The sequence below is a fragment of the Mucilaginibacter lappiensis genome (genome assembly GCF_050433765.1).
Classification (GTDB): domain Bacteria; phylum Bacteroidota; class Bacteroidia; order Sphingobacteriales; family Sphingobacteriaceae; genus Mucilaginibacter; species Mucilaginibacter lappiensis_A.
Genome location: NZ_JBNPWP010000009.1, coordinates 115,344 through 173,014 on the forward strand (window position 1 = coordinate 115,344; position 57,671 = coordinate 173,014).

The 57,671-nt window shown below is 41.5% G+C and carries 46 protein-coding genes and 1 tRNA gene (2 of these 47 cut by a window edge); 20 read left to right on the forward strand and 27 right to left on the reverse strand.

Translation table 11 applies throughout. The features are described 5' to 3' along the window. The 8 genes from M2273_RS23350 to typA all read right to left on the reverse strand — a co-directional run. Positions 1 to 1,321, reverse strand: partial view of a gliding motility-associated C-terminal domain-containing protein gene (locus M2273_RS23350; protein ID WP_429400196.1) — the beginning only. The gene continues 2,729 nt to the left of window position 1, outside the view; 1,321 of the gene's 4,050 nt are visible here — the first part of the coding sequence; its start codon is at positions 1,319 to 1,321; the stop codon falls past the left edge of the window. Between the two features lie 43 nt (positions 1,322 to 1,364). After that, entirely contained in the window at positions 1,365 to 2,855 is a 1,491-nt protein-coding gene (locus M2273_RS23355) for a lipopolysaccharide biosynthesis protein (protein ID WP_429400197.1), read from the reverse strand. A gap of 13 nt (positions 2,856 to 2,868) precedes the next feature. Further along, positions 2,869 to 3,990, reverse strand: coding sequence for a glycosyltransferase (locus M2273_RS23360; protein ID WP_429400198.1), 1,122 nt, complete (start codon positions 3,988 to 3,990; stop codon positions 2,869 to 2,871). A 2-nt stretch (positions 3,991 to 3,992) separates the two neighbouring features. Then, complete coding sequence (locus M2273_RS23365) at positions 3,993 to 4,760, reverse strand: class I SAM-dependent methyltransferase (RefSeq protein ID WP_429400199.1); 768 nt, start codon at positions 4,758 to 4,760, stop codon at positions 3,993 to 3,995. Positions 4,761 to 4,819: 59 nt separating this feature from the next. Further along, positions 4,820 to 5,503, reverse strand: a complete 684-nt coding sequence (locus M2273_RS23370; protein WP_429400200.1) for a class I SAM-dependent methyltransferase — start codon at positions 5,501 to 5,503, stop codon at positions 4,820 to 4,822. A 93-nt stretch (positions 5,504 to 5,596) separates the two neighbouring features. Beyond that, positions 5,597 to 5,959 carry a LamG domain-containing protein gene (locus M2273_RS23375; protein WP_429400319.1) on the reverse strand — a complete coding sequence of 121 codons (363 nt, stop codon included), beginning with the start codon at positions 5,957 to 5,959 and terminating at the stop codon, positions 5,597 to 5,599. A gap of 71 nt (positions 5,960 to 6,030) precedes the next feature. Continuing rightward, complete coding sequence (locus M2273_RS23380; protein ID WP_429400201.1) at positions 6,031 to 6,825, reverse strand: LamG domain-containing protein; 795 nt, start codon at positions 6,823 to 6,825, stop codon at positions 6,031 to 6,033. A gap of 136 nt (positions 6,826 to 6,961) precedes the next feature. Continuing rightward, positions 6,962 to 8,773, reverse strand: coding sequence for a translational GTPase TypA (gene typA / locus M2273_RS23385; protein WP_429400202.1), 1,812 nt, complete (start codon positions 8,771 to 8,773; stop codon positions 6,962 to 6,964). A gap of 187 nt (positions 8,774 to 8,960) precedes the next feature. On the opposite strand from typA, the gene M2273_RS23390 reads away from it, so the two are divergent. Continuing rightward, positions 8,961 to 9,710, forward strand: coding sequence for an ankyrin repeat domain-containing protein (locus tag M2273_RS23390; protein ID WP_429400203.1), 750 nt, complete (start codon positions 8,961 to 8,963; stop codon positions 9,708 to 9,710). Positions 9,711 to 9,910: 200 nt separating this feature from the next. Here M2273_RS23390 and M2273_RS23395 read toward each other — a convergent pair whose 3' ends face one another. Together M2273_RS23395 and M2273_RS23400 are read right to left on the reverse strand one after the other, a co-directional pair. Next, entirely contained in the window at positions 9,911 to 10,213 is a 303-nt protein-coding gene (locus M2273_RS23395) for a GIY-YIG nuclease family protein (protein WP_429400204.1), read from the reverse strand. 188 nt (positions 10,214 to 10,401) lie between these two features. Continuing rightward, positions 10,402 to 11,262, reverse strand: a complete 861-nt coding sequence (locus tag M2273_RS23400; RefSeq protein WP_429400205.1) for an alpha/beta hydrolase — start codon at positions 11,260 to 11,262, stop codon at positions 10,402 to 10,404. Positions 11,263 to 11,437: 175 nt separating this feature from the next. Here M2273_RS23400 and M2273_RS23405 point away from each other — a divergent pair, with 175 nt between their 5' ends. The 4 genes from M2273_RS23405 to M2273_RS23420 all read left to right on the forward strand — a co-directional run bounded on the left by M2273_RS23405 (position 11,438) and on the right by M2273_RS23420 (position 15,484). Beyond that, complete coding sequence (locus M2273_RS23405; RefSeq protein WP_429400206.1) at positions 11,438 to 12,145, forward strand: esterase family protein; 708 nt, start codon at positions 11,438 to 11,440, stop codon at positions 12,143 to 12,145. Between the two features lie 117 nt (positions 12,146 to 12,262). Next, the gene (locus M2273_RS23410) at positions 12,263 to 13,369 is read left to right on the forward strand and encodes an ATP-grasp domain-containing protein (RefSeq protein WP_429400207.1); all 1,107 of its coding nucleotides are present in this window, start codon (positions 12,263 to 12,265) and stop codon (positions 13,367 to 13,369) included. Positions 13,370 to 13,534: 165 nt separating this feature from the next. Next, positions 13,535 to 14,632 carry a carboxylate-amine ligase gene (locus tag M2273_RS23415; protein WP_429400208.1) on the forward strand — a complete coding sequence of 366 codons (1,098 nt, stop codon included), beginning with the start codon at positions 13,535 to 13,537 and terminating at the stop codon, positions 14,630 to 14,632. Positions 14,633 to 14,635: 3 nt separating this feature from the next. Further along, positions 14,636 to 15,484 (forward strand): type 1 glutamine amidotransferase, encoded by an 849-nt coding sequence (locus M2273_RS23420; RefSeq protein ID WP_429400209.1) that lies wholly within the window; start codon positions 14,636 to 14,638, stop codon positions 15,482 to 15,484. Between the two features lie 232 nt (positions 15,485 to 15,716). On the opposite strand, the gene M2273_RS23425 is transcribed toward M2273_RS23420, so the two are convergent. Together M2273_RS23425 and M2273_RS23430 are read right to left on the reverse strand one after the other, a co-directional pair. After that, entirely contained in the window at positions 15,717 to 17,054 is a 1,338-nt protein-coding gene (locus tag M2273_RS23425; RefSeq protein WP_429400210.1) for an efflux RND transporter periplasmic adaptor subunit, read from the reverse strand. Between the two features lie 56 nt (positions 17,055 to 17,110). Then, a complete protein-coding gene (locus tag M2273_RS23430; RefSeq protein ID WP_429400211.1) occupies positions 17,111 to 18,556 on the reverse strand; it encodes a TolC family protein in 1,446 nt (481 codons plus the stop codon). Positions 18,557 to 18,654: 98 nt separating this feature from the next. Between M2273_RS23430 and M2273_RS23435 the strand changes: the two genes are divergently transcribed. From M2273_RS23435 to M2273_RS23445, 3 genes are all read left to right on the forward strand, one after another. Continuing rightward, positions 18,655 to 19,278, forward strand: coding sequence for a polysaccharide deacetylase family protein (locus M2273_RS23435; RefSeq protein WP_429400212.1), 624 nt, complete (start codon positions 18,655 to 18,657; stop codon positions 19,276 to 19,278). Positions 19,279 to 19,438: 160 nt separating this feature from the next. Beyond that, a complete protein-coding gene (locus M2273_RS23440; RefSeq protein WP_429400213.1) occupies positions 19,439 to 20,548 on the forward strand; it encodes a PQQ-dependent sugar dehydrogenase in 1,110 nt (369 codons plus the stop codon). Between the two features lie 191 nt (positions 20,549 to 20,739). After that, on the forward strand, positions 20,740 to 23,007 hold the full coding sequence (locus M2273_RS23445; RefSeq protein ID WP_429400214.1) for an aconitate hydratase: 2,268 nt from the start codon (positions 20,740 to 20,742) through the stop codon (positions 23,005 to 23,007). 241 nt (positions 23,008 to 23,248) lie between these two features. On the opposite strand, the gene M2273_RS23450 is transcribed toward M2273_RS23445, so the two are convergent. Next, complete coding sequence (locus M2273_RS23450) at positions 23,249 to 24,880, reverse strand: ABC transporter substrate-binding protein (protein WP_429400215.1); 1,632 nt, start codon at positions 24,878 to 24,880, stop codon at positions 23,249 to 23,251. A gap of 188 nt (positions 24,881 to 25,068) precedes the next feature. Here M2273_RS23450 and M2273_RS23455 point away from each other — a divergent pair, with 188 nt between their 5' ends. Beyond that, a complete protein-coding gene (locus tag M2273_RS23455) occupies positions 25,069 to 25,653 on the forward strand; it encodes a hypothetical protein (protein WP_429400216.1) in 585 nt (194 codons plus the stop codon). Between the two features lie 182 nt (positions 25,654 to 25,835). Here M2273_RS23455 and recA read toward each other — a convergent pair whose 3' ends face one another. The 3 genes from recA to M2273_RS23470 form a co-directional block, all read right to left on the reverse strand. Continuing rightward, positions 25,836 to 26,855 carry a recombinase RecA gene (gene recA / locus M2273_RS23460; RefSeq protein WP_429400217.1) on the reverse strand — a complete coding sequence of 340 codons (1,020 nt, stop codon included), beginning with the start codon at positions 26,853 to 26,855 and terminating at the stop codon, positions 25,836 to 25,838. Between the two features lie 252 nt (positions 26,856 to 27,107). Beyond that, positions 27,108 to 27,869, reverse strand: a complete 762-nt coding sequence (gene nth, locus M2273_RS23465; RefSeq protein ID WP_429400218.1) for an endonuclease III — start codon at positions 27,867 to 27,869, stop codon at positions 27,108 to 27,110. Between the two features lie 645 nt (positions 27,870 to 28,514). After that, on the reverse strand, positions 28,515 to 29,099 hold the full coding sequence (locus tag M2273_RS23470) for an RNA polymerase sigma factor (RefSeq protein ID WP_429400219.1): 585 nt from the start codon (positions 29,097 to 29,099) through the stop codon (positions 28,515 to 28,517). 510 nt (positions 29,100 to 29,609) lie between these two features. Between M2273_RS23470 and uvrA the strand changes: the two genes are divergently transcribed. Together uvrA and M2273_RS23480 are read left to right on the forward strand one after the other, a co-directional pair. Continuing rightward, positions 29,610 to 32,516: an excinuclease ABC subunit UvrA gene (uvrA, locus tag M2273_RS23475; protein WP_429400220.1), complete on the forward strand. Its 2,907-nt coding sequence runs from the start codon at positions 29,610 to 29,612 to the stop codon at positions 32,514 to 32,516. Between the two features lie 190 nt (positions 32,517 to 32,706). After that, on the forward strand, positions 32,707 to 33,303 hold the full coding sequence (locus M2273_RS23480) for a glycoside hydrolase family 19 protein (RefSeq protein ID WP_429400221.1): 597 nt from the start codon (positions 32,707 to 32,709) through the stop codon (positions 33,301 to 33,303). Between the two features lie 164 nt (positions 33,304 to 33,467). Here M2273_RS23480 and M2273_RS23485 read toward each other — a convergent pair whose 3' ends face one another. Both M2273_RS23485 and tsaD read right to left on the reverse strand, forming a co-directional pair. Beyond that, positions 33,468 to 33,638, reverse strand: a complete 171-nt coding sequence (locus M2273_RS23485; protein ID WP_321562711.1) for a hypothetical protein — start codon at positions 33,636 to 33,638, stop codon at positions 33,468 to 33,470. 88 nt (positions 33,639 to 33,726) lie between these two features. Then, positions 33,727 to 34,728, reverse strand: a complete 1,002-nt coding sequence (gene tsaD / locus M2273_RS23490; RefSeq protein WP_429400222.1) for a tRNA (adenosine(37)-N6)-threonylcarbamoyltransferase complex transferase subunit TsaD — start codon at positions 34,726 to 34,728, stop codon at positions 33,727 to 33,729. A gap of 215 nt (positions 34,729 to 34,943) precedes the next feature. Here tsaD and M2273_RS23495 point away from each other — a divergent pair, with 215 nt between their 5' ends. After that, positions 34,944 to 39,374 (forward strand): translocation/assembly module TamB domain-containing protein, encoded by a 4,431-nt coding sequence (locus tag M2273_RS23495; RefSeq protein WP_429400223.1) that lies wholly within the window; start codon positions 34,944 to 34,946, stop codon positions 39,372 to 39,374. On the opposite strand, the gene M2273_RS23500 is transcribed toward M2273_RS23495, so the two are convergent. The 3 genes from M2273_RS23500 to M2273_RS23510 form a co-directional block, all read right to left on the reverse strand. Then, complete coding sequence (locus M2273_RS23500; protein WP_429400224.1) at positions 39,375 to 40,580, reverse strand: bifunctional 3,4-dihydroxy-2-butanone-4-phosphate synthase/GTP cyclohydrolase II; 1,206 nt, start codon at positions 40,578 to 40,580, stop codon at positions 39,375 to 39,377. A gap of 161 nt (positions 40,581 to 40,741) precedes the next feature. Then, positions 40,742 to 42,169: an LptF/LptG family permease gene (locus M2273_RS23505; protein WP_429400225.1), complete on the reverse strand. Its 1,428-nt coding sequence runs from the start codon at positions 42,167 to 42,169 to the stop codon at positions 40,742 to 40,744. A 106-nt stretch (positions 42,170 to 42,275) separates the two neighbouring features. Beyond that, positions 42,276 to 42,656 carry an START-like domain-containing protein gene (locus tag M2273_RS23510; RefSeq protein WP_429400226.1) on the reverse strand — a complete coding sequence of 127 codons (381 nt, stop codon included), beginning with the start codon at positions 42,654 to 42,656 and terminating at the stop codon, positions 42,276 to 42,278. A 160-nt stretch (positions 42,657 to 42,816) separates the two neighbouring features. Between M2273_RS23510 and M2273_RS23515 the strand changes: the two genes are divergently transcribed. From M2273_RS23515 to M2273_RS23525, 3 genes are all read left to right on the forward strand, one after another. Then, positions 42,817 to 42,890 (forward strand) — tRNA-Met (locus tag M2273_RS23515). 159 nt (positions 42,891 to 43,049) lie between these two features. Next, positions 43,050 to 43,772, forward strand: a complete 723-nt coding sequence (locus M2273_RS23520) for a serine hydrolase domain-containing protein (RefSeq protein WP_429400227.1) — start codon at positions 43,050 to 43,052, stop codon at positions 43,770 to 43,772. Then, positions 43,769 to 44,377 (forward strand): serine hydrolase, encoded by a 609-nt coding sequence (locus tag M2273_RS23525; protein WP_429400228.1) that lies wholly within the window; start codon positions 43,769 to 43,771, stop codon positions 44,375 to 44,377. Before M2273_RS23520 ends, M2273_RS23525 begins: the two co-directional genes overlap by 4 nt. A gap of 192 nt (positions 44,378 to 44,569) precedes the next feature. Here the strand turns inward: M2273_RS23525 and M2273_RS23530 are convergent, their stop codons facing one another. Together M2273_RS23530 and map are read right to left on the reverse strand one after the other, a co-directional pair. Then, positions 44,570 to 45,253 (reverse strand): Type 1 glutamine amidotransferase-like domain-containing protein, encoded by a 684-nt coding sequence (locus M2273_RS23530; RefSeq protein WP_429400229.1) that lies wholly within the window; start codon positions 45,251 to 45,253, stop codon positions 44,570 to 44,572. A gap of 54 nt (positions 45,254 to 45,307) precedes the next feature. After that, complete coding sequence (gene map, locus M2273_RS23535) at positions 45,308 to 46,072, reverse strand: type I methionyl aminopeptidase (RefSeq protein ID WP_429400230.1); 765 nt, start codon at positions 46,070 to 46,072, stop codon at positions 45,308 to 45,310. Between the two features lie 297 nt (positions 46,073 to 46,369). Between map and M2273_RS23540 the strand changes: the two genes are divergently transcribed. Then, positions 46,370 to 46,546, forward strand: coding sequence for an alpha/beta fold hydrolase (locus M2273_RS23540; protein WP_429400320.1), 177 nt, complete (start codon positions 46,370 to 46,372; stop codon positions 46,544 to 46,546). A 142-nt stretch (positions 46,547 to 46,688) separates the two neighbouring features. On the opposite strand, the gene M2273_RS23545 is transcribed toward M2273_RS23540, so the two are convergent. Continuing rightward, the gene (locus tag M2273_RS23545; RefSeq protein WP_429400231.1) at positions 46,689 to 47,510 is read right to left on the reverse strand and encodes an alpha/beta fold hydrolase; all 822 of its coding nucleotides are present in this window, start codon (positions 47,508 to 47,510) and stop codon (positions 46,689 to 46,691) included. 337 nt (positions 47,511 to 47,847) lie between these two features. On the opposite strand from M2273_RS23545, the gene M2273_RS23550 reads away from it, so the two are divergent. Further along, positions 47,848 to 49,032, forward strand: a complete 1,185-nt coding sequence (locus tag M2273_RS23550; protein ID WP_429400232.1) for a DUF1624 domain-containing protein — start codon at positions 47,848 to 47,850, stop codon at positions 49,030 to 49,032. Between the two features lie 32 nt (positions 49,033 to 49,064). On the opposite strand, the gene M2273_RS23555 is transcribed toward M2273_RS23550, so the two are convergent. Both M2273_RS23555 and M2273_RS23560 read right to left on the reverse strand, forming a co-directional pair. Then, the gene (locus M2273_RS23555) at positions 49,065 to 49,760 is read right to left on the reverse strand and encodes an adenylate/guanylate cyclase domain-containing protein (protein ID WP_429400233.1); all 696 of its coding nucleotides are present in this window, start codon (positions 49,758 to 49,760) and stop codon (positions 49,065 to 49,067) included. Between the two features lie 559 nt (positions 49,761 to 50,319). After that, positions 50,320 to 51,240 (reverse strand): ThuA domain-containing protein, encoded by a 921-nt coding sequence (locus M2273_RS23560; protein ID WP_429400234.1) that lies wholly within the window; start codon positions 51,238 to 51,240, stop codon positions 50,320 to 50,322. A gap of 425 nt (positions 51,241 to 51,665) precedes the next feature. Between M2273_RS23560 and M2273_RS23565 the strand changes: the two genes are divergently transcribed. Together M2273_RS23565 and M2273_RS23570 are read left to right on the forward strand one after the other, a co-directional pair. Next, positions 51,666 to 52,922, forward strand: a complete 1,257-nt coding sequence (locus M2273_RS23565) for a hypothetical protein (protein WP_429400235.1) — start codon at positions 51,666 to 51,668, stop codon at positions 52,920 to 52,922. Between the two features lie 5 nt (positions 52,923 to 52,927). Further along, positions 52,928 to 54,289 carry a Dyp-type peroxidase gene (locus M2273_RS23570; RefSeq protein ID WP_429400236.1) on the forward strand — a complete coding sequence of 454 codons (1,362 nt, stop codon included), beginning with the start codon at positions 52,928 to 52,930 and terminating at the stop codon, positions 54,287 to 54,289. A gap of 123 nt (positions 54,290 to 54,412) precedes the next feature. Here M2273_RS23570 and M2273_RS23575 read toward each other — a convergent pair whose 3' ends face one another. Continuing rightward, on the reverse strand, positions 54,413 to 55,477 hold the full coding sequence (locus tag M2273_RS23575) for a hypothetical protein (protein WP_429400237.1): 1,065 nt from the start codon (positions 55,475 to 55,477) through the stop codon (positions 54,413 to 54,415). Positions 55,478 to 56,139: 662 nt separating this feature from the next. Between M2273_RS23575 and M2273_RS23580 the strand changes: the two genes are divergently transcribed. Then, positions 56,140 to 57,671, forward strand: the 5' portion of a protein-coding gene (locus tag M2273_RS23580; protein ID WP_429400238.1) for a SusC/RagA family TonB-linked outer membrane protein. Its footprint extends 1,702 nt past the window's final position; only the first 1,532 of its 3,234 coding nucleotides appear in the window; the start codon lies at positions 56,140 to 56,142; the stop codon falls past the right edge of the window.

Sequence of the window (57,671 nt, forward strand, 5' to 3'; positions counted from 1 at the left end):
CACCACCACCACCACCACCTGATCCATCAGGATGTAGCCCATATACCCCGGGTGCACCATCAGCACCATTAGCTAAAATAGTACCATTACCTGAAATAGTGCGGGCATTTACTAAAACAATACCACCTCCAACACCGCCTTTAACGCCCGAAAAAGCGTCATTTGCATGGCCACCGCCACCGCCGCCACCCATAGCTATCCTGGTTATTTCGGGAGTTGCATTAATAAAAGTTCTTGATCCTGGCCTGCCGCCGCTTGGATTTGTACCCCCTATTGGTTCATAGCCCCAACCACCAACACCACCGCTGTTGCCATTACCACCGCCACCACCACCCGAATTTGTATCGTTACCGCCGCCACCTGCGTTGGCAGGAGCTCCTCTTCCGGCAGATCCGCCCGGCAAGCCTTCAACAATATTATCTATTTCATTAAAACCATCCCACATATATCGAGGCGTACCCGCTATACCTTCCCCCTTTCCTGATGCACGATCATCCGTTGCATAAGTCACATACAAATCGGGTATATTGCCAACAGCGTTTTTTATTAAACTATACCCTCCTCTAAAACCACGCCCCGAAACATCAACTGTAAAACCGTTGAAATCGATATTTCCTGATACCTCAAAGGCTATAATCCCGCCCGTTTTACCATTAAATGGCGGAGGTGAAATATTTGAAGTGAGATGCAGGTTTGCATATTGTGGTATTCTGATAACCTGAAAGGTACGCCTCCCTCTTGATGAAGTGGCATCGGCATTTACATAATTGTAAACAGCTCCGTTATTGTTTCCCGAACCCTTAAAAGATAATATTCCACCGGTCAAGGGCACATCACTTGTAGCTATTACATACTCATATTTACCCGTATTACCTAAACTTGTAAAACCGGAAGCTCCCATCCCATCCTGGTTCAGGGTGCCATAGGGCCCGCCATATGATGTTGTGTTAGTATAATTTATTGTAGCATCCTGTGTTTGAACAATTAACATCAGGTCGCCCGCTTTTACCGGGATTGTTCCAAAATTGTTGCCATGGGTATCTGCCGGCGGAACAGCCGCGAGTGGTACACTTGTACCTCCTACGGCAATAGTAGCATTACCCAACGGCGGAAAATAGGTATTAATTGAACCGTTAATATTGGCTGTGCCATCTGCACCTGAAGTAGCACATACCGTAGGATTTGATGCGGGGACATCAGGCGGGGTTGCAGCTAAAACCTTATTAGCCTTTAAAAGTGGGGAATGTTGCGCAAACACCTTTGAGTGGAAAGTTACTGCAAACACAAATAAAAGCAGCGTTTTGGTAAAGATTTTATTCATACATGTTCTGTGAAAGGTCAGGTTATATTTTAAACCACTGGGCTTATTTTTTCCTTCTGGGTATGATCCGATCAAATATAATATTTATATCTTCTGAAATTTTAAAAAAATATGCCAGAAAACTGTAAATAACACCGATAACAACAGAGCGATACACCATATCTGCGTATTGGTTTTTTAAAACCGGTAAATATAATCCTATCAATAAACAGACAACACCGATAAAAAATATCAATGCATGAACTTTACCAAATGGTTGTAGTTTAAACTTAACTTTTACAAACAGCCAATAAGCAAAATTGAGCACGAACATGGTAAGCAGGTATGAAACAGCTGCCCCCATCATACCTATACGAGGTATAAGTATCCAATTGCTTACCACGCAGAAAATAACGCTCAAAACTATAAATAGCGTAGTAAGCCTGTAATATTTAGAAACGTTCATAATATAACCATTTAAACCACCTGTCATATCAACCAAAAACCCCAGGCCTACAACAATAAAAACATCAAAATAGCTAGCATACTCTGGCTTATGCAATAACAAAATAATAAACTGTTTATTTATGATAAGACCCACAAACAACAAACAGCCGATAAGCATTTGTACCACTGATGTTTTATAATAAATTTTACCAATTTTAGCCAGATCGTTAGTAACCCATGATTGTGCTACAATTTGAAGTGAGGTTCGGCTTAGCGCCTTTGCAGGTAAACTTATCACCAATGCTATGCTAAAAAATGTACCATAAACGCCAACAAAACTCAAAGATTCTTTAGTGAGCAAACTCAACATAATGATGTCAAGGTTTTGGATCATTACATAAGAGCTACCACTTAAAACGGTGTAGAACCCATAGTTAAAAAACTTCTTTTTATCTTTTAAAAGCTGGGCTGATATGGGCGCCAGCTTAAACTGTTTACCTTTTGATATATAAATAAACAGTATAAGTATCATGAAAATATTAGCGATTATATAAACCCCTAAAAAATCATTGTAGTTAATTATAGCTGCCGCGATCAATAAAACACTTACCAGGGTAAATAAACGGAGCCCAACCTCACGCAGGAACGAGGACAATACATTTTTAAAAACCGTTAATGCCATACTTTCCAGCACTGCATAAACCATAGTTAAAAACGATAAGGGAATTAAGTAATAAAAGTATTTAACTAATAAGGTGGCTCCTTTTTTTTCGCTGTAAAAATGAATAATGGAATTTTTAAATAACAAAAACAGCAAAGTAAATATTGCAAACCCCGCAACACTCCATAAAACAACAAATGTTACAAAGCCATTATGTTTTTTGTCATCGCTGCGGTAGTATGGGAAATATTTAAGGATAACATTACTGACACCCACTGATGCTATTTGTGCGTAAAGTAATGATATGGCTATCATGAGCGAAAAAAAGCCAATCTCCTCGATACTTAAAAACCGTTGAAACAGGATAATCAGGTTAAAAAAACCTAAAGCCGTACCTGCATATAGTATTAGGCTATTAAAAAAACCCTGCTTTTGTAATAAGTTCATCTAAACTTTTTAATCAAACGATACTATTTTGAATAACATCATCCAGCAATGCAATCCTTAAATTGATATCGTAATTATTGACCATGTGCTCATGCCCGGCTTTTCCAAACTTCACCGCAAGCTCCAGCGACGCTGCTAAGGTCATCATTTTTTCAGCCATCCCGGTTATATCATATTCATTAACAAGCAAACCGGTTACACCTTCAATTACCGCTTCTTTAATACCGGAGTGCCGTGTAGATACCACCGGCAAACCCGATGCTGATGCTTCTAAAACAGTAAGCGGTGTACCCTCTTTATCGCCATCAGCTGCAGTTACAGAGTGCTGTACAAAAGCTCTCATAGTTTTCATGAGCTCCCTGATCTCCGCAGGTTTTAAAACGCCGGGCAATATAATATTATTTTCAAGCCCCTCCTGGGCTATGAGTTTTTTGGTATCATTAAATAATGGCCCCCTGCCCACCATCCACAACTTTGCATCGGGATATTTATTCACTACTATTTTAAATGCTTTAACCAATGAAGCAGGCGACTTTTTTTCGACAAAACGGCCTACAAAAAGAAAGTTTTTTTGTGATGCCGAAATATCCAACAATGGAAATTCTCTCGTATTTACGCCGCAGGAGGCATTATAAACTTTATCGGCAGGTGCGCCCATCTGTTTAAGAGCCTCGGCCATTTCGGCAGATACAGCAATGAAGGCGCTGCCATAAGCAAATGCTTTTTGATATAATTCGCGATATCTGGCAACCGTTTCACGATGAAAAACATCGGCACCATGAAAATGAATAATGAGCGGTACCTTGGCTAAACGACAGGCTTCGGTAACAGATGCACCTACCATACCATATTCAGCAAATACTACATCTATTTTTTGCGCTGTAAGGTAGTCAATTAATGCCCTGGTTCTTACACCTATATTTTCCCGCTTAAATATTTTTTTTTGAATAAGATAACTTAACAAGCCTAATTTCGATCTGATAAGTGTTTTATCCTGATGATCATACACGGGGAAAGCACCACCATATAAAACTTTTTTGTTACCTGCCAGCCCGTCGATATGGGCTTGTATAAAGGTTTCAGAAAAAGCCGACTTATTAGGCTTTATAATACATAAATTATATTCCCCGCTCATGTTTAACCCAGTTTTCTGCGAACGTAATTCTTACGGAAAAAGCTGCCCAGTTTAGCCTTCAATTTACTGATGATCCGCTGACTCCTCTGACCTGCGCTTACAGGTTTGGGATGAAAGAATGCAGCTTCAAAATCATCGTTTTTTTCTAAAACAATATGTGCGTAATCACCAACGTTCCAAACGTTTTTAAGCTGGTATAAGATCACCTCGGTACCTGTATCTGCGGCTAATTTACCAATCACTTCAAACGATATATGCTCATCGACAGGCTGCATGGTTTCGGGTTTATTTACCAATGACCATTTCAAATTGTGCGGTGTAGGTACGGTTAAAATGATCCTCCCTTTGTTATTTAATATTTTTGCTAAGGCTGCATGAACTTCGGGCCTGTCATTTACTGCAATGTGTTCGTAAACATCCATGAATATGATCAGATCGAACTGCTCGTTAAACGTTTCTGGAGTTAATATCGATTCCTTAAAATTAAGCCGTTCATCAGCAAACAATTTTTGAGCTATTTGTATGGAAAGAGTACTTATATCAATTCCTGTGATAATGGCCTCCGGCCAGTACTTATGCATTCTCGAACTGATATTGCCCATGCCACAACCTACTTCTAAAATACGTTGTGGCTTTACGGGAGCAAACCGTTTAATCGTTTTCCATCCGTATTCAATGCGGGGGTTTATCTTTATATAATCGTTCAGTTTATTTTTAACGTGCTCATCATAATAAGACACAACGGTTTCGCGGTTCAGATTTTCGATCATTACAATACAAAGAATAATATTAAAAAGCTATGCTTGCCTTGCAAAGTTAATAAATAATATTAAAGAGGCTTCCGAGCAACTATTAGATATATTGCACCATCGCGATCACGCTGTTCCTGTGTGTTAATTTTATTAAACAAAGCAATAAATGTTTGCATAACCATGGCAAAAAGAGGCCGTATAAATTTGGGCAACTTAACGTAAATGCCGTCCTGAAACAGCTGTAAGCCACTGGCCGACAAGCCCATGATACCACTGAATGACTGAATCTCAAACCCTTCGGTTTCAATTATTTTTCTTAAACCTGTGCTTGTCCACCGCCAGTAATCATTAGGTGTGGGGTGATAAAACCAATAGCCATGGGTACTGATCAATAAAGAACCACCAGGTTTTAAAATACGAAGCGCCTCCTTTAAATATCCTGAAGGAGTATCTACATGTTCTAAAACCTGGTTTGACAATACAATATCGGCATAGCCCTCAGGTAGGGTGGTTTTGCTGTCAAAGTCAATATGATGTTCGGCCTTGGGGTTCATTTCCAGATCGACCCCTAAATATTTTCCTACCATGGGTTCTATAACTTCACGGTAAGGCATATCGCCGCAACCAAAATCAACCAGTAAAAGGTTCTTATTTGGGCTGGTAAGCTCTTTAGTTTTTTTTATGGTTTTATCTCTTAACTGCGATAGTGATATGTAACGAGGGTTGAATATAGAAGGGTATAACCTGTCATTTCCTTTCATGAGGATAAATCTAAGTTTTTTTCTATAAACACTGGTACTTCTGTTAACTCAAAACGCTATAAACTAAACCATTTTTTTGTAAGAGCTACTGGCTTAATGTGTTAAATTATATAATTTTTTAATTTCGTCTCCGTCAAGCGCCCTGTTGTATATTCGTAAATCATCAAGAGTTCCTCTAAGAAAATATCCTGTTGAAGGGACTTGAGGATTATCCTTACCCATATATAAATCGGCAGTTACTGATGGATTTGGTGAAGGAGTGCCATAAACTGTGTTATCAGACACTCCATTAATATAAAAACTGATCTGCTGTAAATCGGCTTTATAAACGGTAGTAATCATATACCATTTATTTAAATTAATTACTTTAGTATTTAAAGCGCTAAAGCTACCCTCTCCAAACGAGAGCAACCCAAGCCTTCCCTGTCCCGAGTTTACGAAATCATAACCTGTAATTGAGCTACTCCAGCCATTATCGTATTAAACTATCCACTTTATTTTTATTCATGAAGTAATGTTTACGAATATTAATTTGGCAGTGTATAAAGGCTCGTGACTTCGGCCTGGGTAAGCAAGCGGTTGTATATCCTTATATCATCTATTTTACCTTTTGTAAAATGCAGGGTAGGTGCACCGGCATTTAAGTTTTGGCTATCGGTGCCAATAAACATGGCTGTGGTTATTGCATTATTGGCAACGGGGATATCGGTAATAGAGTTATCTAATACGCCATCAAAATAATAGCCAAGTAGTTTCTGACTAAAAATATACACCACCGTTATCATGTGCCATTGTTTGGTATGTAGTACTTTTACACCAATCCCCAAAGGATCAGCATCATCCGAAACCTGGTAAAAAGGCCTGCCTACTGCTCCCTGATCATTTGGCAAACCGGTATTCCCTTCAATTCCAAAAACCCATCCTGCCGCTGAGCCGGACGCTCTTTTACCTAAAATAACATTACCATAGGTGTCATTATACGAATCAAGGTTAACCCAAACATTGATAGTAAAATCTGTATTATATAAACGCAGGTCAGGGCTGTCATTTACCTTAATATAACTACTTACGCCATCAAAACTGTAAGCTGAATTATTTTTGCCAAACCTGTCGGTAGTAAGTGTAGCACCATGTACCTCACCGTTGTTACCACGGCCGGTAGCATCAAGCGCGTTGTTGTTAAATGGATAGTAAGCCGACAATCCCGATTTCACACTGTCAATAACTGGTTTTTCGGGCGTTACCGGATCCGGGCCTTCGCTTTTACATGATGTTATTGCAAATCCAAGCAACACAAAATAAATCACATATCTCTTTTTCATACAATAAAGGCCGTTAATGTTAATTATTAAAACAAGTAAATATACTAACAACCCCTATTAATATAAAAACCTATAAAAAAGAAAGAGCCCCAAATTGGGGCTCTTTCTTTTTTATTTATTACAAGCGGTTAATAAATTATTGGCTTGTAAACTTCTTAGCGTTAATCCTTCTTTCGTTCTCGTTCAGGAATATTTTACGCAAACGGATGCTTTGAGGAGTTACCTCAATGTATTCGTCGGCTTGTATGTATTCCATTGATTCTTCTAACGAGAATTTAATGGCAGGTGCTATCCTAACGTTGGTATCACTTCCTGATGCACGCATGTTGGTTAACTGCTTGCCTTTGGTAAGGTTAATAACCAAATCGTTATCGCGGATGTGTTCGCCTAATACCTGTCCTTCATAAATATCAACTCCCGGATCAACGTGGAAACGACCACGATCCTGTAATTTATCAATAGCGAAAGCAGTAGTTTTACCAGTATCCATTGATACCAATACACCATTTAAGCGGCCCGGGATCTGACCTTTCCATGGCTCGTATGCTTTAAAGCGGTGAGCCATAATAGCCTCGCCACCGGTAGCGGTCAATACGTTGTTACGTAAACCGATGATACCACGAGCAGGGATATCAAATTCAAGGTGCTGTAAATCGCCTTTAGGCTCCATTACCAACAGGTCGCCTTTGCGCTGTGTTACCAACTCAATAACTTTACCTGCAACTTCGCCCGGTACATCAACTATTAAAGTTTCAACCGGCTCACATTTAACACCATCAATTTCTTTAACAATAACCTGCGGCTGGCCTACCTGTAACTCATAACCTTCGCGGCGCATGGTTTCAATTAAAACTGATAAGTGAAGAATACCACGACCGTACACCAGGTATGAATCAGGCGATTCGGTTTCAACAACCTTAAGCGCCAGGTTTTTCTCCATCTCTTTGTATAAACGATCACGCAGGTGGCGAGAGGTAACAAATTTACCCTCTTTACCAAAGAAAGGTGAAGTATTGATGGTGAACAACATGTTCATAGTTGGCTCATCAATATGTATAACTTCCAGTTGTTCTGGTTTTTCAAAATCGGCAATAGTATCACCAATATCAAAACCATCAATACCAACTACAGCACAAATATCGCCAGAGCTTACTTCTGTAGCACGTACTTTACCCAAGCCTTCAAAAGTATATAATTCCTTTATTCTTGATTTTTGGATAGTGCCATCGCGTTTTACTAAAGATACCGGTTGGTTCTCTTTAATAGTACCACGGGCTACACGACCAATGGCGATACGGCCTACGAAAGATGAATAATCTAACGAAGTGATCTGCATTTGCAAAGTACCTTCAGCAATAGGAGCCGGTGGAATGTTAGCTAATATAGCATCCATTAACGGGAAAATATCCTCTGTAGGTGTTTTCCAGTCGGTGCTCATCCAGCCTTGTTTTGATGAACCGTAGATAACCGGGAAATCCAGTTGATCTTCAGTTGCTTCAAGGTTGAAGAATAATTCAAATATCTGTTCGTAAACTTCTTCAGGGCGGCAGTTTTCTTTATCAACCTTATTAACAACAACAATAGGTTTTAAGCCTAATGCCAATGCTTTTTGGGTTACAAAGCGGGTTTGAGGCATAGCGCCTTCAAATGCATCGCAAAGTAATAAAACACCATCAGCCATTTTCAATACACGCTCAACCTCGCCACCAAAATCGGCGTGACCAGGAGTATCAATAATGTTGATCTTAACGTCTTTATACATTACCGAAACGTTTTTTGATACGATGGTGATACCTCGCTCGCGTTCCAGGTCATTGTTATCCAATATTAATTCACCAGTTTCTTGGCCTTCACGGAAAATGGCGCAACTGTGTAAAATTTTGTCAACCAACGTGGTTTTACCGTGGTCAACGTGTGCGATAATCGCAATGTTTCTTATTTTTTGCATGAAAATGCTCCTAAAATTTGGCGCAAAGGTAACGTTAATATATCGCATTTTAAAGCTTTGCAAGCTTATAGAGAAACATTTATACAATTTAATTACCAAATAGTGTTAACAGCTTATAATTTAAAGTACTGCTCAGTTGAAAATTATAAAGAAAATCAGTTAAATTAGTTAAACATTTCACATAGTCATGCCTGATTACGTACAGTTACTTTATGATATGGAAGTGCATTCCGTTGCCGGGATACGCAGGTATTTTGAAGAGGGTGGTAACCCCAATGATGTACAGGAAGGAAAGCCAGTTTTTACTAAGATGGTCGAAATGTACACCCGTACTCCCCGTTTCAGGGATTGCATACTGGCTTTTATAGATGCAGGGTTGGATTTTGAAGATAAAGCGCTGCTCTCTGTTTTAATTGATGATGCCGAAAAATTAAAGGCTGCTATCAGTGATGCCCCTGCAGCGGCCATAACCAAAACATACGCCTTATTTAACAATACCTATACTCCCTTAATCGGGGGTACACTGTTGCATTTCTGTGCCGAATATAATAGTCTGGCCTGTGCACAGCTCCTTGTACAATATGGGGCTGATGTAAACGAGAAGGCCGGTTTGGATGAGCATGGCTTTGGCGGACATACCCCCATTTTTCATACGGTTAATCAAAACAGTAATAACTCGGCATCGATGCTGCATTTTTTATTGGAAAACAAAGCCGACTTAACCCATACCGTTAAAGGCCTGATATGGGGCAAGGGGTATGAATGGGAAACATTTATCCCGGCAGTAAACCCCATAAGTTACGCCATGATGGGCTTATTGCCACAAATGCACCGTAAAGAAAAAACTATAACCGATGTAGTGTCGCTGCTTATTAAACACGCGTACGGGATAGATTATACATCGCCTAATGTTCCGTGTAAATATTTAACGCATTGATCGTAAGGTGGGTATTCTTTTAAATTTGCCATTATATTCAAAGCTGTGTCATTTCGAACCCTTCTGAGTTGGGTAAAGCAGGGTAAGGGTGAGAAATCTTATACAACATGAATTGCAAAGCGTGTAAGATTTCTCTTCGCCCTACCACACAACTCCACCGCCGCTCATCGAAATGACATGGTTTGTTTTATAGTTAGGCGCTAATCGCCTACCTGATCGTTTAAAAAAATCCAATTAGGGTTTATGGATTCTATCAGATCATTTTTCTTCTCCCTACGCCACTTCTTAATTTCTTTTTCTCTTTCAATAGCATGTTCAATATGTGAAAAATGCTCATAGTAAACTAAATTGTAGCAGTAGTACTGGCCGGTGAATGACTTTTGAGTGCCTTTGTTTTCCCTATGCTGACGCAATCTGACGCTTATATCATTTGTAACCCCAACATACAACACTGTTTTCCCTGGGTTAGTAGTGATATAGACATAATAATTGTGATTCCACATTGTTGACCTAAATAAGTCATGTCATTTCGAACCCTCATGAGGTGGCCAAAGCAAGGGGAGGGTGAGAAATCTTATACGCCCTGTACAGAACATGTGAAATACATGGTATACAAGATTTCTCTTCGCCCCATCACACATCCTGCCCACTGCTCATCGAAATGACATGGTGGGTGATATCTTCTTTCTCCCTACCTCCCAAAAGCCCAGCTCAAAAACTTAGGCATGGCTTTGGCCCATGTTGCGGTATCATGGCTGCCGCCAACCACTTCCACATATTGTATATCGGCAGGGCGGGTGTAGCCTTTATCCTCCAAAGCTTTGATCAGGTCGATAGTATCATCAATGGCATCTATAATACCGTTTTTATTGCGGTCGGTTGTTTCATCCTTAGTACCGGTTTGCAGCCAAAATTTAAGATCAGGTTTCTCCGCGGTACTTTTAATAACCGAGTGCATGATGCGGTCAGCATCGGTATAACCCTTGGCCAGATCTTTCCCCCTCCACCAGAACGAGCCGGAGAACACGCCCACTTTATCAAACACATCAGCATTGTTCCAGGCAATATCAAAGGCCGACAATCCGCCTAATGAAAATCCCGCGTAAGCAGTAGTTTCAAAATCACTGATACCGGTTTGCGCTTTAATCTGCGGCAGCAATTCGGTTACAATAAATTCAGTATAAATATCGGCCTTTGAGCCGCGTTTTTTAAAGTCGGGTTTACCGGCAATTCCGTATTCCTGTATGCGGTCTTCACCGGCATGTATGGCCGCTACCAGCAGCGGTTTTATACGGTTAGTGCTATACAACTGCTCCAGTGTTGCTCTTAGTTCCAGGTTACCCAGCTCCTGGCCGTCGTTCAGCAATAACAAACTTAACGGTTCGGTCAGTTCCTCTTCATCAGGCATTAAAAGCGTGCAGGTAACTTCCCTGTTCAGCAGTTCGGAGTTTATAGTTATATTTTTTTCGGTGATCGTCATTTCAATTTCAGCCCAGCCCCAGTACATCTTTGTCTCCTTTTTAAAGGGCACAAAAGTAAAAATACTTTTCATTTTTTGGGATATTTAGCCTCACCTAATCCTCCCAAAGGAGAGGACTTTATTTTTGAACCCTCTCCTTTGGAGAGAGTAGGGTGAGGCTTTTTTATGCTAACCTATTAATTTATCAGACTGTTGCCTTTTTCAATCAAACCGCTTAACTTACAATCAGAAACCAAAACCCATTATTTTGACCGAAAAATATCACCGCTGGTACTCGCCAAACTTAAACACCGACCTGGAAATGCTGGTATTTGGCGACAGGGGTTTTCCGGTGATCCTGTTCCCGACAACAAAGGGGCGCTATTACCAAAACAAGGATTTCGGACTGATAGATAGCGTAAAATGGTTTATTGATGAAGGCTTGGTTAAAATATACTGCCCCGATACCATTGACGATCGCAGTTGGTACGATAAAGGCATTTCCCCTGCCGACCGCGCCCGCAACTATACCTGGTACGATAAAATGCTGCTCGACGAACTGGCACCCTGGGCCATGCACGAAACCGGTGTGGGTAAGGTAGCTATGGCAGGTTGCAGTTTTGGTGGCTACCATGCGGCCAACTTCGCCTTTAAACACCCGGAGAAGGTGGCGCATCTGTTTACCATGGGCGGCGCTTTTGATATTAAAATGTTTACCGATGGTTTTTATAATGATGATATATTTTATAATAATCCGGTTGATTTTTTACCCGGCAGCAACCAGCATGAACTATGGCAAATGAATATTATCCTCGGCACATCAGAACATGACATTTGCAAAGGATATAATTTACAACTATCAAACATTTTGGCTCAAAAAAACATTAACCATTGGCTGGATATACGCCCGAATGCCAGTCACGACTGGCCGATATGGAAAGAAATGTTTTCGCATTATTTATCAACCATTAAATAATTATTGAATTAGAGAGTTATTGAGTTATTGAGTTATTGAGTTATTGAATAAAGTTAAATAAACCCGAACTGACAACTGAAAAACATCATACCATCTAAAAACATCATACCATCTACCATGAAAAAAATAGGCATCTTATTCGGACAGGAAAATTCATTTCCACAGGCATTTGTTGATCGTATCAATCAAAAGGCAGAGAAAAACATCTCGGCAGAGTTTGTACGCCTTGATAAGGTGATGCAAGCCGAACCGCTGGACTACGCTGTGATCGTCGACCGGATCTCGCAGGATGTGCCGTATTATCGCGCAGCCCTGAAAAACGCTGCTATTTGTGGTACGGCGGTAATTAACAACCCCTTTTGGTGGAGTGCCGACGAAAAGTTTTTCAACAACGCGCTGGCTGTAAAATTGGGTGTACCAGTACCCAAAACAGTGATCCTGCCATCAAAAGAACTGCCCGATGATACTACAGAAAAATCCTTCCGCAACCTGGCTTACCCTTTAGATTGGGATGGTATATTTAATTACATCGGTTTCCCGGCCTATATGAAACCATTTGATGGTGGCGGCTGGAAAGAGGTTTACCAGCTGAACAATCGCGCTGATTTTTTTAAAAATTACGATAAAACCAAACAGTACGTAATGATGCTGCAGGAAGAAGTAGTATTCGACGACTATTTCCGTTGTTATTGCATAGGCGGCAAACACGTGCGTATTATGCAGTATGAGCCGCGCAACCCGCACCATTTGCGTTATGAACATGGTAAAGCCCCGGCATCTAAAAAAATACTGGAAACGATTAAAAACTATGTTATAAAACTGAATCAGTATTTGGGCTACGATTTTAATACGGTTGAGTTTGCTATTCGCGATGGCATACCTTATGCTATTGATTTTTGCAATCCCGCTCCCGATGCTGAGGTGACCAGTGTGGGTCAGGAAAACTTTGAATGGGTAGTTGAAACCGCCGCCGATTACGCTATTGAACGAGCCAAAAGCCAAAAGGACGGCCTGGATAACCTAACCTGGGGCGAGTATGTAAAAACATCGGCTGCCAAAACACCGCTGGTAAATGTAAGCGTTAAACCAGTTAAAGATGATGTTTCTGTAGGAAAAGTTGATCATGGGATAGAGGCTGAGGGAAAAGTAAAGAAGGAGAAGGTGGTGAAGCTTGTTAAAGAGAAAGCAGCGAAGGAGAAGCCTAAAAAAGTGGCAAAGAAATAATATACACTCATGTCATACCGAATTTATTTCGGCATCTCACGGGACAGACGAATTTCCTGTTCACAATTTGCAAATGAGATGCTGAAACAAGTTCAGCATGACATGATATTTTCCCATCGTTTGTGGCTTCACAGGCAAGGGCATAAAATGTAATACTAACCAATTATGAACGAGTTTACCTTAGGTGTTGAAGAAGAATTTATGGTGATTGACCCTGTTACCAGGGAGCTAAAATCGCATGAGCAAAGAATTGTGGATAGCGCCCAAAAGATCCATGAGGATCAGGTAAAGGCCGAAATGCACCAGGCCATGGTGGAAGTGGGCACCCATATTTGCCACAATACCCAGGAAGCCCGTAAAGAGGTAAGCAAATTACGCACTACGGTGGCCCAGCTGGCGGGCGATATCGGCTTGCGTATTGGCGCATCGGGCACGCACCCCTTTTCGCACTGGCAGCACCAACTGATCACTGATCATCCACGATATTTTGAAATTGTTGATGAGATGCAGGAGGCTGCCCGCTCCAATCTTATTTTTGGTTTGCATGTGCATGTGGGCATCCAGTCGCGGGATATGGCTATACATATCGCCAACCAGGTACGCTATTTTTTACCGCATGTTTATGCGCTATCAACCAACTCTCCTTTTTGGGAAGGTCGCAATACAGGTTTTAAATCGTTCCGTACCAAGGTGTTCGACAAGTTTCCACGCACCGGCATCCCTGATTATTATAGCAGTATTGAGGAATACGATAATTATATCAAACTGCTGGTAAAAACCAATTGTATTGATAATGCCAAAAAAATCTGGTGGGACATTCGTGTACACCCCTTTTTTGAAACCATTGAGTTCCGCATTTGCGATTGCCCTATGTTGGTTGATGAAACCATAGCCTTTACCGCGTTGTTCCAGGCCCTATGCGCCAAACTGTATAAACTGCGGCAGCAAAACATGAAGTTTATTACCTACTCGCGCGCGCTTATCAACGAAAACAAATGGCGTGCGGCACGTTACGGAATCGACGGTAAAATGATTGACTTTGGTAAGGAAATGGAAGTGAACACCCGCTCACTGGTATTGGAACTGTTAGATTTTGTTGATGATGTGGTTGACGAGCTTGGCTCGCGCGATGACTTGCAATACGTACACAAAATACTGGAACATGGTACCGGCGCCGACAGGCAGTTGGCCGTTTACCATCAAAATAATAACTTTGAAGACGTGGTTGACTACATTACCTCGCAAACATTAAAGGGATTATAAATAATGACAACAAATAAACCGGAAATCAGGGTAGCGATTCTTGACCTGTACGATGGGATAGCAAACGAGGGGATGCGTGGTTTCCAGGATATCTTGAACAGGTATAAAGCGCAGCACAATTTAAATTTAAGTTACCGCATATTTGATGTGCGCCGTCGCTGCGAAATGCCAAGGACAGATTTTGACATTTATATTTCAAGCGGTGGCCCCGGCGATCCGCTGATTACAGAAGGTACCGAGTGGGAAAAGAAATATTTCAGGCTGATTAATAAACTGGAAGACTACAACCTGTCAAACCACGCCGATAAAAAACATGTCTTGTTTGTATGCCACTCCTTCCAGCTCATGTGCCGCCATTACAAATTGGGCGATATCAATATGCGCTACTCACCATCGTTTGGTGTGTTGCCCGTGAACCAAACTCCGGTCGGTGCAAATGACCCCATTTTGGAGGGCCTTGCCAATCCGTTTTACGCGGTTGACTCACGAAGCTGGCAGGTGATTAATCCCGATGAAAAACGGTTTAAGGAACTGGGCATGCAACTGGTAGCTATTGAAAAGGAACGTCCGCATATTGATATGCCCCGTGCCATGATGGCCATCCGCTATAACGATTATTTTTTTGCCACCCAGTTTCACCCCGAAGCAGATGCCAATGGCATGAAAGCACTTTTATTAAAGGAAGAAAAAAAGGACGAAGTAATAAACGAACACGGCGAAGTAAAATATCGTGAAATGCTGGAACACCTGGATGATCCGGATAAAATAACATATACCCAGCATACACTCATCCCAAACTTTTTAAACCAGGCAGTGCTGAGCTTGCAGGGTACCACCACCTTGTCATCCTGAGCATAGCGAAGAAGAAGCCCCCTCTAAACGGCGGAGCCATCATGAACACAAAAAATAAATAATAATAATGTGAATAATCTCCCCCCAAAGGGGGAGACTTTAAAAAGCATTTTGAAGCCCTCTCCTATGGAGAGGGTTGGGTGAGGCCTCTTGACGCGTTTAATTATAAAAACAATAAAGCCGCAACCTTTTAAGGCTACGGCTTTGTTGTTAAATATATTTTCTCCTGCTGTTACTTAGCTTCTGCGTTAAACAGCTTTGATTTATCAACCTTTTCAACTTTCATACCATCGGCCAGGATTTTTGATATGGCTGCATAAGGGGCCGAAACCACTTCTTCGCCACCTTTTAATCCCGACAGGATCTGAATATAGGTATCGTTCTGAATACCCGTGGTTACCTGTACTTGTTTTAGTTTGCCGGCAGTATAAACGTACACATACTCTTTTGCTGGTGCACTGATCTGTGGTTTATTCTTACTATCATCCTTTGCAGGTGAGCTGGCGGCAGCATCTTTTTTCTCATCCCTTGTGGTTACCGATTGTATTGGAACCGATAAGCCTTTAACATGGTTTGTATTAATATCAACCGTGGCAGTTAATCCCGGGCGGAAAGGAGACGGGTTATCTACCGTTTTTTTAAGCAATCCTGCGTATGAGTTTGCATCGATGCGTACTTTAACTGTAAAGTTGGTCACCTGATCGGCAGTAGTACCAACCACATTGGCCGAACTTCCTATCTCAATTACCGCACCGGTAAACTTTTTACCTAAAAAGGCATCAATTTCAATATTTGCAGGGTCGCCTAATGAAATGCGGTTAATATCGTTTTCATTCACATCAACATTTACATCCATTTTACTCAAGTCAGATATGGTCATGATCTCGGTACCTGCAAATTGCTGGGTACCCAAAACACGCTCACCTTTTTCTATCGACAGCTTAGATACCACACCATCAACCGGCGAATAAATAGTTGTTTTTGCCAGGTTGTCCTGGGCTTCTTTAACCGATGCTGATGATTGGGCAAGGCCAAATTGCGCGCCAACTACATTTTGCTTGGCAGCTTCTAAAGCTGCTTTGGCACCCTCATAACTTGCTTTGGCGTTATCATACTCAGATGCGGTAAGCACCTTATTATCATACAACTCCTTACTACGTTTATAAATAGCAGCCTGGTTATTAAAGGTTGCCTCCGATTGCTTAAGCATTTGTTGGGAATTACCCACGCTTGCTTTTTGAGTGCTGTATGATGCTACTGCCCTGTCAAAACCCGACTTTAATATATCAGGCCTTATTTTACAAAGCAGCTGACCCTTCTTAACTACATCACCCTCTTTTATAGGCAGCTCAACCACCTCGCCCGATACTTCAGGGCTAATTTTAACTTCTATGTGCGGTTTTATTTTCCCACTGGCCGATACGGTTTCGTTAACCTCACGCACATCGGCTTTTTCAGTGGCTACCTGGGTTAAAGGGGGTTTACCAACCAGACCGGCAACCCTGGCTATTACGTACAATACGATTATTGCTCCCAGGCCAATCAAAATATATTTAGTAGTTTTTCCCATGACTATGCGTTTGGATATTTTTTATTTAATGTTTAAAATTTAGCTTACTTATTATATTATAATGTTATTGGATTGCCCAGGTAATAGTCAATCACTTTACTCCTGAAAATAACCTGATATTGTGCCTCTATCATGTCAAACTGTGATTTATTAAGGTTGGTTAATGAGGTATTATAATCAAGTGAGTTTACTAAACCAACTGTAAAACGTTGCTGCGTAATATTAAAAGCTTCCTTATTAGCCTGGTAGGTTTGCATAGTCGATTGGTATTTCTTTTCGGCCGCCTTTACATCCCATACAGCCTGGTAAATAATTTTACTCAGATTATTACGGGCCAGTTGTGCGCCTACCTGTGCATTTTGGGCCTGTATTTTTGCCTTACGTACCTGTGTGCGTGAGCTAAACCTGTTAAAAATAGGTATTTGTAAGCTTATGGCAATTGCCTGGTTAAAGTTATCGCTCAATTGCGTAAAAAATGGATTGCTCTTAAAAACTTGTGTAAAGCCTGGTTGCACAACAACCTGTTGTGTATTTTGCACAAATCCTATCGGAGTTAATGTTCCGTTAGCAGTTGCCGAGGCAAGCGTATTTTTCGCATCCGAAAAATTAGACCCTGCCTGCCCTATTAAACTAACAGTTGGGTAATAAGTACCTTTAGCAACCTTTATGGCTTGTTCGGCTGTCCGTTGCTGAGCTTCGGCAAGCAACACATCCGGGTTTACACCCAATGCCGTTTTTAATACATCCTGCGGATCGTAAATTGTTTTTATATCAGTCAACTTGCTGATATCCGGTTTCTCCACTGATATGTCAATGGCCGGGCTCATTTCCATATATTGTTTTAAGGTGAGCATTGATAATTCCAGCTGATTTTCGGCATTGGTATAATTCAGGTCGGCGGTTGATAGCTGGGCTTTGGCTTGCGAAAGATCGGCCAACGTTTGGTTACCTACATCAAAATTTTTCTGGGCCCGGTCTAAAGTTAGTTTTGCGATATCAATTTGCTGTTGTGATGCTTTTACCAGGTCCTGGTTGGTTAATACCTGAAGAAAAGTGGTAACCACATTTAGCACCAGGTCGTTTTTAACTTTAGTAGTAGCTGTTTTATTAGCATCAAGCGTTAATTTGTTTTGGATTATCTGGTTACGTAACTGCCCACCTTGAAATAGTGTGACCTGGGAAGAAATGTTTCCATAAAACTGAAGGATACGCTGATTAATGAACTGGTAAGTTGACTGGTCAATATTACGGCCAAAATTAAATCCTCCCTGTGGAGCCGCAGTTAAATTGGGTAATTGATTGTTTTTTGCTTGCTTCAGGTCTTCATCTGATAAAGCCTCGGTAAATTGCGCCTGCTTGATAGTTAAATTACGCTCAAGCGCAAGGTCAATTGCTTTTTGTAACGTTATTACTTCCTGTGCATTAGCTTTAAAACTAAGTACCGAAAACAGGAATGTGCCAATGAGGAATGTTTTAATGGGTAGTGATAATGTTGGTTTCATAAAGTTTTTCTATACAATGGTAAGCAACTGATGATTACCTTGCAATGTTCATTTTCGTTTATTTTTTAAAATAAAACATTTAACACCTATATTTTAATATGTATTTGGTTAAAACACCCTGGTTGCTCAAAAAACTATATCCTGAACTAATTTGGAACATAAACCAAACTAACCGTTGCATTTATCTCACTTTTGACGATGGACCTATACCAATTGTTACAACACACATATTAAATATTTTAAAACAATATAATGCCAAAGCCACCTTTTTTTGTATCGGGGATAATGTAAACAAACATCCTGATATTTTCAAGCAATTAATAACGGGCGGCCACGCTATAGGCAACCATACCTACAATCACTTAAAAGGCTGGAAAACTGATAATGAAACTTATCTGAATAATTTTTTGCAGGCTGATAAAATATTGAATACCCCGCTTTTTCGGCCGCCGTACGGCCGGATAAAAAAACGCCAGATCAAAGACCTGCAAGCCGCCCGGCCCGATATTAAAATTATGATGTGGGATGTGCTTAGCGGCGACTTCGACATAAATCTTACCCCCGAAGCTTGCTTAAAAAATGTAATGAAACATACAGAAGCCGGTTCGATGGTGGTTTTTCACGATAGCCTGAAAGCGTTTGACAGGGTGAAATATGTTTTGCCCAGGGCGATGGAGATTTGGAGTAAGGCAGGATATGAGTTTTGCCCCCTAATCCCCTGAAGGGGGTTGTATTAGTTTTTATTTACTAAGCCCGGTCAATCACCAAATTGTATAGATAATATGGGATAGGGCTTACCGGCTCCAGCAGCTAAGCTATCAAACAACAACAATTCACATAAAACCTTGTTATTCAATTATTACTCCACTAAATAATACGTAGATGAGAGCATGGATAACCTTAGCGGTTTTAGCGGGTATTTTATTATTTAGCACCTGTAAAAAAAGCCCAAAAAGCACCAATACACCTGATACACCTGGCAACGATTCAGCATTAACCGACAAAGTTTTAACTGATAAATTAACATTCCCATGGGAGGTTTTATGGGGGCCGGATAATAAGTTATGGATAACCGAACGCGGCGGCAAAATAAGTAGTATAGACCCGGTTACAGGCGCCATTACCCCCATAAAAAACATTAGCGATGTGGTTTCACGTGGAGAAGGAGGTTTACTTGGTATGGTCTTACACCCCGATTTTGCTACCACACCCGAGGTTTTTGTGGCTTATAATTATGACAAAAGCGGCACGTATATTAAAAAGATCGTAAAGTTTACTTACAGCGGCGGAACCCTGATCAATCCTGTGGTTTTGTTGGATAACATTCCTGCTGCCAGTATTCATAACGGAACCCGCCTTGCCATCTCTCCCGATAAAAAACTTTTTATAACCAGCGGCGATGCTTCAGAATCATTAAGAGCGCAGGATAAAAACAATCCGGCAGGTAAAATTCAGCGCATCAACCTGGATGGCAGTATCTCCACGGATAACCCAATAGCAGGCAGTGCTGTTTGGAGTTACGGTCACCGTAACTCCCAGGGACTTGTTTTTGTTGGCGACCGGCTTTACAGCTCGGAACATGGTAACGCGACTGACGACGAGATCAACATTATCCAAAAAGGGCGAAACTTTGGCTGGCCTAATGTAGAGGGTTATTGCAACACTAATGAAGAGAAATCCTTCTGTGCAGCAAACGATGTAGTTGAACCAATCCAGGGCTGGACACCTACTATCGCCCCATCGGGCATCGACTACTATAATAAAGAAGCTATCTCGCAATGGAAAAACTCATTGTTGTTAGCCGTACTAAAAGATTCGGAATTACTGCAGCTAAAACTAAACTCAGCTGGCGACAAAGTAGAAAGCGTGAACACCTTTTATAAAAACAAATACGGCCGCATGCGTAATGTTGCCATATCACCGGATGGCAAGGTATTTATTATAACAAGTAATGGGAGCAATGATAAACTAATAGTGGTGAGCGGGAAGTAGAACAGTTGGTGCTATGCCGGCTGCATTCCCCCTTCAGGGGGTTAGGGGCACCCTATTTAGAATATCTCCAAATAACATTTACACAATTGACTGACAGCTTTTACCTGTAATTTTTGTAAATTCGCCGCACTACGTTCAACTCAATGAACTTAGTGTCAATTCTTTTACTTTCACCTAAAAATCAAATACAAATGGCTTTTGATTTAGATATGATCAAAAAAGTTTACGACCGCTACAGCACCCGTGTGGATGCTGCCCGCAAAGCGACTGGTAAACATCTTACTTTAACCGAAAAAATATTATACGCCCACCTTTCTGAAGGCGATGCTCAAAAAGCATTTGGCCGCGGAGTAGATTACGTTGATTTTGCACCAGACCGTGTGGCTATGCAGGATGCTACAGCGCAAATGGCCCTGCTGCAGTTTATGCAGGCTGGCCGTCCGCAGGTTGCAGTTCCGTCTACCGTGCATTGCGATCACTTGATACAGGCAAAAATTGGCGCCGTTGCCGATTTAAATACAGCTATTGATGTAAACCGTGAGGTTTATGATTTCCTGGCTTCGGTTTCTGATAAATATGGTATCGGTTTCTGGAAAGCCGGTGCAGGTATCATTCACCAGGTTGTTTTAGAAAACTATGCATTCCCGGGTGGTATGATGATCGGTACCGATTCACACACGCCTAACGCGGGTGGTTTAGGTATGGTTGCTATTGGTGTTGGTGGTGCCGATGCCTGCGATGTAATGGCAGGTTTGCCATGGGAGCTTAAATTCCCTAAACTGATTGGTGTTAAATTAACTGGTAAATTATCAGGCTGGACATCAGCTAAAGACGTTATACTTAAAGTAGCAGGTATCCTTACCGTAAAAGGTGGTACCGGTGCTATTGTTGAATATTTTGGCGAAGGTGCACGTTCACTATCTGCCACAGGTAAAGGTACTATCTGTAACATGGGTGCCGAAATTGGCGCAACCACTTCTATCTTTGGATATGATGAAAAAGCTGCTGCTTACCTGAAAGGTACCAAACGCGGTGATATTGCCGAGCTTGCCGATGCTATTGCAGCACACTTAACCGGCGATGATGAGGTGTATGCTAATCCTGAACAATATTTTGACCAGGTGATTGAGATCAACCTGTCTGAGTTGGAACCACATGTAAACGGTCCGTTTACTCCTGATCTGGCATGGCCTATCTCTAAATTCGCTACCGCGGTTAGGGAAAACAACTGGCCTACTAAATTAGAGGTTGGTTTGATAGGTTCTTGTACCAACTCATCATACGAGGATATTACCCGCTCTGCATCTATTGCAAAACAGGCTATCGATAAAAAATTAAAAACTAAAGCAGAGTTCACCATCACACCAGGATCAGAACTGGTACGTTACACTGTTGACCGTGATGGCTACCTGGATACTTTTGGTCAAATGGGCGGTGTGGTATTGGCTAATGCCTGCGGACCATGTATTGGTCAATGGGCCCGTCATACTGACGATCCTACCCGTAAAAACTCTATCATCACCTCGTTTAACCGCAACTTTGCTAAACGCCAGGATGGTAACCCTAATACTCACGCTTTCGTAGCATCACCAGAAATTGTTACAGCGTTTGCTATAGCAGGTGATCTTACCTTTAATCCGCTTACTGATACCCTTACCAACGAACTTGGCGAGCAGGTTAAGTTTGACGAGCCACAAGGTATTGAAATGCCGGTAAAAGGCTATGCTGTTGAGGATGCCGGCTACCAGGCCCCTGCCGAAGATGGCAGCCAGGTTCAGGTACTTGTTGATCCAAAATCATCGCGCCTGCAACTGTTGGAGCCGTTCGCGGCATGGGAAGGCATTGATCTTAAAGGTTTAAAACTATTAATTAAAGCTAAAGGTAAATGTACTACCGACCATATCTCTATGGCTGGTCCGTGGTTAAAGTTCCGTGGTCATTTGGATAATATTTCAAACAACATGCTGATCGGTGCCATTAACTATTTTAATAATACTGCCGATAGCGTTAAAAATGAAATAACCGGCGAATACGGACCGGTACCTGCCACCCAACGCGATTACAAAGCGCATAACATAGGCACTATAGTAGTAGGCGACGAAAACTATGGCGAAGGTTCATCACGTGAGCATGCGGCTATGGAGCCTCGTCACTTAGGCGTACGTGCCATACTGGTAAAATCATTTGCCCGTATCCACGAAACCAACCTTAAAAAACAAGGTATGCTGGGTATCACTTTTGCTGATACCAACGATTACGATAAAATACAGGAAGATGACGTTATCGACATCAATGGCTTAACTACTTTTGCCCCGGGCAAACAGTTAACCGTAGTATTAAACCATAAAGATGGCTCTGTTGATTCGTTCGCGGTAAATCATACTTATAACGCTCAGCAAATTGAGTGGTTTAAAGCCGGCGGCGCGCTGAACATCATCCGCAAGCAAATGGCTTCTTAATTAATTTCGGATATCGGATTGTCGATTTCAGATTTAAATATTTTAAAGCCTCCCTTTTGGGGAGGCTTTTTTGGTTTACTTCTTGCGCTCGTTTGTAACGAGTGCTTAATATGTGTCAGCGTTTACAACGCGAATAGTATTACCAGAAGCGATACAATCGCAAAACCATGTTAAGCACTCGTTGCAAACGAGCGCAAGTGGAAATATATTTTAGCAAATCAAGAATTCCCCCTTCAGGGGGTTAGGGGGCCTTCACCACCCTCTTCAGCACCAGTAAATTTTGACCGTTTAAACTGTAGCCGCTGATATTATTTTGGTACAGGTTTACCAGTTTATCATAGTATAGCACTACCACTGGCGATTGCTCCATAACAATACCATCCATTTGTTGATACAGGGCATAACGGGCAGTATCGTTTTTTACGTGGTAGGTTTGCTCAAACAGTGCATCGAATTTTCTATTATTAAAGCCGGTATAATTGGGCCCAAAAGGGATCTTGTTTTTGGAGTAGAAAACCGACAGGTAATTTTCACCGTCAGGATAATCGGCTATCCATTGGCCATAAAAAAAGTTGATACCGTTTTTTGATACCAGCTCGCGCAGGCTGGCTCCCTGGGTAATCTCCACACTGGTTCTAATCCCTAACCTATCCAGCTGGCCTTGTACATATTCTATCAAACTCCGGTAACCTACCGTGGTAGCCAGTGAAATTTCGGGCAGGTTCTTGCCATCAGGGAAACCGGCTTCGGCCAGTAGCTGGCGGGCTTTCTCAGGATCGTAGGTATATCCTTTTAAATGCTTGCTAAAGCCCGGCATCCCTTCAGGAATAAAACCCGCATAGCCGGGCGTGCCCATGCTGTTGCGCAGGTATTTCATCATTTTTTGCCTGTCGATAGCATAATTAATAGCCTGCCTCACTTTTAGTATCCGCAGGGGCGATTTTTTGACTATGGCCAGGTTGGTATCAACCAATATACCCAGGTACATGGTGTTGAGGTAAGGGGCAGTATTTAAAATAAATTTCCCTTTATATTTCTGCGTTACCCTGCCCGATTTGGTTAAAATATCATCGCGATAGCTGCCGTCAATATCATTCAAAAAGTCGAGTTTCTTTTTTATAAACTCTAAAAACGAGGTTTGCTTATCGGCAATAAACGTGGCTTTAACCGCATCAAGGTAAGGTAAGCGTTGACCTTTATTATCCTTTTCCCAGTATTTTTCATTTTTCATTAATACCAGTACTTCGCCTTCCTTCCAATATTTAAATTTAAACGGACCGGTGCCTACAGGATGACTCCTGAAATCCTTGCCGTAAAACTCTACTACCTCCCTGGGTACAACGGAACAGTACTGCGCGGTGAGCATGCTTAAAAAAGGCGCGAATGGCTGTTTAAGCCTGATCCGGAAGGTGCTATCGTTGGGTGCGGTAAAGGCATTTTTGCCTTCTACTTTATCGCTAAAGATCCACGAGCCGGACGAGGCAACCTTAGGGTCGATCAAGCGGCTAAAGCTGTAAACAAAATCAGCAGCTACCGCCCTCCTGCCCACGCCCCCTGCAAAATGCGGATCGTCATGAAAATACACATCGTTACGTAAATGAAAAGTGTACAAAAGCCCATCGGCCGATATATCCCAGCTTTTGGCTATGCAGGTAGTTACTTTAAGGCTATCATTGATTTGCACCAAGCCATTAAAAATCTGATTATCCATCCAAATGGTATAACGGTTGCGGCAAAAGGCAGGGTCAAGCGAAGTAAGGCCCTCCTCCAGATTGATGTTAAAAACAGTTTTATGCGAACCGGGAGTATTAGTATGACAGGCCGTGAGTTGAATTAGCAGTACAGAAAGCAGCAATAAGGCCCATTTATTCATTTAAAGCTAATATATTAATTATTGAGCTATTGATTTGGGGTGTTTTTATTTATTACTTATAGATGAAGATAATGGCAAAATTAGCACAGGACTTAATTTGCGCCTTATTGAATTGCAAAACATTTGGTACAATCATTTAAAGTATTTAGCAAACCTTATATTTGAGTTAAACCGCAACCTTATTACGCATGATCACCAAAGAAGAACTCCAGGAAAAATACGCGACGCTGTCACCCGATAAGCTGATGGAAATTATTGACAACAAATTTGATTATACAGAACTTGCTGTAACTGTTGCTATTCAGGAGCTCTCAAGCAGAAATATAACCGAAGATGACGTTAAAAGTTATAAAGATAAACAGGTAGAAAAGGTAACCACTTTTGTAAAAAGAAACATTGTTGATGATCTTAACCTACTACAAAAAAATCTTTTCTTTTTTATCTGGTTCCCGCTTCTAACCTATGCATTTAGGCGGAATTTTGCAGAGGATGGCTACTTATTAAAATTAAAACAAGCCAATTATTATTCATGGGCAGGCTTTATATCAGTTATACTCATTGGATCTTCACCTGTTGTTTTTGAAGCAGAACTTTCAACCCCAACAACTATAGCTATTTGGATAGCTTGCTTTATTCCAACCTACCTGCTTGATGAGTTTTTTAACCGGCGCAGGCAAATTGAAAAAATGCAAAGATTTTTTGAGCGTAATCGTGCCGGATCAAAAATCGAGGAGGCCAAAGAAGAGGCTGAAAATGATGATATGCCACGCTAAAAGTTTGTCATCCTGAGGAACGAAGGATCTGTTGTTAAGCTTTGAATGATGGCTAATAGATGCTTCACTGCGTTCAGCATGACAGGGAACATTTTTAAACGACGTTGAAAACAAGAAAGCCTCCCAAATGAGAGGCTTTTTTGTAAATAAAGTTTTTAGATCAAACGACCTTAAAAATCCTTTTATACTTCGGCTAAATGTTCGCCGGTAACGGTTTCTTTAATTTTGTTTTCCAGTTCTTCCATTAGTTCAGGGTTATCCAGTATCAGTTGTTTAACTGCATCGCGGCCCTGGCCCAGGCGGGTTTCGCCGTAGCTAAACCATGAACCTGCTTTTTTAATGATGTTGTACTCAACACCCAGGTCAATGATCTCGCCTGCTTTTGAAATGCCTTCGCCAAACATAATGTCGAACTCGGCTATGCGGAACGGAGGGGCAACTTTATTTTTAACGATCTTAACCTTAACACGGTTACCTGATACCTCATCAGTATCTTTAATTTGTGATATACGGCGTACATCCAAACGTACCGAAGCGTAAAATTTAAGGGCGTTACCACCGGTTGTAGTTTCGGGGTTACCAAACATTACACCAATTTTATCACGCAGCTGGTTGATAAATATGCAGCAGCATCCTGTTTTGCTGATGGTACCAGTTAATTTACGCAGTGCCTGCGACATTAAACGTGCATGCAGACCCATTTTCGAGTCGCCCATTTCACCTTCAATTTCGGCTTTAGGAACCAACGCAGCAACAGAGTCAATAACCAGGATATCAATAGCGCCAGAGCGGATCAGGTTATCGGCAATTTCAAGTGCCTGTTCACCATTATCTGGTTGAGAGATCAGCAGGTTCTCTACATCCACGCCTAATTTTTTAGCATAAAAACGGTCAAAAGCATGTTCCGCATCAATAAATGCAGCAATGCCACCTTTCTTTTGCGATTCGGCAATGGCGTGTATAGCCAGTGTAGTTTTACCAGATGATTCGGGGCCATATATTTCAATAACCCTTCCTTTAGGTAAGCCGCCAACCCCTAAAGCTATATCAAGCCCTAATGAGCCTGTTGATATTACTTCGGTAGGTTCAATAACGGAGTCGCCCAATTTCATGATGGTACCTTTTCCGTATGATTTTTCCAGCTTATCCAACGTAAGCTGTAATGCCTTCAATTTATCTGAATTGTTTTTGTCTGCGCTCATCTTATAAATATCTTCAACAAATATAAATGTTTTATTTTAAAATACTAATTTTTTTAGTAATTTCTTTATTCGATCGTCATTGTGAGGAACGAAGCAAGAAGCCTCACCCAACCCTCTCCTTTGGAGAGGGCTTTAAAATACTTTTTAAGTCTCCCCCTTTGGGGGAGATTTAGAGGGGGCTTCTTGCTTCGTTCCTCACAATGACGCTTTAGGCTTATTTAATTCTGAAATTAATCAACTTACCAATACCAATCAAATATCTTTATCCACACTCCGCTTCTTCAACTCTTTACTTATTACATTCAAGGCCTTTTTCTTTTTAGCCTCTTTCGCTTTTTTGATCTTAGCAGCCTCGGCCCTCAGTAGCGCCGCTTCGGTATTGTTGCGTTCGTAGTATTTACAAAACCAGGTTAGCGGGCAAATTTCGCACTTGGGGCTGCGGGCCACACAAATATACCGGCCATGTAATATGAGCCAGTGGTGGGCCACTCCCAGTACATCCTGGGGTAAATATTCTGTTAGTTGTTTTTCAACGGCCAGTGGTGTACGGGCATTGGTAGTTAGTCCTATTCGGTTTGATACTCTGAAAACATGCGTATCAACCGCTATGGCAGGCGCCTCAAACACCACCGAGGCAATAACATTAGCCGTTTTACGACCCACACCCGGCATTTTTTGCAGGTCATCAATACCAGATGGTACTTCGCCATTAAAAACCTCTACCAGCATTTTACCCATACCTACCAAATGTTTGGCTTTATTGTTCGGATAGCTTACACTACGTATGTAGGTAAAAACCTCCTCGGGGGTGGAAGCAGCAAGATCCTTCGGGGTTGGGAAACGTTCAAACAAGGCTGGAGTTACCTGGTTTATGCGCTTATCAGTACATTGTGCAGATAGTATTACCGCTATAAGCAGTTGAAACGGATTGTTATAATGAAGTTCAGTAACAGGGTTTGGCTGTTGTTTTGAAAAATAGTCGACAAAATGGCGATAACGTTCGGCCTTAAGCATGCTTTAATTTGTAGTGATGTTTATGGTTCAATTGATCATAGCGGAACGAGGTATACATATAGGGTATACATATATTATAATATGTATGATTGACACCTAATAGTTACGAATCAATATAAATAGAAAGGTTCATAAATCATTTATCGGATACGGGTTTATGCCATTTGCAAAACATCAACCTTAATCAACAATTATGATCTATGAACCAGTAAGTTTAAAATACTTAACGCAAGCTTTTTGAGTAGTCAAGTATCTGATGTATAGTCTGTACCTTTGGTTTTTTGTTCAAAAGGTCCAAATTAGTACGAATTGAATTGTAAAAAATCAAATCGTCAGCATCCAGATTTTCTTGTCCATTCTTGTCCATTAGAGCTTGGTTAGCAATTCCATTTAACATCGTAGTAGAGGTTTCATCCATAAGCTTATTTTGTAATAAATTTTATATGATTTATAACGGTGGCTTAAAGATAATATTTTGTTAAATGAAAATTAAATGAAATTTTTTTATTTAATAATAGATTCATTCGTTATTAACTCATTGAATGATTGGATGCTACCTAATTAAAATTTTTATTGCAGAGCAAATAAAAATTACCTAATGAGCAAATAATATTTTCAACAACCTAATTACGACTGAAAAATGGCTTAATTTTTAAGGCTCATTTCCTTGCTTTGCATCATTTTACGCAGGTTATTAAGCGCGTAACGCATACGCCCCAGCGCGGTATTGATGCTTACTTCAGTAATATCTGCAATTTCCTTAAAGCTCATATCACCAAAGTGGCGCATAATTAGTACCTCTTTTTGCTCTGACGGCAAAAGCTGTATCAATGTTTTAAGATCTTTATGGGTTTGTTCGCGTACCATACGGTCTTCGGTACTTTCATCGTAATTGCCCAGCACTTCAAAAATATCAAAGTCGTCGCCATTACTTACCATAGGAGCACGTTTTTCGCGACGAAAATGGTCAATGACCAAATTGTGCGCAATACGGGTTACCCAGGGCAAAAATTTACCTTCTTCGTTATACTTCCCGGCTTTCAGGGTATTTATCACCTTAATAAAGGTGTCCTGAAAAATATCTTCGGCTAAGTATTCGTCTTTTACCAGCAGGTAAATGGAGGTATATATTTTTGTTTGATATCGTCTGATCAATTCCACCAGCCCCGCTTCGTCGCCGGCAATATATAGATGGATTAGATCCTGATCACTCTTCAATTGAAAATCCATAGAAAGTACTTCTTAAACTTAATTTTTAGTTATAAAATGTATGAAGTAAAGTATATTCTATAGTATGCTCCTTAGGGGTTAAGAAATTGTTACTTCAAATAAAACAAATTCTCAGTTAAAAAACAAATTATATTTTTTTACTTTCTTCTGTTTATCAGGTTCATTAGAGAAAATTAGTGCCTTTACATTAAAAATTAATTTCCCTTCGGGGTTAGACGCTTATTTCACATTATGGTTTAATCAGGTATTAAATAAAATTGCAACCCATGCATCTGTTTGCAGCTTTAAGTAATTAAAAGTCAGCAAACTGTAAACTCAGTAATTAATTTGGCGCAAACCTAAAAACAAAGTAAAACCTATTTGGATACTGCTAAATATTTTAGGATTTTTGCACTTTCAAAAAAGTTCATGGATGGTAAAATAAAGTTCATAGTATAAATATTGTTTATCATGAACAATTTGACAATCAAATGATCTACCATTCCATGGTCAATGAACTAAAATCAAAGAATGACTAAAGAAGCAGAAAAAGATCCGCAGAAACATATCATCATAAAAGGGGCCAGGGTACATAACCTTAAAAATATGGATGTGGCCATCCCCAAAAACAAGCTGGTTGTAGTTACGGGCATGTCAGGTTCGGGCAAGTCATCACTTGCTTTTGATACTTTGTATGCCGAAGGTCAGCGCCGTTATGTAGAAAGTCTTTCGTCCTACGCCCGTCAGTTTCTGGGCCGTATGAACAAACCCGATGTTGATTATATTAAGGGTATAGCCCCGGCTATAGCTATTGAGCAAAAGGTAATTACTTCAAACCCACGCTCAACGGTAGGTACATCAACCGAGATATATGATTATTTAAAACTATTGTTCTCGCGCATTGGCAAAACCACTTCGCCGGTATCGGGCTTGCCGGTAAAAAAGGATTCCGTTACCGATGTAGTAAACTTTATACTATCGTTGCCCAATGAAACGCAGGTGACCATTTTGGCCCCGTTATATCCGCATAATAACCGCAGCTTAAAAGAAGAGCTTGCCGTTTTAATGCAAAAGGGATTTGTGCGGGTAGAATATTTAAACAAGTTGTCGAAAATTGAGGCTTTACTGGAAGATGAATCTATTGATAATACTTCGCTAATTGCTGAGGTGCATGGCGAAAAAAAGGCTAAAGGCAAAAAGCTGAAGACTGAAAGTGATGAAACAATAACACAGGATCCGGAAACACCAACCCACTACCCCGGCGTTCGTATTGTTATTGACCGTATATCAAAAAACGAGGAGGATGAAACCGTTAGCCGACTTGGCGACTCGATACAGACCGCTTTTTTTGAAGGTAAAGGTGATTGCTATGTACGCTATCAGGAACCCGATGCTGATGGAGAGCAGGAGCGCTTTTTTTGTGACCGCTTTGAGCTTGATGGGATAAAGTTTGAGGAGCCTACTCCTAACTTTTTCAGCTTTAATAACCCTTACGGTGCCTGCAAAAAATGCGAAGGCTATGGTAAGGTGATTGGTATTGATGAGGATCTGGTTATCCCTGATAAAAGTAAAAGCATATATGAAGGGGCAATTGCTCCCTGGCGCGGTGAAAAGATGCGCGAGTGGAACGATATGCTGGTGAAACACGCACTTCAGTTTGATTTCCCGATACACCGCCAGTACAACCAGCTTACCGAAAAACAGCAAAGGTTATTATGGACAGGTAATAAATACTTCCGCGGCCTGGATGAATTTTTTCAGGAGATGGAGGCGCAAACTTATAAGATCCAATACCGGGTTATGCTGTCGCGTTACAGGGGCAAAACCACTTGCCCTGAATGTAAGGGCAGTCGCCTGCGCCGGGATGCATCATACGTAAAGATCAACGAGCGGTCAATTACCGATGTGGTATTGATGCCATTGGATAAAGCCCTTGAATTTTTTCAGGGTTTGCAGCTTAACGAAACCGATATAAAAATAGGTAAGCGTTTGCTCATGGAGATCACCAACCGGTTGGTATTTTTAAATGATGTAGGCTTAAGCTATTTAACGCTTAACCGTTTATCAAACACCCTATCGGGTGGCGAATCGCAGCGTATTAATCTGGCTACCTCATTGGGCAGTAGCCTGGTGGGCTCTGTTTATGTATTAGACGAACCCAGCATAGGTTTACACCCGCGCGATACGCAACGGCTGATCAGTGTGCTTAAATCGCTGCGCGATGTGGGCAATACTGTATTAGTGGTGGAGCACGAAGAGGAGATCATGAAGGCTGCCGACCATATTATTGATATTGGCCCCGAGGCTGGTACTCATGGCGGCGAGCTGATATTTACCGGCACCTATGATGAAATTATTAAAGATGACAACAGCTTAACCGGTCGCTATTTGAGCGGTAAGGAAGAGATCGCCATCCCCACAAGCCGCCGTAAATGGAATGATTTTATAGAGATAAAAGGTGCGCGCGAAAACAACCTGCAGCACGTTGATGCCAAATTTCCGTTAGGTGTACTTACCGTGGTTACAGGCGTATCAGGCTCAGGCAAAACCAGTTTGGTAAAACGTATACTGGCCCCTGCCCTTCAAAAAACGCTTGGCAATTACTCGGGCGAGCAAACCGGATCATATGACAGCATTGATGGCGATTACGCCAAAATTGAACAGGTAGAACTGGTTGATCAAAACCCTATTGGCCGTTCATCGCGGTCAAATCCGGTTACTTATGTAAAGGCCTGGGACGAGATCCGCAACCTGTATGCCTCACAGCCGGTATCAAAAGCGGCGGGTTTAAAGCCATCAGCATTCTCTTTTAACGTAGAGGGCGGTCGTTGTGATGTTTGCCAGGGCGAGGGCGAAGTGAAGATAGAAATGCAGTTTATGGCAGATATTTTTCTGACCTGCGAAACCTGTGGTGGCAACCGTTTTAAACAACATATACTTGATGTTACCTACAATGAAAAGAATGTAGCCGAAGTATTGCACATGACCATTGACGAAGCCCTGGTGTTTTTTGCCAAAGAACCTAAGATCATCGCCAAAATAAAACCTTTGGTTGATGTAGGTTTAGGTTATGTACAATTAGGTCAGTCGTCAAATACTCTATCTGGTGGCGAGGCGCAACGTATCAAACTGGCATCGTTCCTGGTAAAAGGCAACAACACCCATAAAACGCTCTTCATTTTTGATGAGCCTACTACTGGTTTGCACTTTGCCGACATTAAAAAGCTCCTCAAATCGTTTGATGCCTTGTTGGAACATGGTAACACCATTATTGTTATTGAACACAATATGGATGTTATAAAGTGTGCCGACTGGATCATTGACATCGGCCCCGAAGGTGGCGACCGTGGCGGTAAAGTAGTATTTGAAGGTATACCTGAGAATCTGATCAAAGAGAAAAAATCACACACCGGGCATTATTTAAAGGAACGGTTTTAAGACTGATAATTGTTGATTTAAAAATTAAATAAAAGCAGACTAAATTAGTCTGCTTTTATTTTGATATCCTCATTCATAATATTATATTTACTTAACAAGTCCCAAGCCTTTGCTATCTTCTTTTTAAACAGGCATTTATCTGTCAGATGTGATGCCGGTATTTACTATTAACTCTTTAAATTTTAATATCATGCCGGGTACAAAAGAATTTTATGATGATGTTCGCCCGTTGTTTGGTGGCCATATGTCACAAAGCCAGGTTGATGGCATCGAAGCCATATTAACAGCTATAGAAAACGCCGGTATAACCGACGAAAGAAAAACAGCCTACATACTGGCCACTATTTTTCACGAATGCGCCAAAACTATGCAGCCAATAGCCGAGTTTGGCAAAGGAGCAGGGCGTGATTATGGTAAAAAATTAAAAATGGGCGGTGGTCCGGGTAAGCGTATCCCCTACAATACTCCCGATGAGTTATACTATGGTCGCGGTTATGTACAGCTAACCTGGTATGAGAATTATGAAAACATGGGCAGACTGCTACATGTCGACCTGCTTAATATCCCTGAACTGGCCTTAGAACCCGCGATAGCCGCAGCCATCATGATCAAAGGAATGACCGGCGGTTTATTTACCGGCAGGAGTTTGGGCGAGTTTATGAGCGATGATCACACCGACTGGGTAAATGCCCGTAAAATAATTAACGGACTTGATCACGCCGAAACAATAGCAGGCTATGCAAAGGTTTTTTACAAGGGATTAACAGAAGTAGCGGCTGTAAATTAAAAGCAATGGCTATTTGTATGAACCGAGATTTTTAGGATTAAAGGATTCGCATGATTTTTTCTTAGCCACGATCCCGGTAATCCTTTAATCTCATAAATCCAGGTTCAGACAAAATCTCAGACAACCATCAGCGAAATCAACGTAATCAAAAACCAATCAGCGGTTTACTGACCGCCTGTTTTAAGGTACATATAAACTATACCACCAACCACAATTATAGCCAATACAATAAGCCCGGTAACCCCTTTGCGCTTGTCCTGGCGCATGAGCCATATTAAAAACGCAACCAGCGGCAATACAAAAACTGCCCAGAATATAAGTGAAGGAATGTTCATAAGCCCCCTAACCCCCTAAAGGGGGAATTTTAAATTGTTTATCATTAATTATAAGCCCGCGCCACTCCCCCTTTAGGGGGCCGGGGGGCTACATCTGCATCCTCGCCAAAGGAGCTATCTGCTGCCCGGCAAATTCGCCTTTTAAATATTTATAGTAACCGGCAATAGCTATCATGGCCGCGTTATCGGTACAGTACTCCATTTTAGGGATAAAGCTTTCCCAACCGTTCTTAGCACAAAGTGCCTGCAAACCTTCGCGTAAGCCGGTATTGGCCGATACGCCACCTGCCAGTGCTATCTGTTTTATGCCATGCGCCTGGGCAGCCTTTTGCAACTTGTTAAGTAGTATAGTTACTATCCGTTTTTCAACCGATGCGCAAATATCAGGCAAGTTCTGACTGATAAAATCAGGGTTCTTAGCAACGTTATCCCTTATAAAATATAGTATGGATGTTTTTAATCCGCTAAAACTATAGTCATAACCCGGAATTTGCGGCTCAGGAAACTTGTAGGCATCCGGGTTGCCCTGGCGCGCGTATTTATCAATGAGCGGACCGCCGGGATATGGCAAACCTAAAATTTTACTGGTTTTATCCATCGCCTCGCCAGCAGCGTCGTCAATGGTTTGACCTATCACCTGCATGTCAAAATAATCATTCACCAAAACTATTTGCGTATGCCCGCCCGATACGGTAAGGCATAAAAACGGAAACGATGGCTTGTGATCGCCAATAAAATGGGCCAAAATATGGGCCTGCATGTGGTTTATATCAATAAGCGGCAGGTTGCGGGCCAGCGCAAATGCCTTGGCAAATGACACCCCAACTAAAAGCGAACCTAAAAGTCCCGGTCCGCGTGTAAAAGCTACTGCATCAATATCATTTTTGTTTACTTTTGCGTTCAATAATGCTTGTTGAACAGCAGGAACAATATTTTGCTGATGAACCCTCGAGGCAAGCTCAGGGACAACGCCTCCGTAAGCTTCGTGAATGGTTTGATTAGCGATCACATTGCTCAATATCATACCATCAACACAAACAGATGCAGAGGTTTCATCACATGAAGATTCAATTCCTAAAATTACAGGCACAGTATTAATTATTGAATTGTTGAATTAATGAATTAGCGATTTATTAAAATTTAGCAAACTATCATCCTTTTAAATTGTAACATGATTTTAGTTACTCAATAAATCAATAATTCAGTAAATCAATTATTAAAAAACACAAAGTTATTAAAAAAGTACTCAATATAGCGTTAGGGATAGTGTTGTTCATTTTATTGACACTGAGCATACTTTTACTGGTGTTTCAATTTAAATCTGTACAAACCTGGGCGGCAAAACAAGCTACAGCATACCTGTCTGATGAGCTACACACCAAAGCAGGCATCAAAAGCCTGTACATCAGGCCTTTTACCTCTGTGGTATTGGAAGATCTGTATGTGCTTGATAAAAATAAAGATACCCTGCTCAGCACTCCAAAACTGGCTGTTGATATTTATGGCTTTTCTCTTTTTACCAGTATTAAAAGAAAGGTTATTAATCTGGAATCCATTGAGCTGGATAACGGCTCTTTTTACCTTAAAAAACAAAAGGACAGCACTACCAACTTAAAATTCATTATTGATTACTTTAACTCGGGCGATACTACTAAAGGCGATACTATTAAAAAAATCGCCAGCAAACCCTGGACAATTAATTTCGATAAAATAACCATCACTAACTTTCATTTCCGCTACAAAAACCAGCTGATAGATACGGTTGAGAACAAGGTTAATTTTGATGATATTGATGTAAGCCATTTCAGCACTACGGTAACAGGCATGAATATTAAGGACCACCTGTTTAAAGGCGATGTCAAAAACCTAACCCTGCAGGAAAAAAGCGGTTTTTATGTTAAAAACTTTACCGCGCATACCACCATTGATACCAACCAGATATTACTGCAGCACCTGGCCATCCAAACCAAACACTCCAACCTGAAGGATTATTTCAGGATGCGTTTTAAATCGTTTGATGATTTTGACAATTTCGAAAACAAAGTGAATATGGATGCCAATTTTAAGGCATCGCGTATATCATCAACTGATATTGCCTACTTTACCAGCGGAATGGGCAAGGTAAGCTTTGACCTGGGTATTGAGGGCCGGGCTAAAGGTTTGGTAAATAATTTAAAAGCCAAAAACGTTACTATAACCGGCGGGCAAGCAACTTTTATTAAAGGCGATTTTAATTTACGGGGATTACCTGATTGGGATAACACCTTTCTGGATTTGAAATTTGAACAGGTAGCATCAAACAAAAAGGATGTTGATTATTTGATCAGTCATTTCTCGGGTTCGCCTAACATGAAGGCACCTGCTATTATTGGCAAGTTTGGCAATATTAACTTTACCGGCAGGTTTACCGGTTTACAAAATGATTTTGTAGCCTACGGTATATTTAAAACCGGCCTGGGCAGGTTTGATTCAGACATCAACCTTAAAATTGATAAAAAAGGTAAACCCAGCTATAGCGGCAAATTAGATGCATTTAATTTTGACCTGGGCACCCTGATTGACGAAAATATGCTTGGTCGCACCACTTTTAACGCAAACGTACAAGGCAGCGGCGATGAATTAAAAAATCTGGGCATAAAAGCTGATGCCAATATCAGTTCAATTGATTTTAAAGGCTATACCTATAATAAGCTTACTGTAAACGGCTCGTTCATAAAAAAACTGGCTAATGGGCATATCACCATAAATGATAAAAATGTAAAGCTTGATTTAAAGGGCAGCGTTAATTTAAATCCCGTATTACCGGTATATGATTTAGCGGCAACCATTAAGGACGCTAACCTGAATAAGCTTAAACTAATAAAGGATACTATTACGGTAAGCACCAGGCTAAATACTGCTTTTTCGGGCAATAACGTTGATAATGTACAGGGCACTGTTTTATTTTCGCCGGCAAGGGTAATTGATCCGCGTAATAATTATTTGGTTGATTCTCTGTATCTATCAGCTGCCGGCAAAGGAAATGATCGGGAAATAGCCTTACGGTCTGATTTTGCCGATGCCAGTATTAAAGGCAGTTTTAACCTGGCTACCCTCCCATCGTATTTCAAAACAATTGTTAAAAAATATATCCCTTCAATAAAAACAACTATTGTTACCCCTAAGCCCGAACAGTTTACGCTTAACCTCAACCTTAAAAATATGGACCCGCTTACTGCCATATTTTTACCTGATTTAAAAATACCTGAACAGGGAACATTTGTAGGGCAGTTTGACTCTGAAAAGAAAACGGCTACCCTATCGGGCTATATTAAGACCTTTAAATACGGCAAAATTATTTTTCATGATTTTATTATAGATGAAAACACAACCGATAGCTTGCTGGGCCTCAACGTATCATTAAGCCGGGTTGACCTTACCGATAGTTTGTTTATTAAGGATATTAACATTACCAACTTCCTTAAAAACGATAGCTTAAACTTTAACGTTAAATTATCAGATAAAAACGCGGTAAACCAGCTTGACCTTTACGGTTTGGTTGAATTTGGAAGAGATACTACTGCCAAATTAAAGCTGCTGCCGTCAGATATCGTTCTTGAAAAAGAAAAATGGAAGCTACAGGAACAGGTAAGGATCCGTTTGCTCGATGGCAAAACCCAGGTATCGGGCTTTGAATTATCCAATGGCTTACAAAAAGTACGTATCAACGGGTTTATCTCTGACAATCCTGCCGATGAATTGAAGCTTTCGTTCGAAAAATTCAATATGCGCACACTTAACCAGCTTACCAAAACCTCGGGCATATTTTTAAAGGGCAGCCTTAATGGCGATGTTAAATTTACTTCCATTGCCAAATCGCCAGGCATTGATGCGCATTTGAACGTGGACTCCCTAACCATGAACAAAACGCTTATCGGCAATGTGAAACTGGAATCAACACTGGGTAACGACCGCAAGCAGGCTAATATAAAGCTGAACATCCTGAACCGCGGACTGGAAACCATGAACATAGCGGGTATTTATGCCTTTGGACATGATACGGACGACAATCTTGATTTTGACGTAAAGATGAACCAAACTGAGGCCATCATCTTTGAGCCTTTTATTAAGGACCTGGTATCAGATGTTAAAGGACATATTTCAACAGACCTGAAGCTCTCCGGAAAACCATCTAATCCACAGTTTAATGGCAGTCTTACTTTAGAAAATACGGGTGTTACGGTTAACTATTTAAAAACCGCTTACACTGTTAACAATAAACTAAGCGTTAATAACAGCGTTATCAATATCAATAACATGGTATTGAAAGATTTCAAGGGCGGTACTGGTACAGCAAACGGAACAGTTAATTTGAATGATCTGAATAATCCTGATATACAGGTAGTGGTAGATGCCCGCAACCTGATGGCCTTAAACACTACATTTAAAGACAACCACATTTATTATGGTACCGCATTCGGTACTGGTAAATTTAGCTTTAAGGGCCCGGTTGATAATATGAAGATTGATATTACAGCACGTACAGAAGCAGGTACAGTGTTCAATATACCGCTCAATACGTCGTCTACAGCAAGCGAATATGATTTTATAAAGTTTGTAAGCCATAAAGATACCGTGAAAACTGTTGAAAAAGAACGGGCCTTTAATGGTGTTACCCTTAATTTTGACCTTAGTGCAGATGAAAAAACGATCGTTAAAATCGCTACCGACTACGGTTTACTGGAAGGCAGTGGGGTTGCCAGCAATTTAAAGCTAAACATTAACAGCCTGGGCGATTTTGAAATGTATGGCGACTTTTTGATAAGTACGGGTAAATTTGAGTTTACAGCTAAAAATTTTATCAGTAAAAACTTCACGGTGAGCCAGGGTGGTACCATCCGGTGGACGGGCAACCCATCAAATGCCGAGATAAATCTGAAAGCCCTTTATGAGGTACGCACAAGCAAGCAACCGCTTTACCAGGCTGCCGGGTTAACTCCACCAACAAATAACCAACTAACGCTGGTACAAGCCCAGCTAATCCTCACCAAATCCTTATTACAGCCTAATATTGATTTTGACTTTAACTTCCCTACTGATCCATCAGTAAAGGATGACCTGGCTACTTACCTGTCCGACAATAATAATCGCAGTCAGCAGGCTATCAGCATTATTGTACGCCGTACTTTTTCATCAAACAACAATAATAATTTAACCAATCAGGTTGTTGGTACAGCAAGCGAGGCGGTGAGTGAATTTGCGTTCAATAAACTGAACAGCTTTATATCCCAATCAAACATCAAAAACTTTGATTTGAACATACGCTCCTTTAATGAAGCCAGCGCTTCATTAAGATTCTTTAACAGCCGCCTGTCATTTAGCGGTAGCTTGTTCACCAATACAGGTTCAAACGATCTGTTTAATAATAATACCAGCCTGTTCAATCAAAGATTCAATTCGCTCACAAAAGATTTTGAAGCCCTGTACCAGATCAGGAAAGATGGCAACCTCACAGCAAGGTACTCTTACCGGCTTTTAAATAATACCACACTCAATTCCCTCACCAGTTCTTCCATTGATTTTCAGTATGTAAACGGGCTGGGTTTAGTATACACCCGGGATTTTGACACCTTCGGCGAGTTTATCAGGAACATATTCAGAAGAAGCCGCCGCGACAGAGCCCCGGTAACTCCAAATCCTACACCTGCAACAACTGGTGGCACACCGGCCATCAAGCCCGATGATGATGAAAATTAATTAGTGATCGCGCATAATGGCATGATCCATCTTATCTCTTTTAGTACGTAAGTATGATTCATTATGCGGGTTTGATGCTATTTCAATCGGCACATTTTCAACCACTTCCAGGCCGTAACCAATCAGGCCGGCACGTTTTTTAGGATTATTGGTCATTAAGCGCATTTTGGAGATCCCGAGGCTGCGTAATATCTGCGCGCCTATACCATAATCGCGCTGATCCATTTTAAAGCCTAATTTAATATTGGCCTCTACCGTATCCAAACCGTTTTCCTGTAAATGGTAAGCCTTAAGTTTATTAATAAGGCCAATGCCCCGGCCTTCCTGGTTCATGTATACCACAACACCTTTACCCTCGTTGCTGATCATCTCCATAGCTTTATGTAGCTGTGGACCGCAATCGCATCGGCATGAGCCAAAAATATCGCCGGTTACACATGAACTATGCACGCGCACCAAAACAGGCTCACCGGGTTCCCAGGTACCCTTTATAAGGGCAAGGTGATTTTCGCCGGTATCCAGCTGCGTATAGCCTATCATTTCAAAATCGCCCCATTCGGTAGGCATTTGCACCGATACTTCTTTTTTCACTAAAGTTTCGGCATTTAAACGGTAGGCAATAAGATCTTTTATGGATACTATTTTAAGATTAAATTCCTTTGCCATTGCAAGCAGATCAGGCAGGCGGGCCATGTCGCCATCCTCCTTCATAATTTCGCATATTACGCCTGCTGGTTCAAAGCCGGCCAAAACAGCCAGGTCAATAGCAGCTTCGGTATGGCCCGATCTGCGCAGCACACCACCGTCCTTGGCAATCAGCGGGAAAATATGTCCCGGTCTGCCCAGGTCTTCGGGTCTGGTTGCCGGGTCAATTAACGCCAGGGATGTTTTTGACCTGTCGGTAGCCGAAATGCCGGTAGTACAACCATGCCCAAGCAAATCAACAGAAACCGTAAAATTGGTTTCGTGCGAAGTGGTATTATGGCTCACCATAGGTTCAAGCTCAAGCTCACGGGCGCGTTGCTGTGTAATGGGTGCACATACCAGGCCCCTGCCATAGCGTACCATAAAGTTTATGGCTTCGGGTGTGGCATTGCGTGCCGCGGTTAAAAAATCGCCTTCGTTTTCACGATCTTCATCATCAACCACAATGATCATTTTACCAGCTTGTATATCTTCAATAGCTTCTTGTATCGTATTTAGCATTATATCAGTATTAGGTATGGCCCCAATAAATGAGCCATGAGATATTTAATAATTATAAACAAATTTATGATATATAAAAATGATTCTGGTCGGTGCTGTGTAAAATCGCTTACAGCAGGGAGCATGCCAATATATACATGATTACGATAAACTTATACCAATTAGTTGCCTTTGCGTCTAATTAATTTATTAAAGGCGCGTTTGTATAGCTCCACATCAAATATTGCAGAATCTGTAGCGGCTTTGTAGGACAGGAATAATCCGATAGGCGTTAGCACTATAATGGCAATCCACATACCAAAAAAGGTAGAAACATTGCCGGCCCTTACTGATTTTTCGCCTATGGTTGAGATGATATAATAGATCAGGAAAAAAATCACTGAAATTACAACCGGCAAACCCAGGCCACCTTTACGGATGATAGCACCGAGCGGGGCGCCAATTAAAAACAACGCGATGCATGCGGCCGAAAGCGTAAACTTTTTTTGCACTTCGGATGCATACCTGCGGATGGTCATCGAATCGCTTTTGTACCGTTCTGTGCGGTTTTTTACCACATCTTTTATACTGCGCACCTCTGATGCCGCGCTGGATATGGCCATTGACTGGTCTGCCAGTGTCATGCTCTTTAACACCCCGGTTTTATCGGCCGGGATGAATTTTTTTACGGTGGTTGATTTTGCCGGGATTGAAAAATATTTAATATATGGCGTAATGAGTTTGTAATTGGTTACAATACTCACATCAACCACGCGCTGTACCGAATCAATAAAGAACTTTAACTGCTTTAAATTCATCATTTGCGAGGCCTGTTTAAACTCATTTTCGTCGGTACGCGCCATTTTAAAGCTTGACAGATCAAATTTTTGTTCGGTTTCTTTAAAACGGAACCTTGTTAAGTGCTGCCGGTAATTGTAGGCAGCATTTTCGCCTGGCGATTCTTCATAACTAACACCGTCCTTTAACTTTAGCACCAGAAATTTATCGCCCATGGTACGGAACATGGTGCCTTCGCGGGCAATAGTTACCGTAGTATTATTACCATCGGCAGTTTTTTTATATATCATAATGCCGTACAGTCTTTGTCCGTCAGGGTCCTTGCTTTTTACACGGATGGTATAGCCCGGAAAGCTATTGCTGAAAACCATAGCCGGTAACAGATCGGCCGATTTTTGCTTGCGGGCATCATATAATAACGAGAAATATTTAAGGTTGGCAACCGGCAGCATGTAATCAGAAAAAAAGAAGGCCGCAATGCTCAGGGTTGTTACAACAACGATCATAGGATACATAGCCCTGCGTAAAGAGATACCCGCGGCCTTAATAGCAACCAGCTCATAATTTTCGCCAAGCGCCCCATAAGTCATAATGGTTGAAAGCAGAACAGATAAAGGGAGCGCCATAGCCACATTGGTAGCCGAATTATACAACATCAGTTCAAGAATGGTGTACCAGGCAAAACCTTTACCAATCAAGTCGTCAATGTATTTAAATAAAAACAGCATCAACAACACAAACATTACGATGAAAAGCGTAACTACAAAAGGTCTTATAAACGATTTAAGTAGTAAAAGATGTATCTTTTTCATCAGCGCAATTTGTATTAACAGGGAATGAAGCTACCCTTGGGCGTGTAATTTTCATTAACGCACAAATGGTGTTTCACAATACAAAATTAGCTAAAATTAAATTCCCTTAAGCACCCAATACGCTTATGAGGTACTCGATCTGATTATCCCATATTAGTTTACGCTCAGAAATAGCGTCTTCGGTTGCAAAATCAGTTATACTCAGGGCAACATCATTGGTAAGTTCATCCTGCAGAATTTCCATTTCAAAATAGCACTGCGGTTCATCATCTACCCATTTAAACCTAACCAGCTTATTTTCTTTTACGGCCAGCAACTTTGCTTTTTGTGGTTCATCATCCCAGGTAAAAGTATAAACCTGGTCTTTTATGCTTACGTCATCGGCAAACCATTGCGTTAATCCGTTGGGCTCATTTAAAAAAGTAAAGAGTATTCTTGGAGATGATTTTATCTCATATTCAATGGTAAATTTCTTTTTTTCGGACATTGGGGTTTATACTTGTAAGCTCTAAAGCTGTAAATGTTAACATTTTTTCTAAAGAAAACGAATTTCTGCTATATTTGCAAACCTTTTTAAGGAAGCCCACTATTTATAAGGGGCAACTCTTTTTAATTAACCATTGTAAAAGAGTAATATACATTAAAACGGCGGGGTAGCTCAGATGGTTAGAGCGTAGGATTCATAACCCTAAGGTCGGCAGTTCGATCCTGCTCCCCGCTACTATTCAAAATGAAAGCCTTAAATCGAAAGATTTGAGGCTTTTGCGTTATAGGGCGCGGATAAGCGCCGTTGCTTGTTAAAGTCAAAGCTCCAAATCCGGATTAACGTTGATAGCGATCGTATTTAAATCCTATTTTTAATCTTCTAAACACTAACGCAATGATTAAAAAAAGCCACCATCTTTTATTGTTGTTCCTGATTTTACAAAGTTGCACTCATTCACAAACCTTCAATAAAGCCAAACTAGATAACTTTTTTGTCGCGATGAACACACATGACCAAAATATGGGCAGTATCGCCATAGCTGCGAATGGCGTGTTGGTTTATCAAAACGCCATCGGTTATAGTCAAGTGAATAAAGGTTTAAAAACACCAGCGACCATTGAAACTAAATATCGGATAGGCTCTATCAGTAAGATGTTTACCGCAACTATGATCTTTCAACTAATCGATGAAGGTAAGCTCAGCTTTGAAACATCTTTGGCTAGCTATTTCCCACAACTCCCTAATGCCGGAAAGATCACGATAGGAGAAATGCTTGACCACCGTAGCGGTCTTCATAACTTTACGAATGACTCGCTTTATACTACATATAAGGCCATTCCTAAGTCAGAAGCTGAAATGGTCGCCATTTTTGCCGGGCAGAAATCCGATTTTGAACCGGATGCAAAGGCCGAATACAGCAATACCAATTTCGTGCTGCTGGGTTATATTATTGAAAAACTGACAGGTAAAACCTATGCCGAAGAATTGAAAAAACGCGTCACCTCAAAAATAGGCTTGGCAGACACTTATTACGGCAATAAAGTCAACCCAGCCAAAAATGAAGCATACTCCTACAATTATCCAGGGCATGGACGCAAATGCCCGAAACTGATATGAGTATTCCAGGCGGGGCGGGTGCTGTTGTATCCACGCCGACTGACCTGATTAAATTTATAAATTCGCTTTTTTCAGGCAAACTCATTAGCCGGGCTAGTTTAGAGATGATGAAAACGATGAAGGACAATTACGGTATGGCCATGTTTACAATTCCGCTTGATGATAAAAAGGGCTTGGGACATACCGGAGGCATCGACGGGTTTTCCAGTGTGCTTATTTACTTTCCAGAGGATAAACTGGCTGTAGCTTATACTTCCAATGGTGTTAGGTATTCAACCAATGATGTTGTCATGGGTGCTTTAAGTATTTATTTTAACCGACCGTTTACAATTCCTGAATTTAAAACTATTAAACTAAATACAGCTGAACTTGATAAATATGTCGGTACGTATTCCAGTACCCAAATGCCACTAAAGGTTCATATCACTAAAAATAACACTTTTCTGTTTGCACAAGCCATTGGTCAGACGGTATTTCCGCTGGAGGCTAAAGGAGGTGATAAGTTTTCTTTTGGTGCTGACGTTACTTTGCAATTTGAGCCGGCTAAAAAAACTTTCACTTTAACCCAGGGAGGAGCTACCTATTTATTTACTAAAACCGACTAATGAGATCAAATTGCAAATTCAATAAATAAAAAATTCGAAATGTTATTTTCTTCAAATACTCTAAGAAATTGTTCGAGAAACGTCCAGTGAGGGCTACTTGAAAGAAGGCCACTCTTTCGAGTGGCCTTTGTTATTTTAATGCATTTTTGGCTAAACATCGTGTGGTGTTATCACCGCGCCACGGGTTAAAATTTACAAGGTATTTGTGATATTAGGGGTAAACAGCTTCCATTGTCCCTCTGAGACGACTTCTACGGTATCGTCGGTCACTTTAATGGCGGTCTGATCATCGATAGCATATGACGGTACCGATATCGTAGCGGCTAACTTTTCCAGGTTGGCCAGGGAATTTTCCGGAAACCACTCATGATCCAAATGCGGATGCAGTGCAAAATCAACCAGCCCCAGCGATTTATCGCTTTCAGCTGGCAGCATATGGCCTCTGTAGGTTGTTCCAAAGCGGGTCATCACCATACTCCCAGCGCTCAAGCCCACGTAGACCGTCTTGCGCAGCAACAACGGCAAGAGGTCTGCCAATCCGGACTGCTGCATCCAGTAGCACAGATACTGGCAGTCGCCGCCTCCAACCAGCAGGGCGTCAGTTTCCTGGAGCATGGGGATCCAAAGCTCTTGTTTGATGCTGGGTACCGCAGTGAGCTCCAGCACTCCTAACGACTTCCAGCCCAATTCGCAGAAAGGGTCGCCAAGTGATCCGCAAATCACCTTTCGTGCTACGTCAGCCCCACCGGCTATGGCGTATATCGCGGTGGGTACGAAAAAGGCGCTCGCCTCGGCAATCGGTTTGCCCAGGAGTTCAACCAGCGCGTTCTGGATGCTCTTGTTGCTGATGCCGGCGGAAGTGAGAAGAAGCTTCATAATTTCTTTTTTAGGCTATTGTTCGCCCTGCTTGGTAGTCTATTTCTTATTTAATTAATCCCAAATGCCGTTCTGCGCTGTAAATATCACCGGCTTACCGCCAGTTACCATAATGGTATGCTCGTGCTGTGCAACAAAACCACCTTTATTACCGCTTAGCGTCCAGCCATCGGCTTGTGTATCGGCAATTGTTGACCGTGTTGAAATGAATGTCTCTATCGCTACCACCGAATTCTTTTTGAAACGCGTAGTGTTATACCTGTCAAAGTAGTTAGCTATCTCGTGGGGTTCTTCGTGCAAGCTGCGCCCAATACCATGTCCAGTCAGGTTTTTTATTACTGTGTAGCCGGCTTTTTTGGCTTCAGTCTCGATCAACCTGCCTATCTCCGATATTCTGACACCACCTTTAATGTTGCTTATCGCTTTTTTCAATATCTCTTTCGATGCTTCTACCAGTTTGCCATGGCCGTGGATATCTTCGCCCAATACAAACGAGCCGCCATTGTCAGCCCAATAACCATTTAATTCTGCCGATACATCAATATTTACCAGATCACCCTCTTTTAGGATTTTATCTACTGATGGTATACCGTGCGCAGCTTCCTCATTAATACTAATACATGTATACCCGGGGAAACTATAGGTTAACGCAGGTGCAGAACGTGCGCCCATCTGTGCCAGCAACTCGCCGCCGTACTCGTCAAGTTCCTTTGTTGAAATGCCCGGTTTGGCAAACTCACGCATCTTTTTAAGCGTGATGGCAACAGCATCACTTGCCTGTTGCATCCCAATTCTTTCGTATTCGGTAGTTATAGACATTTTTAAATTTTTATCTGTGGCAAAATTAACAATTAATATATCCGACACCATTTACCAAACGTCAGTTTATGAAACAACGTTTCGGCAATTATGTTCAGCTTTGCTGCTGTTGTGGTTAAATGGGATAAGTTGGAATCGCATTTAAACAGCCCTACTACACTTAAAGAAATTTATTTTCTTGCGATTACTCCGGACTAACAGAATAATAGAGGATAGTTACAAGGGAACCTCCAACAATGCCTAAGCATCCACCTGATTGTCACCACCTTGTAAAGACGCCCTGTTTTTTTAAATATTATCACTCAACCAGAGCTGATCGTTCAAGGTCAGGAAGATGCACTGGTTCCGGTGGTCAATGCCATCAACATGTCTAAAAGTTTGCCGAATGCCCGGCTAATCGTTTACCCGGATGCCGGCCATGCCGCTTTTTCCAATATCATGACGACTTCATTCGGAAAACTCTTGAATTTTTAGGGAAATAACAGTTTATATCGCCAGTACCAGGCAGCTTTCTTTAATTTTTTTAAAAGGAGCTGTAATAGCTTATAGATCAGGAACTCAAGCCCGTTCAGGCATCCATGCTTGAACGGGCTTGAGTATATTAAACCCTTGACATTTAGGATTGAATAAACGCCAAAAGATCCTTATTAATGGTCGCCGCTTCTGTAGCCGGCATACCGTGAGGGAAACCCGGATAGGAAATCAATTTTCCATTTTTCAATAACTTGATCGCTTTTGCTCCCGAAATCGGAAATGGTACGATCTGGTCATCTTCACCATGCAGCACCAGCACGGGAATATCCACGCTTTTAAGATCTTCTGTAAAATCTGTTTCAGAGAAAGCTTTGATGCCGTCATGATGTGCTTTGACGCTGCCCATCATGCCCTGGCGCCACCAATTATCACGGATGCCCTGCGAAATTTTAGCGCCTTCACGGTTATAACCATAAAACGGGATCGTAAAATCTTCAAAATATTGCGCCCGGTTAAATGCGGTACCCTCACGTATCTCATCAAATATAGCCATGGGAACACCGTCAGGATTATTTTCAGTTTGAACCATCAATGGCGTAACCGCACTGATGAGCACCACTTTGGCCACACGGCCTTTCCCCAAATTAGCAGCATAATGGATGGCTTCGCCGCCACCTGTTGAGTGACCAATATGTATGGCATCTTTCAGATCGAGTGCTTCGGTTAGCGCTGCTACATCGGCTGCATAAGTATCCATATCATGCCCGCCAGAAACCTGACTTGATCTTCCGTGACCGCGGCGATCATGGGCAATCACCCGGTATCCCTTTTCGAGAAAGAACATCATCTGCGCGTCCCAGTCATCGCCGGATAATGGCCAGCCGTGATGAAACACCAGAGGTTGTCCTGTTCCCCAGTCTTTGTAATAAATTTCGGTTCCGTCTTTTGTGGTGATTGTGCTCATTGCTTTTTTAATTTAAAGGTGATGAATTTTGAATAGTGTGTTTGTTTGTGTTGTTGATACAAATCTGTTACTTTTTTCCGCTGCTCAACTTGATCTATATTAAGAAATGGTTGCCCAAAAAAAAGCTTCTAAACACCCCTCTGCCTGATAAGAAGAAAGGCGGATTCTTTTTGCAAGATAACTGTTGGTATGTTAACAGAACTTTATTTGAAAAGGATATTTCGGAATCATTGGGCTGCAGCAAATGATCAAGCCGCTGTAATATTTAAAGACAAAATTGAACATTGTCAAAATTCAATTTACAAAAGCACTACTTTTATACTCAACTAAAACCTGAATGAACACAATTATAAAGAACAGGATAACATCTATTGATTTTCTTCGCGGCGCCATTATGATCATTATGGCCCTTGACCATGTAAGGGATTATTTATATTCAGGCTCATTTCTTTTTGATCCGCTTGATCTTACAAAAACAAGTGGTATTTTATTTTTTACAAGATGGATCACTCATTTTTGCGCACCCATATTTATGCTGCTGGCTGGGACTTCCGCATACCTTATCGGGCAAAAGAAAACTAAAAATGAATTATCTGTATTCCTTTTAAAAAGGGGGCTGTGGCTCATCTTTCTCGAAATGATCGTGGTTAATTTTGGCTGGAATTTCAACATTACATTCCCTATGTTTCTCTTTATTACCATATGGGCGCTGGGCATAAGTATGATTGTGTTGGCTGCATTGATTCATCTGCCTAAAAAATTGATCCTTGGTATTTGTATTATAATAGTGGCGGGCCATAATCTGTTAGATAATATTCATGTGGCAGGTAATTCGCTGCCGGCTTTTGTCTGGTCACTGCTTCATGACCAGCGGTTCTTTACCTGGCATAAGGAAATTCTTTTGGTAGGCTACCCCATTATTCCGCTGGTGGCTATAATGCCGTTGGGGTATTGTCTTGGTTCGTGGTATACTGCAGACTACAATATTCAAAAAAGGCAAAGAAATTTGTTGATACTGGGTTGTTTTGCCATCGCCTCGTTCATCGTGCTGCGTTACACAAATCTGTATGGCGACCCGGTAAAATGGAGTGTACAAAAAAATGCTTTTTTTACCTTCCTGTCCTTTATCAAAGTAAATAAATATCCACCATCGCTATTATACGTATTACTGACATTGGGCGGGGCATTTTTATTCCTGTCGTTTACCGAAAAATTAAAAGGAGCTGTAGTAAAGGTTGTTTCTGTATATGGCAGGGTGCCCATGTTCTATTATCTCATACATATCTACGTGATCCATTTGGTGGCAATCATTGCATCGGCACTCTTGCCTGGCCAGGACTGGAAAATATGGGTCTTAACAAAACCTATCTGGTTTACCACAGATCTGAAAGGTTATGGATTCTCGTTACCGGTTGCTTACCTGATCTGGATAGGACTGGTGATCGCTTTATATCCTTTATGTAAACGCTATGACGCTTATAAACAGGCCAACAAAGGAAAATGGTGGCTGAGTTATTTGTAAAAATATTGCCGGCTTAAGCTACATAAATTCCCTTATCCGGAAATGGCCAGTAAATAGTCAATGTTCGCTTGTGAACTGGTTAAATAACGGTTACTGCGATATGGCTTTCCGGCTAAACGGATTTGCATGCCCTGCGATATGCCCTGTAAACAAACCGTCTGTTGATCGGCTACCTTACCATCGGGTTCTAACAACCGGTAAGCGTCTTCCGAAATAAGCAGGTCATTATTCAGCGCCTTGGTTTTGGCCTGGAGCCTGGAGGCGACGTTCACGGGCAGTCCCATCACCGACAAAGCTGCGGGATTATCCAGCCCGAACTCTCCTACAAATACCTTTCCCGCGTGCAAGCCGACACCTATCTCCACCGGGCCATCATAATAGGGTATAGTATAGGCTTCGTTAAACAGGTTAATGGTTTGAAACATGACTTTAGTAGCCTGATAAGCATGGTTCACTGCTTCGCTCAAATTGCTTTGTAAACCAAAAACCGCGTACAGATTGTCACCGGCAACTTCGACAACCTTGCCCTGGAAGTTTTTTATGATCTGGTTAAACGCGGTAAATAAACGGCGCACAACCTGGATTACCGATTGGCCTTGTTGCGATTCCATAAGCCCGGTAAAATTACGGATGTCCAAAAATAGTATTGCCAGCTCTTGTTCTGTATCAGGAGCATTAACCATGACGGCCGGGCAGTCGCCATTAAGTGTTAAGTAATTACTTTCCATATGCGTTTTGTATGTGTACATATTAATGTAGACGCTAAGCTCAGGAAAACATTTTAAAGAAAATGCAAGTTGCGGCAGTCATGATGAACGGGTGACCGGAATTCGATTTTAATATGACATTAGCGGCTGGTTAAGAGGGGTTTGCCCTCCCGTCATTTTAAGAGATGAACACTTTAATACACAGACTTTTACTTTTATTCATGACCCTGAATTATTATCTATAGCTATAGGTATTAGCTTATGGTTGGTGTTATCACCATAGGTGTTCGGAAGATTGTAATTGCAGTATATATTCCCTCCCTTGGGAGGGGTGCCGTGGATTGTGAAATGGCAGGGAGGGGTTTATACGTGCGATTAAACCTGTAATGTTCAATAAACCCCTACCTCCCCCTTCCCCAAGGAAGGAATCGCACTAGGCCCAAGCTTTCTTTTTATTTCTTCCCAACACCTATGGTGTTATCACCTCACCATTAAATAAGCCCAATCTTCTTCAAATCTTCCATAAAATAGTTCGAAAATTGCCTAACAACGGCTACATTGCAATTCAAAAGCCTTACAATTAGTTTTCTAAATGCTCCTCTTGAACGCTTATTCTTGTCGCAGTCGGAAAATTGGCAGGTACCGGGTAGGTCACTTTACCTGTTCCCAGCCACTCCACCGCCCTGATCATTGTGGTTTGAAAACCGATACAGCGATAACCAACAGGGTAAATGTCACCCTTCCATAAGTGTCCCATGCTGGATGTGTAAACTTTTCCCATCCCATATGTTACAATCCACTCTACCGGCCAGTTCTTACCGGTAACCTGATCATGGGCGTAAGATAGAACAGTAAGATTCTCAGCCGGACCCCGGGCATATTTGTATAATTCAGCATCTGGTGTTGTCCACACTTTGGGATAGCCTTTGTTAATGGGATGATCGGTTAATACATGTATCGTCAGGTCACTACGATCACCATGGTAAGTATCCTGCCCTTCACCGGGTGGTATACGTATGATCTTACCCAGCGAATCAACCACCAAAGCATAACCATATGTTTTGGGTCTCCAGCCTAAACCGATCATCTTATTATACTCCATCCAGTCGGGAAAAGCGTTATTAGCTGAGTGGAGGATATACAATCCGCCACCCGATCTTACATAATCTTCTAATTCCCGTTGTACTCTTTTAGGCCAGCGTATTTTGGGGGTTTGTATATTGTTGGTATTCTGGATAACTACATCATACTTTTTAAAATTGGGCTCCCACGAAGCCCATAAAACATCTTCAGGAACTTCAGGTGCGGTAGAAACACTTACATTGAATAATCCGCTTCCCTCTAAAATCTGCTTAACTATCCTGGTGGTTTGGCGCCAATCATGATTGCTAAAGCCATCAACAATAAGTACATTAATGAGCTTACCCGCTTTTTTCTGAGCGAATGAAACTGTATGTAAACTGGACAGGATAAGAATTAGCAAAAAGCTTTTAAACCACATTATTAATAAAAAATTATAAATTTTGGACAAGCAATAATAGCGTTTTCCTGTTAAAATAGCTTACTGATGTTTTAAGCTCATGCAAATACTTGATATACAGGGCTCCTTAAACAAAGCCGACAGCAAGCCATAACCCCTGCCCCTTTTTCATATCCCCAGGGCACAAATAATTGGCACTCCGTCTTCTTCTCCCGTCTGACAAGAGGGATTTTCCCTCCCATCATTTTAAGAGATGAACACTTTAATACACAGACTTTTACTTTTATTTATGACCCCGAATTATTATCCGTCGCTATAGGTATTATCAAAGAACTTCGTTTATCTTTATAAGACATATTATGAACGGGCGACTGACCACTTCAGCCTGCTATTTACTATTTATTATTCTTAAATTGTTGACTTAACCTGTTTCTAAAGCATAGAACATGAGGCAGACCATACTTACCTTTATCACGGAAATAGATCCATCAAAAAAAGCGGAGCTGGAGCAAGTACTCCAGGAGATCAGGAGTGACCTGCTTACAAACGTTTACATTCCTTTTCCGTCGCTCAGTTTGTTGCATTTTGCAAGCTTTGTTATCTCTGATGATAAAAGCACGCCGCCCCTTTTAGTATTTGAAAACAATTTTGATGGTGAGGTATCGGTATATCTTGATGAACTGATGACTAAGGCCGGGCCCGGCCTCCACCGCATCTATCAATGCTGTTCCGCGTACAAGAATAGCGTATTTCACCCCCAAAATTTAAAGGAGTTCCTGACCGCAAACATCGTACGGCCGAACGCCTTTCATATAGGGAATGTTGGCAGGGCATCAAAAGACATCAAAGCGAACCAGCTTTTGCGCGAGAGGCTGCAATCTTACCTGGATGATCTGTTCAATACCGTAAAGCCTTCAAGCATAACGTCGGGGCAGCTTCGGCAGCAGATGCAGCAATTTGTAAAAAAGGAGGTTGATCCTGTGCTGTCCGGCACGCTCCCACCCCACCAAACATTTGCAGAAAAATTTATCCCACGCCTAAAAATTATTTTGTTCGCGATTCTCGCTTTGGCCTTACTTCCGTTAGTACTGCTATCGGCCATTATCATCGTGGTGATCTTGCGCCGCAAAGAAGATACCGATCCTATACTGGTACAGCCGCCATCAGTTTCTGACATCGAATTACTGATCAGTACAGAGAACCGGATCACTCAAAATCATCTCGCAAGTATCACCAACATAAAGCCAGGCAAATTTCGCCTGTATTTATTAACGGCCGCGCTGTTCGGGGCTAATCTGCTCGCGCGTACTTCTACTAAAGGCAAACTCAGCGGGATACCAAGTATTCACTTCGCGCACTGGTCAATCATCAACCACGGGAAACAATTGCTGTTTCTAAGCAATTATGACGGAAGCTGGACCAGCTACCTCGACGATTTTATTGATAAAGCGGCCACCGGCCTTACAGGGATATGGAGCAATACACAAGGATTTCCGTATACCAAATTTCTTGTTCTTGACGGCGCCCGCGACGAATTGCGGTTCAAAGCGTTCGCGCGTAATCAGCAGGTACCGTCGCTCGTATGGTACAGCGCTTATCGTGATCTTACCGTACAAAACATTGATAAAGACAGTTCGATCAGGGAAAATATTTTTACTACACTTTCTGATCCTGAAACCAAAGATTGGCTTAAACTTTTTTAACTGATATGGCACAATTAACTTTTTCAGACATACAAGGCTTTGTGTTGAGTTCCTATGCAAAGAATATGCCTTGTGCTAACTACGTTCTCTTAAAGATCACTGACGTTAAAACCTGCCGCAACTGGCTGGCCACGATCATCCCACAAGTTACTACGGGGGTTGACCGCAAAGACGATTATTGCCTGAACATTGCTTTCACGGCCACGGCATTCCAGAAATTTGGTTTTACTGCAGATGAGCTCATAACCTTTTCGGTACCCTTTCAGGAAGGAATGAGCACACTCACCAGGCAACAGATACTGGGTGATGACGGCGATAGCGCCCCGGCCAGGTGGTTTTGGGGTAACGAAGAAAACCCGGTTGATGTGCTTTTATTATTATTTGCAAAAGATGAAGATCAGCTCGACGAGCAGTTGGCCATCATTAAAACAGGCATTGAACAGCCAAGCGGTGTTCAGCTCATTAAATCGCTTTCAGCGGGTCGCCAACCCGATACCAAGGAGCACTTCGGCTTTTTAGACGGCGTCGGGCAGCCTGTGATTGAAGGAACAGACCAGAAAGCCAGACAACTGAGGAGAACGGGCCATGCAACGGAGCTTAAGGCGGGGGAATTTGTGCTTGGCTATGAGAATGAAATGCAAAAGATCGATCCCCTGCCCGCAATCAAGCGTATGCCGGAGTTCGGCAAAAACGGCACCTATCTGGTATTTAGACAGATAGAGCAACATGTACATAGCCTTTGGAACTATCTTAAAGAAACAACCACTGACGCGAACGGTCAAAGTAACCCCAAAGACGAGGAAAAACTGGCCGCTAAAATGATTGGGCGATGGAAGAGCGGCGCGCCGATCACTGATCACCCCGATGCCGATCCTAACCCTTCAGGCGTTAACGAAGATAATAATTTCAACTTTGCTGCCAGTGACAAGTCAGGCTTTGGCTGCCCGGTGGGCTCGCACATCCGCCGCACCAATCCCCGGGATTCGCTGTTTGATGACCCGGCGGTATCCTTACTTACCGTGAAACGCCACCGCATTATCCGGCGAGGGCGCTCGTACGGTGACAGAACCCAGGACGTTTACAAAAATGACGGGAAAGAGCGGGGACTGCACTTTATTTGTATCAACAGCAATATTGAGCGACAATTTGAATTTATCCAGCAAACCTGGGTAAACAACCTGAACTTTGCCACGCTTGATCATGAAACCGATCCGCTGATAGGGCACCGGAGCGAAGCAAACTTATTTAGCATTCAGGGTTGCCCCGCCAGGACCCGTATTCATAACCTCCCTGATTTTGTAACAACAAAGGGCGGCGCGTATTTTTTTATGCCGGGGATGGAGGCGCTGAAGGAACTGGCGAAATAAGAAGCCGGCCCCTTAGAAACTACTGTTTTTCGCAGATTCTTTATTCTCATAACAGGCAACGCCAAACCTACAGGTTTGGTGTTGCCTATCATATGGTTGTTTTAGCGCTTAATAAATCGCCGGTTATCTCAATTGCATCTTTCTTATGGTGCCGGTATTTATATCACTAAAGTATAGCGTATTTTCATCTTTGGATAAGGCCAACCTGTCGGCAAAAATGTCCGCTCCTGAACCTGTGCCATCTCTTCCATCATGATAAGTTGGGTTTGGGCCAGCCAAAAACTTATGTACCCCGTCGGCAATACACTTTATTTGCCCGCTTTCTGCAAGGTATAAAGTGCGGCTGTCTTTTGAAGATACTATATTATAAATCTCATGAAAATCCATGTCTTTATAAATCCGGCTAAAAACACCTGTTGAACTGAGTTTATACAATTTAGTATGGTTAATTACCACGTATTTTACACCATTATAGCCGGGGTAAAAGTCTAAAATGTCAAAATCACTTCTGTCGGGTTCTTCAATTGCATTAACATCCAGTGTTAAAGGCGAAGTGCCAATTGTGCCGGAAGAGTTAATAAAAAATTTCTTTAAATAGGCTTTTAGGCTAATCTGCCCGTTAACCAGTTTTGAATCGACTTCGGCCATCCAGAAAAAATCGCGTGACGGGTCACGTTCAATGTCCGGGGATAGTCGTGCTTCCGGCGCATGGCCCGGCGTTAACACCGTGCCGTCGGGCTTTACAATCCATACCGGATGCGGTTCGTCGGCTATTATATTTAACGTTCCATCTTTGCTTATCCTTAAATTATATGGACCGCTAATGCTTGATCCATCACTTGCATTAGGGACATTTACGGTAGTTACAGCATTAGATGATAGCGATATCTTACGGATTTTATTATTATAAGCATCAGCAACGTACAGGTAGCCATCGTCTGCCAGGTCAATGCCGAATGGGTGATCAAACAAAGCCTGTTTACCTATCCCATCAGCATACCCGGTACGAAACGGCTGACCCGCGATGGTGGTGATTTTGAGACTAACCAAGTTTGTTGCCGCAGCAAGAGCTAAACTTGAATTGTCCTGAGTTATTCCGTTCTCCGGGCTTTCTATCTCATTTTTTTTACATGATGTAACAACAAGAATGCCGCTAAGAAGCAAAATAGCATAAGTAAATGTTTTCATAATGGTTTATTATTGGTTAAAAATTACTTAATTATAAATTTAACCCTTCCGTAAATATGAGCGCATCCATTTAGCAATTTGTTACTTTATTGTGCAATGGTTAATTCTACTTCCCACTTTTAAATCTATCTGAACCTACGAGATAATAGCCCATATTCTTTTTCAAAGTGTTGATGCTATGTTTCTTGCGACCGTTTTTAATCCACTTAGGGATGTGATATCGGTACTTTTATTTACTAACAATGAGTTTTAAATAAGCTATCCAGGCTACACAATTGCCTGGTTTAAAAATCCGGCTGGTAAATTTCAGTAATTCCATTATTTTCAGTCACCGTTTTTTTTAAAAAATGCAGTCTTAATTAGTAAAAACTGATGAATTTTTAGTGAATTTTTTAATAAAACATAAAAAAAATATACTTTTTATTTAAAAACAGAGGAAAATCAATTCTTATAGCTCATTTTTTCTGAATAAATCCATCATAATGCCAATTTTATAGAAATTACTAAAACCATTTATCATAATTATTAATATTTTAGTAAAAAAATCTACTTAAAATATGTAATCATTAATAAAATAAGCTTTTTGTTAAATTATTTTCATTTTTTATTGATAATTTATCAAACAAACATTAATTTCGAAATAAATTAACTGATTCTTAACAATGAAAAAACTCTTACTCACAAGTTTGTGTTTTATCGCGTTATTTATTAACGCCGTATTTGCACAAAACAAAACGGTTACCGGAACGGTAACTGCAAAAGACGACGGATTGCCACTACCTGGTGTGTCTGTAAGGATAACGGGTACAACAATTGGCACCCAAACCGGCGCAAATGGTCAATTTACTTTAAGTGCGCCTGCCTCGGCCAAAACTTTAGTATTTAGCTTTATTGGCTATTTGCCTCAAACAGTTGAAATTGGTTCTGGCCCTGTTAATGTTATGTTAGCGCCAAATAACAGTCAGCTGTCTGAAGTAGTTATTACGGGAGCATACGGAACCCGGCAAACATCCCGCTCTTCATCAGCAACTGCAACGGTTGTAAAATCAGATCAGCTGAACACCATCCGCCAGCCCAACGTAAACAATGCATTGGCAGGTAAAGTAGCAGGTGTGCAGGTGCGCAGCCAGTCGGCAGCGGCTTTAGGCCGTAATACGGAAGTAAGGCTACGCGGTGCAACGGGCTTTGGCAGGGGCAACGGAGCCCTTTATGTGGTTGACGGTACCATTTTACCAAACTCTGATGACGTTAACCCCGATGATATTGATAATATAACTGTTTTGCAGGGGCCGGCTGCTTCTGCCCAGTTTGGTTCTCAGGGTGCATACGGCGCTATCGTTATTACTACCAAAAAAGGTAAAAAAACCAAAGGTATTGGTATTGAATTCAACTTAGGGGCCAACTTTGATAACGTTTATATTTTGCCTAATTATCAAAATACTTACGGTGGTGGCGCCTCTGCCGACTTTATGAAGTATACCTGGAAAGAAGGTGACCCGGAAGGATGGAAAGCTTTAAATGGCAAATATTACCCCGACTATACTGACGATAGTAGCTGGGGGCCTAAAATGGTTGGTCAGGAGTATATTCCCTGGTATGCCTGGGCTGCCGGCACTCCCTACTCTTTCAAAACTGCCAAATGGACACCGCAGCCTAACAATGCTAAGGACTTTTTTCAGACAGGAGCCTCTTTTAACAATAGCGTGGCATTTACAAAATCTGCTGATGATTTTAATATCAGGATGTCTTACGCCAATCAAAATACTAAAGGTATTTTACCCAATAGTAATCTAAATAAAAACACATTTAGCTTAAATGCTAATTATGATCTGAACAAGCATTTTACCGTTGGCGCAAATATTAATTATATCAGTCAAAAAATTAATGGTCAAATTAATGATGCCTACGCGAGTTCAACAAGCGGATCATTTAACTCCTGGTTTCACCGTGACCTGGATATGGGTATCATGAAAGAACTACAGGATCTGAAATCTCCGGATGGAACCTATGTAAGCTGGAACCACCAGAACCCGACTTCTTACGATTCTTCAAGTCCTGCTGCATTTTATGGTGGTAACTACTGGTACAATCCATATTTATGGAGCAAACTGTGGACCAACCTTAGCCAGCGCGATCGTTTATACGGAAACCTGTCATTAACATACAAGCTGAATGATGATCTGAGCATCAAAGG

Bases quoted from the DNA above. Each gene is read 5' to 3' on its own strand.
- M2273_RS23355 (WP_429400197.1), bottom strand. From the start codon at position 2,855: ATGAACTTATTACAAAAGCAGGGTTTTTTTAATAGCCTAATACTATAT.
- M2273_RS23360 (WP_429400198.1), bottom strand. From the start codon at position 3,990: ATGAGCGGGGAATATAATTTATGTATTATAAAGCCTAATAAGTCGGCT.
- M2273_RS23365 (WP_429400199.1), bottom strand. From the start codon at position 4,760: ATGATCGAAAATCTGAACCGCGAAACCGTTGTGTCTTATTATGATGAG.
- M2273_RS23370 (WP_429400200.1), bottom strand. From the start codon at position 5,503: ATGAAAGGAAATGACAGGTTATACCCTTCTATATTCAACCCTCGTTAC.
- M2273_RS23380 (WP_429400201.1), bottom strand. From the start codon at position 6,825: ATGAAAAAGAGATATGTGATTTATTTTGTGTTGCTTGGATTTGCAATA.
- typA (WP_429400202.1), bottom strand. From the start codon at position 8,773: ATGCAAAAAATAAGAAACATTGCGATTATCGCACACGTTGACCACGGT.
- M2273_RS23390 (WP_429400203.1), top strand. From the start codon at position 8,961: ATGCCTGATTACGTACAGTTACTTTATGATATGGAAGTGCATTCCGTT.
- M2273_RS23395 (WP_429400204.1), bottom strand. From the start codon at position 10,213: ATGTGGAATCACAATTATTATGTCTATATCACTACTAACCCAGGGAAA.
- M2273_RS23400 (WP_429400205.1), bottom strand. From the start codon at position 11,262: ATGAAAAGTATTTTTACTTTTGTGCCCTTTAAAAAGGAGACAAAGATG.
- M2273_RS23410 (WP_429400207.1), top strand. From the start codon at position 12,263: ATGAAAAAAATAGGCATCTTATTCGGACAGGAAAATTCATTTCCACAG.
- M2273_RS23415 (WP_429400208.1), top strand. From the start codon at position 13,535: ATGAACGAGTTTACCTTAGGTGTTGAAGAAGAATTTATGGTGATTGAC.
- M2273_RS23420 (WP_429400209.1), top strand. From the start codon at position 14,636: ATGACAACAAATAAACCGGAAATCAGGGTAGCGATTCTTGACCTGTAC.
- M2273_RS23425 (WP_429400210.1), bottom strand. From the start codon at position 17,054: ATGGGAAAAACTACTAAATATATTTTGATTGGCCTGGGAGCAATAATC.
- M2273_RS23430 (WP_429400211.1), bottom strand. From the start codon at position 18,556: ATGAAACCAACATTATCACTACCCATTAAAACATTCCTCATTGGCACA.
- M2273_RS23435 (WP_429400212.1), top strand. From the start codon at position 18,655: ATGTATTTGGTTAAAACACCCTGGTTGCTCAAAAAACTATATCCTGAA.
- M2273_RS23440 (WP_429400213.1), top strand. From the start codon at position 19,439: ATGAGAGCATGGATAACCTTAGCGGTTTTAGCGGGTATTTTATTATTT.
- M2273_RS23445 (WP_429400214.1), top strand. From the start codon at position 20,740: ATGGCTTTTGATTTAGATATGATCAAAAAAGTTTACGACCGCTACAGC.
- M2273_RS23450 (WP_429400215.1), bottom strand. From the start codon at position 24,880: ATGAATAAATGGGCCTTATTGCTGCTTTCTGTACTGCTAATTCAACTC.
- M2273_RS23455 (WP_429400216.1), top strand. From the start codon at position 25,069: ATGATCACCAAAGAAGAACTCCAGGAAAAATACGCGACGCTGTCACCC.
- recA (WP_429400217.1), bottom strand. From the start codon at position 26,855: ATGAGCGCAGACAAAAACAATTCAGATAAATTGAAGGCATTACAGCTT.
- nth (WP_429400218.1), bottom strand. From the start codon at position 27,869: ATGCTTAAGGCCGAACGTTATCGCCATTTTGTCGACTATTTTTCAAAA.
- M2273_RS23470 (WP_429400219.1), bottom strand. From the start codon at position 29,099: ATGGATTTTCAATTGAAGAGTGATCAGGATCTAATCCATCTATATATT.
- uvrA (WP_429400220.1), top strand. From the start codon at position 29,610: ATGACTAAAGAAGCAGAAAAAGATCCGCAGAAACATATCATCATAAAA.
- M2273_RS23480 (WP_429400221.1), top strand. From the start codon at position 32,707: ATGCCGGGTACAAAAGAATTTTATGATGATGTTCGCCCGTTGTTTGGT.
- M2273_RS23485 (WP_321562711.1), bottom strand. From the start codon at position 33,638: ATGAACATTCCTTCACTTATATTCTGGGCAGTTTTTGTATTGCCGCTG.
- M2273_RS23500 (WP_429400224.1), bottom strand. From the start codon at position 40,580: ATGCTAAATACGATACAAGAAGCTATTGAAGATATACAAGCTGGTAAA.
- M2273_RS23505 (WP_429400225.1), bottom strand. From the start codon at position 42,169: ATGAAAAAGATACATCTTTTACTACTTAAATCGTTTATAAGACCTTTT.
- M2273_RS23510 (WP_429400226.1), bottom strand. From the start codon at position 42,656: ATGTCCGAAAAAAAGAAATTTACCATTGAATATGAGATAAAATCATCT.
- M2273_RS23520 (WP_429400227.1), top strand. From the start codon at position 43,050: ATGATTAAAAAAAGCCACCATCTTTTATTGTTGTTCCTGATTTTACAA.
- M2273_RS23525 (WP_429400228.1), top strand. From the start codon at position 43,769: ATGAGTATTCCAGGCGGGGCGGGTGCTGTTGTATCCACGCCGACTGAC.
- M2273_RS23530 (WP_429400229.1), bottom strand. From the start codon at position 45,253: ATGAAGCTTCTTCTCACTTCCGCCGGCATCAGCAACAAGAGCATCCAG.
- map (WP_429400230.1), bottom strand. From the start codon at position 46,072: ATGTCTATAACTACCGAATACGAAAGAATTGGGATGCAACAGGCAAGT.
- M2273_RS23545 (WP_429400231.1), bottom strand. From the start codon at position 47,510: ATGAGCACAATCACCACAAAAGACGGAACCGAAATTTATTACAAAGAC.
- M2273_RS23550 (WP_429400232.1), top strand. From the start codon at position 47,848: ATGAACACAATTATAAAGAACAGGATAACATCTATTGATTTTCTTCGC.
- M2273_RS23555 (WP_429400233.1), bottom strand. From the start codon at position 49,760: ATGGAAAGTAATTACTTAACACTTAATGGCGACTGCCCGGCCGTCATG.
- M2273_RS23560 (WP_429400234.1), bottom strand. From the start codon at position 51,240: ATGTGGTTTAAAAGCTTTTTGCTAATTCTTATCCTGTCCAGTTTACAT.
- M2273_RS23565 (WP_429400235.1), top strand. From the start codon at position 51,666: ATGAGGCAGACCATACTTACCTTTATCACGGAAATAGATCCATCAAAA.
- M2273_RS23570 (WP_429400236.1), top strand. From the start codon at position 52,928: ATGGCACAATTAACTTTTTCAGACATACAAGGCTTTGTGTTGAGTTCC.
- M2273_RS23575 (WP_429400237.1), bottom strand. From the start codon at position 55,477: ATGAAAACATTTACTTATGCTATTTTGCTTCTTAGCGGCATTCTTGTT.